This window comes from Brevibacillus sp. HB2.2 (genome assembly GCF_013284275.1).
In the GTDB taxonomy this organism is placed as follows: Bacteria; Bacillota; Bacilli; order Brevibacillales; family Brevibacillaceae; genus Brevibacillus; species Brevibacillus brevis_D.
In genome coordinates, this window is record NZ_JABSUV010000046.1 from 1 (window position 1) to 47,253 (window position 47,253).

A 47,253-nucleotide genomic window follows, 5' to 3' on the forward strand; every position below is an offset into this window, starting at 1 on the left:
TATGGCAAACAACAGGTTCGTAAATTAGCGGATGAAGCTAATTACGAGCCTTTTTATTTTTTCTAGCATGTTGAATCCTCCTCCATTTTCCATTACAATCACATTGTGATAATGAATCTCATTTTCACTATCACTTGATGATTCATAAACAAACGAGAAACAAAGTGGAGGGGTAGTTGTGGGAGAACAGTTGGAGCTGTTTGATGTAACCATTATCGGCGGTGGCCCTGCGGGGATGTACGCTGCCTTTTATAGCGGAATACGCGATATGAAGACGAAACTCATTGAAGCGAAAGAAGAGCTCGGTGGACGAATGTTGATCTATCCAGAAAAAATGATCTGGGATGTAGGCGGTGTACCACCACAGTTATGTGAAAAGCTGATTGCCAATCTGGTGCAACAAGCGAAGACATTTGATCCTGCCATCGTCCTAGGTGAGGCAATCATTGGACTAGAGCCACAAGAAGATGGAACGTACATACTCGTTGCAAAATCAGGGAGAAGGCATTGGACCCGCACGATCATTTTGGCTTTAGGCCGAGGTATTTTGAAAATGGCAAAGCTGGAGATCGAAGGAGCAGAGCGCTACGAGGTGACAAATCTTCATTATACAGTACAGGAACTGGAGCCATTCCGTGGCAAGCACGTCCTTATCTCAGGTGGTGGGGACTCCGCGGTCGATTGGGCAAATGAACTGGTGCAGATTGCAGCGTCCGTAACGGTCGTGCATCGCCGTGATGTATTTGGTGGACATGAACGGAATGTGAAGCGCATGAAGGAGTCATCTGCGATCGTACGCACCCCATATGCGGTCACGCAATTGCAAAGCTCGGACAAAGAAACGATCGATAAAGTGACGATACGTCATCTAGAGACAGACGAGACGGAGCAAATCAATGTCGATGCGATCATCGTCAATCACGGATTGAAGGCCGATTTCACCGGGATTAAAGAGTGGGGCTTGGACATGGATGAATGGAACGTGTTTGTCAGCGCTCGTCTAGCAACGAATCTACCAGGGATTTTTGCGGCGGGCGATTTTGCGAGCTTTGACAGCAAGATTACGCTGATCGCGGGAGCATTCACCGATGCGGCTGTGGCCGTAAACAGTGCCAAATTGCACATTGACCCGGTAGCAGATCGGATGGCGTATGTTTCTTCTCATAACCAGCGTTTTAAAGAAAAGAACAAAGCCCTCGGGGTTATCGACGAGGACGACGAGTAGAATTGATGTAGGACAAAAAGCCCAACATTTGCAGGTTGATTGTCGCTTTTCCCATACGTTACATTGTAAGAGGCAAGGTATAAAAACTAGGTCAGACGATATAAATAGGGAACTTCGTGCTAGATAATCGATCAACAAATGTGGGAGAGGAAGTAGAAATGAAGAAAGTTCAGCATTGGCTGATCACTATGGCTACAGTGGCCCTTGTGTTCTCGCTCGGTATGAACTTCGCGCCTGAGCATGCAATGGCATTACAATTAGACCGGTTTTCTCCTTCTATCGAGTTGCAGGATAAGTTACAGGAAAAGTATGTGGAGAAGATGGGCCTCAAGGAAGACGAGGTTCTCGGCTTTTATTACTCATCGATGAAAAACAGCACAGATGAGCGTAAACATAACATCAAGCAAGCATTGAGCAAGATTCATAATGAAAAAATCAAGCCGCAACAGGTGTTTTCTTTTAACGATATAGTGGGAAATTCGAATTTGCCTGAGGGTGGTTGGCAAAAGGCTGGAGTCATTCAGAACGGGCAGCTCGCTGATGACTATGGAGGCGGGATATGTCAGGTTTCCAGCACGCTTTACAATGCAGCTGCTGAAGCGGGAATGATCATGGTGGAACGGCATAACCACAGCCAATCGGTGAGATACGTGCCAGCGGGTCAAGATGCCACGGTCGCGTATGGCTATATGGATTTTAAATTTGCCAACTTGTATGATTTCCCTGTGAAAATCAAAGCAAAATCATACGATGACGAACATGTTGTGATTGCGATCATACGTGCGTAGCTTCGAAGGAATAAAGGGGGCATCCTATGGATGAACCCTGTTTTTTTCGGTATTTTTACAGGGAAAAAATGGATATCGATTTGGTTTTGAGTCATGCATTCCAGACCATACTGTTTTAGAAGGAGGTGCCGTGATGTTCGTTCAGGTGACAGGTGATTCACACAAGCAAGAGGTTCTCGTCATGGGAGAACGGTTAGAACGCCAGCAAGATGGTTGTTATCTTTTGCCTGGAAGACTTGTCCACGCATTGAAGCCACATGATTTGCCGGTAGGAATCCCATTCAAGCTCTCGGGTGCGCTACCATCTGGCTACGGGTTTTATCGGGAAGACTCTGTTATTTTCCGGCGAACGAATGATACTCCTTCCCTGTGGATTGATGTTACTTCTACATATATGGTGGCGGAATGGGATGGCATGTTCTCGGTGGAAGCAACGGTTGAAGCCAGAAAGCATGTCGTGGAACAACAACAGCAGTTTGCCTTTGTCCTCTCCGAAGCGACAGAGCAGCATGTGATTTTCCATTACGAATTTTCCTGGAGCTCCGAGCAAGAGATGGATCTGGAGAGTGCGTTGGAATCTATTTGTGATACGGTGATTGAAGTAGAAGCACGAGGAAATGCCCGACTTTGGCCTGGCTATGGAAACTGCATGGAAGAGGACGAACAAGACAAGCTGTAATACGCCATGCAGCCATGATATAGTGAAAAAAAGACAGCCACCAAAGGAGAGGACAAAATGGAGCACGTCAAAAATATTTACTGTATCGGTCGCAACTATCGATTGCATGCTACAGAGTTGGGGAACGATGTGCCAACCAAGCCAATGATCTTTGACAAGCCAACACATGCGCTTGCAATGGCAAATGGTGAGGCCATTGAACTTCCTTCATCTCGTGGAGAGCTCCATTATGAGGCGGAGCTTGTGATACACATCGCGAGGCCGTATGAGGCTGGAGTTACTCTTGATGAGATGATTGACAAAATAGCACTTGGGATCGACTTTACTTTGCGGGATATTCAGAGCGAGCTGAAGAAAGCAGGGCATCCATGGCTGTTGGCAAAAGGGTTTAAAAATTCAGCGATTTTGACTTCTTTTCATCCTTTCCCTGGCATTGATGCGCTTCACCAAACAGATTTCTCCTTGCTGAAAAATGGAGAGCAAGTGCAACGCGGCAATCTGCGTGATGTGATTTTTGATTTGGAAACGATTATTGCCTATATTTCCGAACATCTAGGACTGGATCAAGGGGATATCATTTACACGGGTACGCCAGCGGGGGTAGGACCTGTTACGGATGGAGACGTCCTCACTCTCAAGTGGGGAGAAAAGACGTGGGGGCAGTTTACCGCGAAAATGAAATAGGGACAAATAGAGAACCATCTTCTGACAGAAACAAGCAGAAGATGGTTTTTATTTGGGGATCGGGCCAGCAATAGAGCGGGTTTTTGCTGCGAAAATCATCTTTGATACCGTTTTGTAACCTTTATGGTTCTATGGAACTAAGGAGTAGCAACCGCCTACGTTACACCTTGTTTTCTGACTAGTCCCATGCTACCAATTCCATCATTGGAAAATTTTACGGTCTTATCCTCCTGTTTCCTCCTGCGCTATTCTGTCCATGTACCCAAGACGGGTGCCACAACATGACAAGGAGGAAAAGAAAGTGACGAAACGAGATTGGGTAATGAGGTCAACAGTAGCAGTCCTGCTGAGTACGTCCCTGTTAATGGGTGGTCAAGTTGGAGTAGTGGCCGCTAAGACACAAGATTCAAAACAATCAGAGGTTGCAAATATTGCTACTTCTTTGATCGGGAAGGATTACGAGTACAAAGCAAAGGGACCGAAGCAATTCGGATCAGCAGAGCTGGCTACGTATGCGTACAAACAAGTAGGGATTTCCATCGGGAGCACAATCTCTAGCCTGTACAAGACTGGGACGAAAGTATCCGAAAAAAGCGTAACGCCAGGAGATTTGGTGTTCTTCGCCTCTAGCGGAAGCGGCAGCCCAACTTTTATGGGAATATACATAGGCAGTGATCAATTCGTTTATTCTTCGAAAGGGGAAGACGAGGTAGTTGTCAAAACATATTCGGAGTACAGTGACAAATTTGTAGGGGCTCGTCGTGTTATTGAGAGCAATTCCTCAGACAATACGCCAAGCAAGCCAGAAAAGCCGGCAAGCACTGTTGCCGATCAAGTCATTAAAAATGGCGAAAAGTATATGGGCACCAATTACAAATACGGCTCCAGCAGCAGTACGACTAAAACATTCGATTGCTCTTCCTTTACACAGCGCGTGTTTAAAGAAGCGGGCATTACACTGCCGCGCGACTCCCGCCAGCAATCTACTGTAGGGAAATCTGTTTCCAAGAGCAATCTGCAAAAAGGTGATCTGATCTTCATGAAGGCATCTGTAAACAGTACTTCTGATCGGATTACACACGTAGCCATTTATGCAGGGGATGGAAAAATCCTGCACACGTACGGCAGTCCTGGTGTGACTTATTCCAAGTATGATGGAACGAACTGGGAAAAGCGCACCGTGAAAATCAAGCGCGTCATTTAAGCATCCAATCCATTTCAGCTCTCGTGCATTTGCATGGGAGCTTTTGTATTATATATGACGCTTGTTCGCACAGATCGTTTCGCGTCAATTTTTGCCAATAGGGAACAAGAAAGGTGTTGTAATATTCAGAAATATACATATAATAAAAACTGAGAGGTGATTCAGGTGTCAGAAAATAGTCTACCTACCCCTGTTTTAACCAAGAAAGGACAGGAAACTCGCAAAAAAATACTGGATGCCGCAGAGCATGTGTTTGGCGAGCTGGGTTATTATGATGCATCTATCGTCTTGATTACGCAGCATGCACAGGTGTCCCAAGGAACGTTTTACAATTATTTCGAGTCGAAGAAAGCGATTTATGATGAATTGATCAGGCAGCTGAGTAGAGAGCTGCGTTCCACGATCAAAGAAGCGATCATGGGAGCAACCACGCAGGAAGAGAATTTGCGCCTAGGATTTCTGGCCTTTTTTCGTTGGATCAAACATCATCGCAACATGTACAGCATTATTCAACAGGCTGCGCTCGTCGACCAGGAGCTGTATCGCTGGTATTACGCCAAACTGGCAGCGGGATACGTACGAAGTTTGAAGAACGCCATGAATGATGGTGCGTTTCGAGAGATGGATCATGAGACGTTGGCTTATTGTCTCATGTCGATCGGACAATTCATCGGGATGCGTTGGGTTTACTGGGAAAATGAAGACGTACCGGAAGAGGTGGTAGATACAGCCATGTCGATGATTATGAAAGGGATTGCTGCCAAGACGTAACCAATCCATTTTATAGGCAAAGGAGTAGAGTTCATGCACGGAATTGCTTATTGGATTGAAAAGCGAGCTCGAATCACTCCGACGCGGATCGCAGTGATTGCCAACGAGCAATCACTCACGTATCAGCAAATGAATGAGCAGATCCAACGTGTTGCCGACTATTTACGACATGAGCTACAGGTCAAAAAGGGGGATCGGATCGGCATTTTGTCCCAAAACAGTTTGGAGTATGTGCTTCTGTTGTTTGCCATCGCCAAACTCGGTGCGATAGCCGTCCCCTTTAATATCCGCTTGACCCCAGCAGAATTAGACTATCAGTTTGAGGATAGTGGTATTCGCGTGTTATGTGCCCAGCCAGAGTTCGCCGCTACCATCGAGTTGATCAAGGCGAAGGCCAGTGTTGCGCACAGGATATGGCTGGAACCAGGAGAACTTCCATGGAGCCAGGATGGCCCGAGTGAGTCATCCCAGCACAGTAGGATCGACGCAGATGACGGCAGTGGAGATGATCCATACATCATTTGCTATACATCAGGAACGACAGGAAAGCCTAAGGGAGCAGTGCTCACCCAAGAAAACATGTTTTGGAACTCCGTACACAATGTAGCCGCGCTTGATCTCACCTCAGAAGACTGCTCGATTGTCTTATTGCCACTCTTTCATATCGGGGGAATCGGACTGTTTGCCTTCCCTACATGGCTTGCTGGCGGACGCGTCGTTGTTGCCGGGAAGTTCGACCCTGATAAAGCGATTCAACTAATCGAAACGCACCGAGTCACCATCGTGATGGGTGTGCCCGCCATCCATGAAGCCATTCGTCAAAGCCCTTTATTTGCGACCACATCATTTGATTCCGTCCGTTGGTTTTACAACGGCGGCGCTCCATGCCCCATGGAACTCATCCAGCATTTTCAGGAGCGAGGCCTCCCTTTTGGACAAGGATACGGCCTAACAGAAACATCCCCCACCGTGTTTATGATCGCGAAGGAAGATGCGAGAAGAAAAGCCGGCTCAATCGGAAAGCCCGTCATGTTTTGTGAAGTCCGCCTGATCTCGGATGACGGAAAAGACGTTGGTCAGGGCGAAATCGGAGAATTGCTTGTCAAAGGCCCGAATGTGATGAAGGAATACTGGAACAGACCAGAAGAAACAGCCAAGACCATCCGCGATGGGTGGTTGTACACAGGGGATTTGGCACGTTTTGATGAAGAAGGGTTCGCTTATATCGTAGGAAGACGCAAAGACATGATTATCTCAGGCGGGGAGAACATTTATCCGTTGGAGCTGGAACAGGTCATCGGCGAGCTGGATGGTGTTCAGGAAGCCGCAGTCGTCGGTGTACCCGATGAAAAATGGGGAGAGGTCGCGAAGGCGTTTATCGTGCCCAAATCAGGTGCAGTCATCACGGAAGCACACATCAAAGAACACTGTGAGCAAAGACTGGCGAAGTATAAAATCCCGAAGTCATTCGTGTTTTTAACTGAGCTGCCACGCAATGCGACAGGGAAAATTGTCAAGCAAGCATTGACCAGATTGAAAACAGATTCCATTACACAATGAGGTGATTACATGGCGAGATTTGCAATAGGGGAGCAAGCATCTTTTAGCAGAACGATTACGGAAACAGATATCGTTCTATTTGCGGGAATGAGTGGGGATTATAATCCGGTGCACATTGACCAACAGTACGCAAAGGACACGCGATTTGGCCAGCGTATCTCACATGGACTGTTGACGGCGAGCATGTTGTCCAGATTGCTCGGGATGCAGCTCCCTGGCATCGGTTCCATTTACAAAGACCAGACTATTTCGTTTACGGCTCCGGTTTTAATCGGAGACACGATCACCGCGGCCGCCACTGTGCTGGAGTATCAAGAAGAGCGTGGCATCATCCGATTGCTTACGGAATGCACGAATCAGCATGGAAAAGTAGTTCTGACTGGAACAGCGACGATGCTCGTACCGAGGGAAGGAGCGAAAGTATGAATCATCTTGAAGCGAATACGATCCAAGAGCAGACTATCGGAGTGGAAGCGACGTCCGTATTTTTTCCTGAAGGTGTAGAAACAGCTGAATGTTTGGCTGAAAAGACAGGAATCCCCACGCGAGTCATTATCGAAAAATTCGGTCTTTACCAAAAGCATGTCGCAGATGACACCCTTCATGCATCAGACCTCGCTGTGCTTGCTGCCCAACAGCTGACCGGCTCGGTGATCGATCCATCTGAGATTGACGTAATTATTTACTTTGGCAGCCCGCACAAAGATTACTATGTATGGTCTAGCGCACCGAAGATTACATACGAACTAAAAGCGACAAACGCATACGGTTTCGAGATGATGAACGTCAGCTCGTGTTTTCCAATCGCCTTGAAGGTTGCCAAAGATATGCTGACGGCAGATGCATCCATTGAAAACATCTTGCTGGTTGCTGGCTGTAAAGAATCACAAATCGTCGATTACGACAATCCTCGCTCACGCTTCATGTTTAATTTTGCAGATGGGGGGACAGCGGCTCTCGTAAAACGTGGAGCTACTAAGAGCAGAATTCTCCACAGCTGTGTCATCACCGATGGTTCTTTTCATGATGATGTAAGGGTACCCGCAGGCGGCTCGAGGCACCAACCTAGTCATGAAACGGTGGAAAACAGACTTCATTACATCGATGTGCCGAATCCGAGCGATATGAAAGAGCGACTTGACCCCATCTCGATACCAAACTTTGTTCATGTGGTAGAGCAGGCATTGGCAAAAAGTAATCGTTCCTTGCGTGATTTGAAGCTGCTGCTTCCTTTGCACACAAAGCGTTCGATGTTCTTGGAACTATTGGAACGTTTGCAACTGAGCGAGGAGCAGGCCGTCTATCTCGATCATTACGGGCATTTGTCTGCACTCGACCCGTGTATTGGACTGCATGTCGCACAGCAAGAGGGACGTCTTTCCCCAGGGGATATTGTCGTAGCTGTCAGTGCTGGTACTGGATATACGTGGGCTGCAACCGTACTGGAATGGTTAGCCGAATCGTAATGAACATGATGACACTCGAGGAGGAACGGGCGTGAAAAAAAGAGGATGGAACATGTTGCTCCCGCTAGCAATGTCTGTCGTGCTTGTTGCTGGCTGCAGCCAAAATGAAAGCGCTTCATCTGGTGGCGGCAATACGATCAAGGTAGGTGTACTTGCTTCGCTCACAGGCCCATTGGAAAGCTACGGCAAGCAGACGGCAAGAGGTTTTGAGCTCGGGCTCGATTATGCAACAGAAGGCAAGCGAGAGATCGGTGGCAAAAAGATCGAGTTTGTCGTGGAGGATACGGAGACGAAGCCGGATGTCGCCGTTCAAAAAGCAACGAAGCTCCTGGAAACCGACAAGGTAGATTTTCTCGTAGGCTCCTCGAGTTCGGGCGATACGCTAGCTGTCCTTCCTCTGGCAGAGGAGTACAAAAAAATCATGGTCGTAGAGCCAGCAGTAGCAGATAGTATCACCGGGAAAAACTGGAACAAATACATTTTTCGCACAGGTCGAAATTCTTCACAGGACGCAGTAGCAGGCGCTGCGGCCATTGCTTCTAAAGGAACGAAGATCGCGACGATGGCTCAAGACAGCACCTACGGTCGAGAAGGGATCGAAGCCTTTAAGACCGCCGCTGAAAAATTAGGGGCTGACATTATCGAAGAGCAATACGTGGACACGAGCACGACTGATTTTACAGCCAACATCCAAAAAATCATGAGCGCCAAACCCGAATATGTGTTCATCACGTGGGCAGGCTCGAACTCCCCATGGAAACAGCTGCAAGATATGCAGGTTCAGCAAAAAGGCATCAAGGTGTCTACGGGAGCACCTGATATCGCTGCATTGAAAACGATGGAGGCAATGATCGGGATGGAAGGCTTCTCGGTGTATTACCATTCGCTCCCCAAAACGAAAATGAACGACTGGCTCATCGATGAGCACAAGAAGCGTTTTCAAGGCGAGATTCCAGATTTATTTACGGCAGGCGGGATGACGGCAGCCGTAGCGATTGTGGAAGCACTGAAAAAGACGAACGCCGATACAGATTCGGAGAAGTTGATTGCTGCGATGGAAGGCATGACCTTTGATTCGCCGAAGGGCCAGATGCAGTTCCGGGTGGAGGACCATCAGGCACTGCAAACATTATACGCAATCAAGCTAGAGAAAAAAGACGGAGTCGATCATCCGGTCCCTGTGCTCGTTCGGGAGATGACGATGGAAGAGACAGCACCACCTGTCAGGAACCAGAAGTAGAGGAGGTGTGTGATGAGTTACTTGTTGGAAACGGTTGACGTAAGCGTAGCATTCGGGGAGCAAACAGTCATAAACAAAGTATCGCTACGCATACCGAAGCAGCGATTTACTTCGATCATAGGACCGAATGGAGCTGGAAAGACGACGCTGTTTAACTTGCTAAGCGGACAGCTTACTCCCTCGCAAGGAACAATCAAGTACAAGGGACAAGAGATTACACATTTGCCACCAGCAGCACGAGTGAGAATGGGGATTGGCAGGTCGTTTCAATTGACAAACTTATTTCCCAAGCTAACGGTACGGGAAAATATTCGATTAGCCGTGCAGGCTTCACAGGGAGTTCGGTTTCGTCTATGGATTTCCCAGGCAGATCAGATGCGACAGGCTGAGGAAGTTGAACGATTGCTGCATCTGGTATTGCTGGAGAAAAAGGCGGATGTGCTGGCAAGCTTACTGGCGCATGGGGAGAAACGAAAGCTGGAGCTGGCCATGCTACTTGGATTGCGTCCGGATGTTCTTTTACTCGACGAACCGACGGCGGGGATTTCGTTGGAGGAAGTCCCGGCTGTATTGAGGGTGATCGAATCCATAAAGGAAAGCAATTCGTGCACGATCATCCTCATCGAACACAAGATGGACATGGTCAAATCACTCTCCGATCACATGGTCGTTCTGTTTCATGGAGAGCTATTGGCTGAGGGAACCCCGACTGACATGATGCGAAATGAACAGGTGCAATCTGCCTACTTGGGAGGGTTGTATAAGCATGATGCTGCAACTTGACCAGATTGAAACGTACCTCGACCAGTTTCACATCTTGCAGGGTGTCTCGCTCTCTGTGCAAGCAGGTAGTATTACTGTCCTGTTTGGTCGAAACGGCGCTGGCAAAACAACGACGCTTCGTTCCATCATGGGGCTTGCACCGATTCGTCATGGGCAAATTCGCTATCGAGGAGAAGAAATCGGACATTTGCCGACCTACTCCATCGCACGTAAAGGGATTGGCTATGTGCCCGAGAATCAAGGGATTTTTCATGATTTTACCGTAGAAGAGACGTTCCGGCTCGCCATGCAAAAAAATGACGACGAACAAAAAGAAAAGCTCGCGTGGATGCTCGATCTTTTTCCAGACCTGCATCACTACTGGAAAAAGAAAAGTGGGCACTTAAGCGGTGGTCAAAAACAAATGCTTGCGATTGCACGAGCTTACGTGAACAGCAACGGACTCTTGTTAATAGACGAACCGAGCAAGGGGCTTGCACCCATCATGGTTGAAAAGCTCATGCTCCACATCGAATCGATGAAAGAGAAAACGACCGTGCTATTAGTTGAACAAAACTTTATGATGGCAAGCATGATTGGCGAGCAGTACTACTTGATGGATGAAGGGAAAATTGTCCGCAGTGGCGCGATGCAGGAGTTGAAGGATGATGCAGATACGCGACAAAAATATTTGGGTATTGCATGAGCGTATGACAGGGAGGGGGAGGATGAAATGGATGTCGCGATAAATTTGCTTGTAAATGGACTGGCGACAGGCACACTCATTTTCTTGCTCGCTTCCGGGCTCACGTTGATCTTTGGCTTAATGAGTGTGTTGAACTTTGCCCACGGTGGATTGTTTGCCTGGGGGGCCTTTGCTGGTGTATGGCTTTTCGGATTAACGGATAGCTTTTTTCTGGCCATCGTAGGTGCTGCTGTCATAGGGATGCTACTCGGTTTCGTGCTAGAGCGCATACTGATCCGTCCCGTGTACGGTGATCATATTCAGCAACTGCTCGTGACATTGGGCGGAATGCTCGTGATCAGTGAATTACTCAAGGTGTTTTGGAGCCCCAATCCCATACGGGCAGGATTACCAGATTATTTGCAAGGGAGCATCGAGCTTGGCGACATCATACTAATTACGTATCGCTTGTTTGTCATCGCAGTGGGAATAGCTGTGTACGTCGGGTTGCACCTGCTATTGACGAGAACAAGACTAGGCTTGATCGTCCGAGCGGGCGTTATCGATAAGGAAATGGTGCAGGCACTCGGCATCAATATTAAACAAGTGTTTACTTTCGTCTTTTTGCTGGGGGCAGGCATGGCTGCGCTGGGAGGAAGTCTGCTAGCCCCGTATTCGGGGGTAATTTTTGCGGAAATGGGTATGCAGTATGCGATTCTGGCATTCATCGTCGTCATTGTCGGTGGAATGGGAAGCGTTCAAGGCTCTATGATTGCGGCGCTTTTAGTAGGGGTGCTCGGCTCGTTTATGGCTTACTTCGTTCCAGAGCTTTCACTGGCAGTGAACATGCTGCTGATGCTGGCAGTGCTGCTTATCAAACCATCCGGCCTGTTTGGAGCGAAGGGGTGATCATGCGTTGGCTACATCCGGATTGTTGAATCATCGTTTTATCCTCTTTGTGTTTTTGTCTTTAGCGGTTTTGCCGTTTCTTTCAGACTCGCGAAGCCTGTACATCTTGTTCACCCAAATCTTTATCTTTGCGATTTTTGCGATGAGCTTTGATTTGTTGCTCGGCTATACGGGGATCGTCTCATTTGGACACTGTATGTTTTTCGGAATAGGTGCGTACTCTGTGTCTTTATTCCTGAAAAACTTTGACGCATCGATCGGCTATTTCTTACTTGGCGTACTCGTAGCCATCGTGCTATCTGGGATTCTCAGCTATGTAATCGGGATGCTATCCTTGCGCTTGAAAAGTCATTTTTATGCGATGCTGACGTTGGCGATTTCGCAGCTGCTATTCGTATTGGCAGAGAAATGGCGCTCGCTGACGATGGGGGGAGATGGCTTCACCTTCCCGGTGCCTGAGCTGTTTCGGGATCGTTTGTCCTTTTACTATGTATGCCTGTTCCTAATGGTCATGCTGTTCGTCATCTTGCGGGCGTTTACGCGCTCTCCACTCGGCAAGGTACTGAAAGCCATCGGTCAAAATGAACAACGCGCGGAAGCGTTAGGCTATCAAATTCTTCATTATAAAGTAATCGTCAGCATTGTCGCTGGAGTGGTTGCAGCGATTAGTGGGGGCTTGTACGCAGTCATGCTGCGATTCGTAAACACCCAAGTGTTTTCGATTGAAACGACACTAGATGCACTCTTGATGAGCATGATCGGTGGGCTGGGAACGCTATTTGGCTCTATTTTGGGGTCGGGGATCGTAGAGCTGGCGCATCACGGATTGACTGAGCTGGCAAAGCTTCACCCGATATTCGAGAGATGGGTCATATTCCTTGGCTTGCTCTATATTCTGGTCGTTCTCTGCTTTCCGAGCGGAATTGTCGGCAGCTTTCAAGAGTGGAGGGAAAAAAGAAAACAGCGTTCCGTGCAGGCTGCGACGATCATAGAGCCAGTAGAGTGATAGGGATGAAAGGAGGAAGGTCAACCGATGCAAAAGGTTGGCCTTTTTTTGTCCCATTTTTGTCGAAAGAAAAAGGTGAGAATTATAGTGATGTCGAATTATTATTCATCAATCTTAGAAAAGGTGGAGATGTGCTATGGAATTAAACATGCCAGTGAACTATAATTTCGCAGCCCAGGTGGACGAATGGTCGAAAAAACATCCAGAGAGACGTGCGGTTTGGGAGTTAGATGAGCAAGGCAAGGAGCATATCCTTACGTACGAGGATTTGCGCCAATATTCAAATAAAATTGCGAATGGACTAGGGTCCATTGGAATCGGGCATGGAGATCGGGTACTCGTCCTGGTTTCCCGAGGAACATTGGCTTACGGTCTCTATTTGGCACTACTGAAGCTAGGGGCAGTGATTTTGCCAGGGTCTGAGATGCTGCGTTCCAAAGATATCGAGTACCGGATCAATCATGCAAAAGTAAAGGCAGTGATCAGTTTCGCGGGAGCAATGAGTGAGGTTGATCTGACGAGAGGCAACTGTTCTACCCTGCAACACTACATCACGACGGGCGAAGAAAAAGAAGGGTGGATTTCGCTTGAGGGGTTGCTCCAGGGGCAGGAAACAGAATTTGAGGTAGTAAACACGAAGTCGGATGAGCTGGCCTTCCTGTCTTATACTTCAGGGACGACTGGGGGACCAAAAGGGGTTATGCATGTTCACGGTTGGCCGTTTGCGCATTTGGCTGTGGCGGCTACACAGTGGCTGGACGTTCGCGAAGGTGATGTGGTTTGGGCAACGGCTGGGCCTGGTTGGGCCAAGTGGATCTGGAGCCCGTTTGTCTCTACATTAGGGCTGGGAGCGACCGCGTTTGTCTATAAAGGAAAGTTCTCTGCAGAAAATTATTTGACGATTCTGCAAAATTACCCAGTGTCTGTTTTGTGTGCGACGCCAACCGAGTACAGAATCATGGCAAAAGTAACGGATTTAGAACAATACAAGCTGTCCGCCCTGCGCTCCGCATGTTCGGCTGGTGAACCGCTCAATCGGGAAGTGATCGACACATTCCGCCGCGTCTTCCAGTTGACCGTGCGAGATGGATACGGACAGACAGAGAACACTTTACTGGTGGGTACCTTTGTCGGCATGGAGCCAAGGCCAGGTTCAATGGGCAAACCATCGCCAGTTGTAAGAATCGCCATTATTGACGAAGAAGGAGCGGAGCTGCCAGTAGGCAAAGTAGGCGATATTGCCATTGATCGCCATATGGTGGCGCTATTCAAAGGCTATCTGGATGATCCCGGGCGCACTGCCAGAGCATTTCGCGGCGACTGGTACGTGACGGGTGATCAAGGCCGCATGGACGAAGATGGCTACATCTGGTTCGAAGGACGTTCCGATGACATTATCATCTCAGGTGGATATACGATTGGTCCGTTTGAGGTCGAGGATGCGCTGGTGAAGCATGCGGCGGTAGCGGAATGTGCGGCTGTTGCCAGTCCTGATCCGGAGCGTGGTCATGTGGTAAAAGCGTTTGTCATCCTGAAAAAAGGGAATGAGCCATCCGAAGAGTTGATCGTGGAATTGCAAAACCATGTCAAGCAATTAACTGCGCCGTATAAATACCCGCGCAAAATCGAATTTGTACAAGAACTGCCGAAAACGACCTCCGGTAAAATCAGACGGATCGAGCTGCGGCAGCAGGAGGCACAGCAAAATCAGCATTTGTAGATAATCGTTTGTCTTACGAAATTGTAAGATTGTTGTAAGTGGATTCGATGGGACGTAATGTGTGCATCCCCTACAATGTGAGTAGAAGCAAGGCAAGGGGGAATGCAGCATGAACCACCTTCCAATCCCATTAGGAAGAAACACCGACTTGTATGAAGCGGCGAGCATGCCCACGATTAAGAAACTCGGTGTTCGTTGGAAAAAACGACTGCGTATCAGTTTTCTCGTGATCATGATGGCAGCCATCTTGGCGCCGATCGTGCTTGCGTGGACAGGGAATATATGGATAGATGAAAAAAAGCTGGCTGCTGTACAGCAATCCAACAGTTATGTAAAGCTGGACGAAATGCCTGATTATGTGTGGAAGGCATTCGTTGCAATAGAGGATCATCGGTTTATGCAGCATCCAGGAGTGGACCCGATTGGATTGAGCCGAGCGATCTGGGTCGATGTCAAGGAAGGTGCCTACGTGCAGGGCGGTAGTACAATCACCATGCAGTTAGCGCGGAATCTGTTTCTGACGAACGACAAAACGATGACTAGAAAAGTGAAGGAAGTCGCGATCGCTTTACAATTAGAGCAGCGATACAGCAAAAAAGAGCTGCTCGAAATGTACCTCAACGTCATTTATTTCGGGCACGGAAAATACGGAATTGGCGAGGCTGTTCCCTTTTACTTCGGAAAAAAAGCAAATGAAACAGGAAATCGAGCGGTTACATTGGGAGAAGCGGCCATGCTGGCTTCTTTGCCGAAAGGACCAGAGCGTTACTCACCGGTAAAGAACTGGGACCGAGCCAAAGAACGGCAGGTGGTTGTGCTGAATCGGATGAACGAATTGGCAGTAATCGATCAAAAGGAAAGTACATTGGCTAAGAACGAGCATATATCCGTTGTTCCTCCTGCCAAACGCGCAGCGAAATAAACGAATGTGATGGAATCCCCTGTCTGGATGGCAGGGGATTTTTGCTATGGAACAGAAGAAGCATGCATTTGACATGGCCGGTTGCCTGATGGTGGAACAGTGGCGGGGATGCTGAGCGCTTCTTACGTCGTTCGGTTCACAGCCTTGCCCAAAGCATCTTCCAATACATGCGCATACTGCATGGTCGTTTCGATTTTGGAGTGTCCCAGCTGTGCTTGGAGCTGATGGGGGTCAGGGTTCAACCGGAGAAACTGGGTAGCAAAGCTGTGACGAAGCTTATGGACAGACAAATCGGGAATGCCGAATGCTTTCGCGTACTTTTTGACCAGCTTTTGGACAGACCGCACTTCAATGCGATGCCCATTCGGATTGGCAGGGGAGACAGCGAGAAAAACAGCGTCCTCTTGCGGTTCGGGATTGTATTTGTCACGCAGCTGCAAGTATTTGCCTAAGTACTCCTTACCCCAGTCACTGAAAAAAGGAGCGTCCTCTTTCCTTCCTTTGCGAATCAATTTCAACTGGTTTTTTTCCATAATAATGTCGGATAGATCGAGACTGACGATCTCTGACACACGGAAGCCGCCAGAGAGAATCATCGCGATCAAGGCAGTATCCCGGTCGCGGTTTTGCATGTGATACTGCTTCTTTTTTTCCGTATCGCAATGAGCCAAATATCCGTTGTAGACAAAATCAACGAACTGATAGATTTCGTCGTCTATCAGGATTTTTGCCCGAATGGCGTGGGCGCGTGCGAGGGGAGTCAGCTCCGTGATCTCCAGCTCGATTTTGGCGAGTACATTCCGCGTCAAATACGATTCCCCATTTTCATCCTCAGCGAGGGCAGACAAGTAATGAAAAAGCGATTTCAGGCTCGATATTTTTCTGCTGATCGTGCGGTCACTGTACTCTTTCTTCGCGCTTTTGGTAGGGTTCGAGAGCAAGGCGGATCGCTCATATAGATGCGACTCCTGCAAGTATAATATGTAGCTTTCTACGGTTTCCTTCTTCAAATCATTCAAATCGCTTAACGGAATGTCCTTCATATCCGTCGCGGTACTCAAACCTTCTGTCATCATCCAGCGAAAGAAAAAGGAGAAATCGCGTAGGTATCCAAGCAAGGTGGAGGGTGAGTTCTTTTTGGATTTTTTATGCTCAATAAACTTTTCGACATACCACGGGTAGGAGCCCACTGTTTGTAAAAGCTGCAAGGCATCGCGCTGTTTGGTAACGGACATGCTTTCACCACCAACATCTATTTGTAATCGTATACGAACATATATTCTATCAAAAACCAAACGTTCTGGGAATTGCAAATTGAACAAGAAACCGTCATGATGGGGAGTGTGGATCGATGTTGGACAAGAACGGAGTGGATTTATAGTGGCAACATGGGACTTATCTCAGACGAGACATCATGTGCTGATTTGCAATGGTGGAAGCTGTATGCGCAAGGGTGGCGAAGAGGTTACGGTAGCGATACGCGAAGCGATTACCGAAGCAGGTTTGGATGACTATGTACATACAACCCGCACGCGTTGCAACGGACGCTGTGAGGATGCATGCGTGATGATCGTGTACCCCGAGGGAATCTGGTATGAAAACGTGACGCCAGAAGATGCACAGAAGTTGGTGGAAGAGCATTTTCAAAATGGCAGACCAGTAGAGTCCTTGATGACGCATCGCTTCGAAACGAACGGTTTTGTGCGTACGATAGACAACAAGCCCGGTATCTTAAAATCACAAAAGGCAAAAAAATGAGGAAAAGGCCACGATCTGCTCATGAAGCAAGAGAGTGGTTTTTTCATTTTCAGGAGTCTACGATTTACGACAAAAGGAGAAAGTAGGAGAGATGGCAATATCAAAAGGAAAATGATTGAAAGCGTTAACAATATGTCTTTGTGATGTGGACGTTTTAAGTAAATGGTGGTAAAATGTCTTTAGATTAAGTTGATTTTATGCGAATTTTATCAAAATGATATGTCCATACAGTGTGAACAATTGTTTTTGTGGAAGTTACTAATCGATGGCTGAATATATGGAGGGATTCTCGTTGGCGAGCAAAACACTTGAACATTTTTTACATGAAAATCTGGCAGATTTGAAGAGCAAGGGACTGTACAACGTCATTGATCCATTGCAAAGCGCAAATGGTCCTGTCATTACGATTGCAGGAAAAGAACTGATCAATCTCTCCTCCAATAACTATCTGGGCTTGGCTACTGATCAACGCCTTGTGGACGCTGCGATTGCAGCAGCAAGCAAATACGGCGTAGGTGCAGGGGCTGTTCGTACGATTAACGGAACCTTGGACTTGCATGTGAAGCTGGAAGAAAAGCTCGCTGCCTTCAAGCATACGGAAGCTGCAATCGCTTACCAATCTGGCTTTAACTGCAACATGGCTGCGATCTCTGCAGTCATGGACAAGGACGATGCGATTCTTTCTGACGAATTGAACCACGCTTCCATTATTGATGGATGCCGCCTGTCTCGTGCACAAATTATCCGTGTGAACCACTCCGATATCGATGACCTGCGTGCGAAAGCGAAGGAAGCAAAAGAATCCGGCAAATATAAAAAACTGATGGTCATTACTGACGGCGTATTTTCAATGGATGGCGATGTTGCCAAGCTGCCGGAAATCGTCGAGGTAGCCGAAGAATTTGACTTGATTACGTATGTAGACGATGCCCACGGCTCTGGTGTTCTCGGCAAAGGGGCAGGAACAGTTAAACATTTTGGCCTGTCTGATAAAATCGACTTCCAAATCGGCACGCTTTCCAAAGCAATCGGGGTAGTCGGCGGTTATGTAGCGGGACGCCAAGAGCTCATCGACTGGCTCAAAGTACGCAGCAGACCTTTCCTGTTCTCGACTTCGCTGACGCCAGCGGATGTGGCTGCTTCCATTGCTGCGATCGATATTTTGATGAACAGCACCGAGCTGCACGACAAGCTGTGGGATAACGGACATTACCTGAAAAAAGGCTTGAAAGAACTTGGCTTCAATATCGGGGAGAGCGAAACGCCTATCACTCCTTGCATTATCGGAGACGAACAGCAAACTCAAGAATTCAGCAAGCGACTGTATGAAGAGGGCGTGTACGCGAAAGCGATCGTGTTCCCGACTGTACCAAAAGGAACCGGCCGTGTACGGAATATGCCAACAGCGGCGCATAGCAAGGAAATGCTGGATCGTGCCCTTAGCATCTACGAAAAAGTTGGGAAAGAAATGGGGATCCTGAAATGAAAAAAATTCTGGTAACCGGGGCGTTAGGACAAATTGGTTCCGAGCTCATCATGAAACTACGCGATATTTACGGAGCGGATCAAGTCATCGCTACAGATATCCGGAAAAACGAAGAAGATCCTGTGGTGCAATCTGGACCCTTCGAAGTTCTTGATGTCACAGACGGAAACCGGATGTTTGAGCTGGCAAAGAAACATGGCGTGGATACGATCATGCATTTGGCTGCGCTGTTGTCTGCAACAGCAGAAGCAAAGCCACTCTTGGCATGGAACCTGAACATGGGCGGGCTGGTAAACGCGTTGGAAGCAGCACGTGAGTTAAACTGCCAGTTCTTTACACCGAGCTCGATTGGTGCATTTGGTCCGACTACACCGAAGGACAACACACCGCAGGACACGATTCAACGCCCTACGACCATGTATGGTGTAAATAAAGTTTCCGGTGAGCTACTCTGCGATTACTATTATCAAAAATTTGGGGTAGATACGCGCGGCGTGCGCTTCCCAGGTCTGATCTCGTATGTAGCGCCTCCGGGTGGTGGTACGACTGACTATGCAGTAGATATTTACTACAAGGCGATCCAGCATGGAGCGTATACGTCCTACATCGGTAAAGGCACGTACATGGATATGATGTATATGCCTGATGCGTTGAATGCGATTGTTTCCCTGATGGAAGCAGATGCCTCCAAGCTCATCCATCGCAACGCGTTCAACGTGACTGCGATGAGCATTGAGCCAGAAGATGTAGCAGCAGCGATCCGTAAACACATCCCTGAGTTTACGCTCTCTTATGAAGTCGACCCTGTGCGTCAGGCGATTGCCGATAGCTGGCCAAACTCCATTGATGCTACGGCTGCCATGCAAGAGTGGGGCTTCAAAGCCGAGTACGACTTGGACAAAATGACCGAGGACATGCTCGCAAAACTGCGGGGAAAGCTGCTCCAGCAAGTCGGATAAACGAATAGAGAAAAGGAAAATGTGCCACTTCTTCTTGTGCCGTGATGCGAGAGAGGTGGCCATTTTTTGTTTGTCCGTTCACATGCACGCTATCAGACTTTTGAATGCCTTTCCTGTTCTCTGGGCATATTATGAAAAGAGAGGGGGAAAATCATGGATTTACCAAAAAACTTGCAGGACAACCATTCGAAGCATGACGAAGAAGGACAAGTCATCCCAAATATACAGGACAACAAAGACAGTAGTAATGAAGAACGACCAATAGAAAGCTGGGGCTGGTCGAATAATAGCGAGACGGTTCGAGAGAGCTGACACCATGAAACAAACAAAACCTTCCGGAATCCGGGAGGTTTTTCTCGTACACACACAAAGGGAAAACCGTCCAAACAAGGACGGTTATTGAGGCTTACAGGAGCATTTGTTGTTGCGGCTGGTAGGCATTAATCATCGTGTTCATTGTGTGATCGGCAAGCTGTGGAGCTTGGTAGTAGCCTTTGGCATTCATGTATTGCCAGGTTTCATAAGCCATTTGCTGGCATGCATTAGCGCCATTTACATGATATTGCCGGATACCTGGATCTACGCACTCAGCTGCCCAGAGCATGCCAATTGCCGAACCCGATTTATGCCAGTTCAGCATCAGGGTAGCAATCGTCATATCTGACAAGCGGGTTGGGTGTGGGTTGGGAGCAGCCATCTGCGGGTTATTAAGACCTACTGCTGTAGGTTGTGCTACACGCAATTGAATAGGAGCTGGTGCAATGTTGAAGCCTTTTCCCTGCAAAAGGCTAATCCCTTGCTGGTAAGCGTTCATGATCATTTGCTGATGTCTGTTAATGATACCTGTTAATTGCGGGTCTTGTGCCATCTCGGCAAGTACTCCGTGCATTTCAATCGCGGCGTGTTTGGAGCGGAGTGCTTCTTGTGTTTCTAAAAACTCATGAGCAGCAAATCGTTGCATAATAGCCTCCTGTAATCGAATTGGGTTACTGTCAACCTTTGATAGTGTTTGTATAGAATCAATGGATATTCAGGAAAAAATGGAGAAAGGATTGTCGCTGACTTGTTCGTGTGTAATGGCGAGCCCTTGCTCGTGGGCATTAGGCGAAGGGGTGCTAACTCACGTATTCCGCTGAGTATGAATTGAAGCCTGCATGTACCGAAAGTAACGTATTTGCATAGCCAACCAAACGATTGACGGTCTCATCGACCACTGCGTAGACGAGCGGATGCAGAGTAGGGTCATGCAGTTTTGGGTCATCGAAAATCACGGTGGTGTTGATGAACACATCCCGATTTCCAAACAGGTCGTAATGAATGAATACTTTCCCGCAAGCCCCTTCTGTCTGCGGATCTCGATATCCCGGCAAAAACAGATACCATTCCTCGGCTGTTGCAGAACGGAAATTTTTCGTGAATTTGAGACCTTGGATAGCTTCGTCTGTTTTTCTTTTTAATTCAGGGCTCATCAAAATATCTGGCAAGAACCTTTCCTCCTTCTGCTCCTTTTCAGTATGAAGAAAGGAGGGCATTCCCATGCAAACACCAATGACTGTCTAATAATCGTTAAAAGGAGACAAACTACAGCTAACTTGCATTCGGGAGGGATCATATTGACTGAACAAAACAATCAGGAAGTAGAAAATAAAGAACTGAAAGTGCTGGGGACGCACGCAGCAGGAAGCACCGATTTATTTGAGACCCGAAAAGCGTCAAAGGACGAAGTCGTCGAACCGCCCAAGCATCCTGGCGGAGCGGGCTCATCCGGGACTTATTGAGAATTGCCTAGCACAACAAAAAGAAGCGCCTCTGCCACGGCTATAGCCGGACGCGGGCGCTTCTTTTCATGAGTCTTACAGTTTTTCACGTGCATGTTTAAGGGTAATCGAATTGGCAATGGCTGCCCACATATCCGTTGATTCAGAGCCAACGTACCAGTACGCCAGCCCACCCACTTGCCATTGCAGACTGGCCTGAGCCTTGAGCCCAATTGAACGGCTTTCTTCCAGCCAAATTGTGTGCGTGACGCCTTGCTTTTGATACGTCGAACGGTATTGTCCAGCTTTATCGTCCCACACTGTTTTTGCTCTGTATTGCGAGAGCAACTGGTAAGACTCAGGGATGCTGATATCTGCTGACTTCAATGTTCCATTCGATTGGTACCAGTCGCGTGTGTAAAGAGGCATTCCGACGATCAGCTTTTGGGTCGGAACCTCGTCAAGCAGATCGGTAATGACTTTCGTAAACCAAGGCAAGGATGCTACGGAGCCTGCTTCTGACCCACCTACCCAATGCTCTTCATAGGCCATGACTACCAAATAATCCGCATACTTTGCTAATTTGGCAAAATCGAAAGGATCGCTCCAGTCTGAATCACCATCAGGCGGAATATCTACAGATAGGACAGTGCCTTTTGCGTGAAGAGCAGTCGCGAGCTCCTGAATAAACAAGGTGAAGTTGTTGCGATCCGCAGGGGAGAACCCTTCAAAATCGATGTTAATCCCATTTAGGTGGTATTGGTCAATGAACGAAGAAAGCTTTTGCACGGCTGCTTTTCGTTTATTGGGATCGGACAGCATGGCGTGAGTAGCATCAGGATCAAATTTATTCCCGAAAAGCGGCCACACCTGCTTGCCATTTGCATGTGCCCATTGGACAAGGGAAGTATCCGTAGAGTCGCTAATCGTTCCGTCTTTTTGCAGGAAGTACCAACGTGGAGATAGTGTATTGACTCCGCTATTCTTGACTTGTGCGATGAACTCCTCTGTCGTGGATTGGTATTGCCATCCGAGAGAGACAAGCGGCTTTGTTGTAACGTTTTGCTTCTTTAGATTCTCCTGAATTCGATACAAAATAACAGCGGTTTCTTCTCTCGATAGTGCTTGAGTCGGGCGGAAGTAGCCATTGTAGCCAACCAACCAATTTTTCTGTATGGCGTGGCTGACTGAGGGGCGTGCCCAGCTCGAAATCGCATTGGCATCCTTCACGGACAACTGGTAAGAAGACGAAATGCTTTGTTCCAGTGCGCGTACGAGAAATGCAGCGGCCTCTTCGCGAGAGATCGTCTGGTTCGGAGCAAAAGAAGTAGGATCGATGCCATTCGCGATGCGAAGTCCAGCAGCAGCTTGTACGTACCCGTATGCCCAAGAGTTTTTCGGAACATCCAAGTAGGCTGCGACGTTACTGACCACCGGTTTCATACCGAGCGTTCGTGTGAGCATCGCGACAAACTCAGCACGCGTCACCGGGCGAGTTGGGTGAAAGTACCCGTTTTCATCGCCGGAGATGACACCTGCCGCCTGTAGCGAACGGATTTGCTCTATCGCATAGCTGTTTGCGATATCTTTTAAATTTTTCGTCGAGGCTGTGGATGCAGAGACTCCGATGGCAAAAGAGAGACCGTACACCAGAAAAGCCAAGGAGACTAACCACATATGTATCTTTTGTTTTTTCATCATACATCCAGTATAAGGAGGGAGAACCATTGTTTCATTGGTCAGATTTTGGTAGAAACCTAGCAGGGGTGCCCGAACTCTTTTTCAGGAGATGCGATATGATATGATGGAGGAATAAAAATAGAGAGAGTGAAGCGAGGCGGAGAGAAATGGAAGACGTACTGATTGTGGGCGGTGGGCCTTGTGGACTGGCAGCGGCCATTGCCTGCAAACGAGCTGGATTTGATCCCATCATTATTGAAAAAGGGTCGCTTGTCCATTCGATTTATCGCTACCCGACCTATATGATTTTTCATAGCACACCAGATTTACTGGAAATCGGGGGTGTCCCTTTTGCAACGGCGAACGACAAACCGACCCGACAAGAGGCACTCAATTACTATCGACTGGTAGCAGCGCGAGAAAAATTGCGCGTGAACGTATATGAAACGGTGACAGAAGCGAAGAAAACACCAGAAGGCTTCCAGGTTACGACTACGGATCGTTTCGCCAAAACCCATACGTATGAAGCGAAAAACTTGGTGATCGCCACAGGTTATTTTGACAATCCAAATCGGTTACAGGTCCCAGGCGAGGAGTTACCAAAGGTTTCGTCCTTTTATAAGGAAGCACATCCGTATACAGGGATGAAAGTAGCGGTAGTAGGGGGGAATAACTCTGCCGTAGATGCGGCGATGGAGCTGGAACGGGCAGGTGCAGAGGTAACGGTGATTTGTCGCCGAACGGAGCTATCTGACAAGGTCAAGGCATGGACAAGACCTGTTTTTGAGAGTCTGATCAAAAAAGGACGCATCCGCATGCTGTTTGGTGCAACAGTCGAGAGAATTGAGGAACGTTCCATTAGGGTGAGGATGGGCGAGGAAGTTATTACGATTGCCAATGACCATGTATTTTCTTTGATTGGATACCGTCCGGATCGTACCTTCCTTCATTCGTTAGGGGTTATGATTGACGAGGAAACGGGAATCCCAGCACATCATCCTGAGACAATGGAGACGAACATCCCAGGACTCTATATCGCGGGAGTCATTGCGGCGGGCCGTCACGCGAACGCCATTTTTATCGAAAATGGAAGGTTTCATGGTGAAGGTATCGCCCGCCACATTGCCTCTCACGAAGAGCAGTAGCCGCTATTGATTAGAACTGCCACTCCAATTGTCGGCCTCCAATGAGGTGGTAGTGCAGATGGAAGACGGTTTGTTGCCCATGCTTGCCAATGTTGGTTACGATACGGAAGCCATCCTCGTTCACGCCCATTGTTTCTGCCACTTTTTGCAGCGATAGATGGAGGTGACCGATCAGCTCCTTATCCTCAGGCTCGATAGCCAGAACGGATTGAATATGCTTTTTCGGAATCATCAGGACGTGAACAGGGGCGACAGGATTAATGTCGTGGAAGGCCAATACATGCTCGTCCTCATACACTTTTTTAGAAGGAATGTCTCCGTTTACAATTTTGCAAAATAAGCAGTCCATAGGGCTATACATCCTTTCTATAATGATAGATCGTAAAGCCTACTTCGTCATGCAAGTAGGCTTTCCCTGTTTTTTACTCTGGAAAAGTCCGTTCCAAAAACTGAAGAACCTCACGCCAAGAGTGCTCGGATGCGTAGGCGTTGTTTTTGGGCGTACCACCATTGAGCTGTGTTCGGGTAGTCGGTATGTATGGAAAACGGATCCCATGTCCTGTATCCGGGTAACGCAAATGCACCACCGAATGAGCAAACTGATGATTCTTTAACCGCTCGACCATTTGCTCGCAATGCTCTGCTGCTGGCCACCAGTGATCGTCATCCGAGGAGAGGAAGAGGATCGGGCCATTGATATTTTCCACCGGGATTTCGGCATCTTCTAACCACTCACAAGCAGCCCAGGCTTCGGCATGGATATGATCGATACGTTGACCTGCGTCGAGTCGCTCCTGTGAGACTTTTGACTGCTCCTCTGTCCATGGCACGAATGGCAGAGGCTCTCCTTGAAACGACCAAGAGGATTGCGGGGAGAACGTGTCTGAACCAGCGAATGCCTTATCCGTCCCGATAGTAACAGTAGAGCTGGGACTCGAAGCAATGACAGCATGTACGTGCTGCTCGATCGATGCTGTAACTAATGCCAATTCTGCTCCTTTGGAGCGTCCGAATAACGTGATTTTATCAGGATGTACGGAGGGCTGTTGCTGTAACCAATGAATGGCGCGTTGAACATATTCGATCGGGATCTGGCGAATATCGTCAGGAAGATCGTTGCATTGGAAGTAAGCGAGTGCTAGCGCCGGATAGCCGTGAGAAGCGAACAAAGCAGCGAATTGTGATCCGGAACCAACTCCGCCTTCGCTTCCACCTAGTACCACAATGGCGGGTCTTTGCTCTGTGTGGGGTTTTGAAAAATACAGACCGACTAGACCATAGTCTGTCACTTTCTGTATCGATACGTCTCGGGAGACAAAAATACGTTTCACGACTGCTTTCGCTACGGGCTTATCGTAAACTTCTGCCGTTAATTCTATCTCGGTGGAGCGTGGGGTGAACTGAAAGTCGTCCAGAGAATAAGCATGATAAAAACGCATGGTCTGGACATTCATGGACCAAAAAAGCCCCATCGGATCAATTCCTTCATAAGTACCGAATAAGGGAGCTTGGGAAACCAAGTCCACCGAGCCATTTTCGTCTGCTTGGAATATAGCATGTGAGGATGCAGTCAAATCTCCTCCAGGCAATCCGTTTTTGAGAGTAGCATGAAGGGTGATTAATTGATTCGGGACAAACCCGCTGAGTGTAATATGGACGGGAACATCTATCAAGGCTGTAGCAGGCGTAACTTCAATTTGTGGAAGCATCATTTTTGTCAACACTCCTTCCAGATTACGGGAACACTTGACACAGTCATTATAGTAGAATGAAAAAAGTTCGACAGGACGAAATGTGACGGTATGGTTAACTTGACTTCTTGTATTCGGTGTAACTATAATCATTACAACGAAAGGGTGACAACGTATGAAAATCAGCAGCCGTTTCTCCATTGCGGTTCACATTTTATCACTGCTTTCCATTGATTCGAATTCGCATTGCACTTCCGAATGGATCGCAGGTAGTGTGAATACAAATCCAGTCGTGATCCGACGTGTACTGGGGCTGTTGAAGAAGGCTGGGCTCGTGAACGTACGTGCGGGAGCTGGCGGCGCTTCTCTCGCCAAGGAATTGGATCAAATCACGCTTCTTGAAATTTACCGTGCAGTCGATGTCGTGGAAGAAGGGCAACTTTTTCACATCCATGAGCAACCGAATCCCGATTGTCCAGTGGGAGCGAATATACAGTTTGTGCTGGAGTTGATTTTGACCCGTGCGCAGCATGCCATGGAGGAGATTTTGGGCGGAGTGAAAATGTCCGAGCTCGTAGATAACCTTCGTCAAAAAATAACCGAAAAAGCGCAGTAAGAACAAAATGCCCTTGCATAAGCGAGGGCATTTTTGCTAGGAAGGAGTGCCCGCATCCATTTTCCAGATGTTTCACGAATTCGGGTCAAAGAGGGTGGGATGTTTCTTTTTCATGATGGAGCAGCCAGCGTTTGCGCGAAAGTCCTCCTCCGTAACCTCCCAAATCACCATTGGAGTTGATGACCCGGTGGCAAGGAATGACAATCGCTAACTGATTCGCACCATTTGCCTGCGCGACTGCACGAAAGGCGCTTGGTTTCCCAATAGCTGCTGCAACATCGGAATAGGATGAAGTATGCCCCGGAGGAATCGTTTGCAAATGCTCCCAGACCATTCTTTGAAAAGGCGATCCGCACAAAAACAAAGGCGTTGCAAATTGTGTTCGCCCTCCGTCAAAATACTCCTCTAACTCACGTTCAATCGAACGGATAGGTGCTGTAGAACCAGGGATAATCGCCGACTTTGTTCTTTGTCTAAGACGTTCAACTTCTCGTTCTAAGCCACGGCGGTCAATGAATTCAAGGAGATAGAGAGCTTCTTCATCCGCAATGGCGATCATGGGACCGAGTCGCGTATCCAGCCACGATGCCTTTAAGACATGGTGATCGCCAAGAAGAGTAGGTGCTGCCCCCATAATTCGTGAAAATGCGTCTCGAAAACCACTACTAGACTCGTAGCCGGTGGATAGCTGGGCATCGATGACGGCTTTTCCTTCTCTGATTTCTTTCAGTGCAATCCCCATACGTCGCGCCCTTGCATATTCGACGAACGTCATGCCAAAACGCTTTTTGAATTGGCGTCGCGCTGTTGCAGCATCCACGGATAATCTTTGAAAGTCATTTTCGGTCCAGCGCTGCTCGGGGTTTTCTTCTACAGCGTTTACTAGCAGACGCACGAGCTCTGAAACATGATTGGGATGTGAAAGTGGACGGCAGCGCTGGCAGGGCCGGAATGAGGCCAAAAGTGCTTGTTTGGCATGATCAAAAAACTCACAATTTATAAACTTAGGTTTTCTTGCTGGACACGTCGGGCGACAAAATACGCCAGTTGTTTTGACTCCAACAAAAAAGACACCTTCATATTCTGAATTTTTATCTAGTAACGCCTGATAATACTCGGACTTCATCTCGGCCGTTATCATTCGGTTCCCCCTCCATCGTTATGTTTTCATTTTATCGCTCACCCAAAATAGCTGCAGCCGAAAATCGTACATTGATTTTTTCTCGTGCCTTCACTAGGAAGCAACAAGGGGGAAGGGTGGGTTGGATTTAAGCTGGAATTAGCCTGAAAATATAGATATAATAAACGTATTCAGAAATATGCGATAAACCGACAACGGCGTCGGTTGCGTATGGAAATGATGAGTAGTTGGCACGTCCGTTCACTGGTGATCGGGAGGTGGAGTATTGCGTCAGCATTATCGAGTCATCATCATAGACGACGACCCCATAACGCGTATGGACCTGGTCGAGATGTTGCAAGAGCAGGGATATAACGTCGTAGCTGAAGGAAAAAACGGCAAAGAAGCCGTTCGATTGACGCAAATGTGGAACCCGCATCTGATTATTATGGATGTGAAAATGCCAATTATGGACGGTTTGACAGCGACTGGGATTATCCGAGAGCATTCGGACGCAGCGATCCTTCTCTTGACTGCTTACAGTCAAAAGGACATGGTTATGCAAGCCAAAGCGAAAGGGATATGTGCCTATCTGGTCAAACCCGTCATGGAAGAAGAACTGCTACCGGCAGTGGAGTTTGTGCTTACAAGCAAACAATGAACGCAAAAAAGTGAATCGATAGGAAGAGCAACGGCGCTTGGACCAAGGCGAGTATTTCGTCTTTTGTTTCGAAGCGCTTTTTTCGTTCCATGAGATAGAGTTTACGGAAAGTTGAAAAGAAAGTGAGTGAAGCTAGAGATGAAATTGGCTTGCGTTGTACGTAAACAGCATTACCAGTTTACTTCGGTTCGGGATGTATTGGCAAAAGCGAGTGAAGAAAAGTCTGGCGATCACATGAGTAAACTAGCAGCCAATTCCGCACTGGAGCGGATGGCGGCCAAAGTCGTATTAAGCGAAATGCAACTTCGTGATCTATATGAAAATCCGGTCATACCGTACGAAAAGGACGAAGTGACACGGATCATTTATGATGATATCAATCTCTCTATTTACGAAGAGATCAAAAATTGGACAGTAGGGGAGCTACGGGAGTACATCTTGTCGTTTTCCACAGGAATGCCTGAGCTGACACGAATTAGTCGGGGGCTGACCAGCGAGATGATTTCCGCTACGGCCAAGCTGATGTCCAGCATTGACCTAGTCATGGCTTCCCAAAAAATGAAGCATCAAGCCTACTGCAACACACTGATTGGCGAGCCGGGAAGACTGGCGTTCCGCTGTCAGCCGAATCACCCGATCGATGATCCCGATGGTATTTTGGCTTCGATGAAGGAAGGCTTGTCCTATGGTTCAGGCGACGCTGTCATTGGAATTAACCCGAATAACGACTCCGTTGAAAGCGTTACCAAGCTCTTGAAAATGACACATGATTTCATGCAAAAGTGGGAAATCCCTACACAAAACTGCGTACTGGCCCATATCACGACACAGATGCAGGCTCTTCGGGGCGGAGCGCCCATTTCCCTGATGTTCCAAAGTCTGGCAGGTTCACAACGCGCGAATGATGCGTTTGGCGTAAATAAAGAGATTTTGGATGAGGCAATGGAGTTGATGCTCCGAAAAGGCACAGCGTCGGGACCAAACGTCATGTATTTTGAGACAGGGCAAGGCTCCGAAGTGTCGCTGGACTCTCATGAAGGCGTCGATATGCAAACGCTGGAAGCGCGTACGTACGGTTTTTGCCGTCACTGGAAGCCATTCATGGTCAATAACGTCTCTGGCTTTATCGGACCAGAAACACTTTATGATGGCAGACAGATGATTCGTGCCGATCTGGAGGACTTGTTCATGGGTAAGCTGCATGGTTTGCCGATGGGAATCGCTCCGACTTATACGAACCACATGTATGCGGATCAGAATGACCAGGAGATTGCAGGGATGCTGACGACCTTGGCAGGGGCGAATTTTTATATGGGCGTACCAGGTGGGGACGATGTCATGCTCAGTTACCAAGACACGAGCTACCACGATGACGCCAGCTACCGTGAGCTCTTGGGACTGCGACCTCTCCGGGAATTTGAGAAATGGATGGAAAAAATGGGCCTAATGGAAAATGGTCGTTTGACAGAGCGCGCAGGCGATTTAACCATTTTTGACTAACGAGTGGGGAGGGAAGCAAGGTGAAACAGATCAATATGGAAGACTTGGTCCAGCGTGTAATCGATGAGTTGTCCAAAAAAGACCAAGGAGTGATTCATTTTCCTGAGGAAAAGCAATGCGGGGTCAAGAATCCAAACAATCCAGAAGCATTGGAGCAAGCGATGAAACGAACGCCGGCTCGCATCGGAATCGGGCGGGCGGGTACCCGGATGAAGACGGGAAGCTACCTCCAATTTCGGATTGATCAGGCAGCAGCACGCGATGCGGTTATGAAAACGATCAGTCCAGAGCTGATCGAGAGTCTGCAACTACCTGTCCTCCATTCAAGAGCGACAAGCATGGAGGAGTATTTAATGAACCTCGACTCCGGACGGATGCTATCGGATGAGTCCGCGCGTTGGCTGGAGCAGCATGGGGATAAAAACAAAGACGTGCAAATTGTCATCTCGGACGGACTGAGCACCTCAGCGTGTGAGGCGACGATCCCAGACTTGCTGCCTGCGTTAATCCAAGGTCTTTCCATGAGAAACGTCAGTGTAGGAAAACCAGTTTTCATTAACAAAGGTCGCGTTTGGATTCAGGATCAGGTCGCGTCCATCGTCAATTGCAAGGTCGTCATTTCCTTGATCGGAGAAAGACCGGGACTTGCGACGGCAGAAAGTCTCAGTGCTTACATGATTTACAAACCGGATGCCAATACGGTAGAATCAGATCGTACGGTTATTTCTAATATTCATAAGGGTGGCACGCTACCGATTGAAGCGGGTGCTTACCTTGCAGAACTTTTGGAGGAAATTTTGAAGTACCAGGCGAGTGGTGTTAAATTATCACAGCTTCGGGCGATTAACGGGTAGATTCCCACTGGCGCTTCCTCCTGTCTTGCACTAGAATACATAGAAGATAACCAATTTCTATGAGGAGTTGCTAAGCATGACGGAGCCAAACCAAAACGAAAAAAATACCACCGAACAAAAGCCTGGCAAAATCAGCCTGCAAGAGGCAATGAAGCGCAAAATGGCAGAAAAGAAACAAGCGCAAGCACAGGCTAATAACCCAATGAATCAAAAGGCGCAAAATCAATCAATGAAAAGCCAGCTCACCAAAAAACCAAACAATCAACGCAGACGTATGGGCGTATAGCTTCGAATGAAGCAAGGCAAAAAGGAATGTGCAGCAACTTTAGGCTGCAGATTCCTTTTTTGTATGATCATTTAAACTTGATTGATCTTCACTACAAATTTTTTAAAGCTATCGATGAACCAACTAAGCTGGCGAGAAGAAAAAGCACAGGGCTCGCAGACCTTGACAACGCCTACCCAGTCGGAACTTCCAAAAGGGGACCACGCTTGTCGAACACTTCTCCTCTGAGAAACGTCCGCCCATAGGGTGGCTTTGGCTCGACGGTCCCCTTTTTGAAGTGGAGACGTCCAGTGAATCCCCCCAGCTGGCGTGTCAGAGTCGAAGAGACCTGTGCTTTTTCTTCTCCACCACTATGTTGACTCAAAAGAAAAGGGGGGCAATCATGAAGGTAGAACGGCTACTCGCTATTGTCATCATGCTGTTGAACAAGCGCCGTGTGAGCGCCCGTGAACTATCTGACCACTTCGAAGTATCCTTGCGTACGGTCTATCGGGATTTGGAGACCATTAATGCAGCGGGAATTCCCATCGTAGCGTACCCTGGGGCAAGCGGCGGATACGAGATCATGGAGAATTTTACGATCGATCGACAATACTTATCCTTGGACGAGCTAGTCGCGGTTATTGCTGCGCTAAAAGGGGTTCATTCCTCCACAGACGACAAGCAAATCGGACAGCTTTTGGAAAAAATAAAAGCGTTACTCACCACTGCACCATCCTCTCTTCAAGGAAGTGCACATCCTGTTGTTTACGACTTTAATCCATGGGGCAGTACACCGGCAATCGCCGAAAAGGTAAACAAGCTGCGGGAAGCCATCGAGAAAAGACTACGTGTTCGGATCATTTATACGAAAATACAAGGCGATGCGACAGAGCGCACCATTGAGCCTGTCACACTGATTATCAAAGGTTATGTGTGGTACATTTATGGCTATTGTTTACAACGCCAGGAGGATCGTCTGTTTCGCTTGTCGCGGATTGCAGACATGTCCGTGCTGAAAGAGGAGTTTTCGCCTCGCCCCAATCAAATAGATAAACTCGAATGGCTCGAAGAATGGGACACGGCAGAGCGTATTTCTCTTGTCCTCGAATTTGCGCAGCGTGTACATGTAAGGGTACGGGATATGTTTGCGCCAGAAACGATAGAGACCATGCAGGATGGCTCATTGCTGGTACGAACGAAGATGACAGACGATGAATGGTTAAACGGGATGCTGCTTAGCTTTGGCGATGCCTTGTGTGTACACGAGCCTTCCTATGTAAGACAGCGAATGGGGGATACGGTAAAAAGAATGGCGAAACTTTATGAATAAACGTTGGAACGTTGACAGATAGTTGTCAGGGTATGGTCGTTATACTAAGTCATGTAAACAAACTCTTACAGGAGCGTGGTTAATGATGAACCCAACGATCGTCAAACTGGATGAAATGCGTGTAGCAGGCTTGCATATTCGGACAACCAATGAGGCGGAAGGCGGACCGAACGGGAAAATTGGGGGACTGTGGCAGCGCTATTATCAAGAAGAGCATCCCGTCAAAACTCCCCATCAAAAAGAACCGGGTGTGGTACTGGGGGTGTATTCCGATTACGACAGTGACGAGACAGGCGAGTACTCCTTGTTAGTGGGAACCGTTGTAGAAAAAAACGGTGAGCTTCCTGCTGAGCTCACAGTCAAGACCCTGCCGGCTTCTACTTACGCTGTATTTACGACTCGCGTAGGCCCGATGGTAGAGGTTGTGATGGAAGCGTGGGCGAAGGTATGGGAGTGGTCCCATCAACCGGGGAACAAGCGGACATTTACCGGAGATTTCGAACGATATGACGGAGTGCGCTGTGCTGATCCCAACAACGCGCAAGTGGACTTGTACATCGCGATCGCTGAAGAATAAAGAGGCATTCAATCATACAAGCAGTCGTAGTCGATCAGGCTACGACTGTTTTGCTTTTTTCCATGATTTCTTCACAAGTTTCGTTTACTCTAGAGGGAGAGTGGCAGAGGGGAGTCATACAGACGAATGGATTGGATAACCAATATAGAAGCCCTGGCAGAGTGGATTCGCTCTTTGGGGATGCTGGGGATTGTCGGTAGTATTTTATTGAACATCGTGATCAGTGTGGCGGGTGTATTGCCGTCCATTTTTTTATCGGGTGCGAACGCAGTCGTGTTTGGCTTGTACGGAGGGTTCTTGATTTCCTTAACGGGAGAGGTGGTTGGTGCTTGCATAGCCTTCTTTCTTTACCGCTACACGATCAAAAAAGCAGATCGAAGCGATAAGCTGAAATCATTCAAATGGGTACATACCATCAATGGAACAACGAGTTTTCGCAAGTGCCTTGCCATCGTTTTGCTCCGGATCAATCCGCTGATGCCTTCGGGTGTAATCAATTTAGGCGCGGCTATGACGAATATCACCTTCGGGCAATTTTTGGTGGCGACCTTGCTAGGAAAAGTGCCGTCGATGGTTTTTGAAACATTCGTCGGTCATGATCTGATTACTTTTGGTGAAAACAAGTTTCGCTTGCTCTTTGCCTTGCTGGCAGGCGCTCTCGTCTTTTTCCTATTCTGGAAAAAAGGAAAGGCTCAAACTCAAGAGGAGTAGGGAGGATTCTTATGTCTACCATTTTGCTAGTCGATGATGAGCCGCAAATTTTAGAAATATTGTCCTCCTATCTGCAAAAGGAAGGCTATCATGTTCTGAACGCTCAAACAGGCAAGGAAGCAGTGGAAATGGCTACGACGATTTCATTGACCTGCATCATTTTGGATCTGATGCTTCCTGATTTGAGTGGGGAAGAAGTCTGCGTCCAAATTCGCAAAGAGTCGCGTGTCCCGATTTTGATGCTAACAGCGAAAAGTGGAGAGGCGGATCGGATTCGCGGACTTACGATTGGCGCTGATGATTATTTGATCAAGCCCTTTAGCCCGAGAGAACTTGTCGCGCGTGTTCGAGCCGTCATGCGTCGTGCGGGTGATTATTCAACACTCTCCGATTTTGTTGAAGTGGGCGATTTGACCATATCAATGAATGAGAAGAGAGTCACGAAAAATGGAATGGCTTTGGAGGTTACGCCGAATGAATATCGCTTGCTCACAACGCTTGTCCGTTATCCGGGGAGAACGTGGGGCAGGGAGGAGCTCGTGCGTGAGGTCATGGGGTTTGATTTCGAGGGATACGACCGAACCATTGATACGCATATCAAAAATCTTCGCCAAAAGATAGAGGCAGACCCGAAGCAACCGGAGTATATCAAGACGGTGTATGGATTGGGCTATCGCTTTGACGATCCCATGAAGAAGTGAGGCCACGATGAAGCATATTTGGGTAAAGCTCGCCTTTGTGATTATGACTGTCGGCGCATGCGCCGTTCTTTTTTCCTCGTTGTTGTCCGTAAAGGAAATGGATGTTCATTTTTCCATGTATGCCGATGAGGTGAGAAATCAGCATAACCAAGAAATATCACGTGTCGCACTCGAGGCGTATCAGGACAATCAAGGCTGGGGAGCGGAAACCTATCATAAGCTGGAAGCGGTTTCTGAAGTCTTGGGATTGCATATCACACTCCTCGATCAACAGCAACAAGTGCAAAACGAATGGGGCAAGCGGCCAGTCCATACGAGCAATTACAGTGTAGACAGGATTCCCCTTGTTAGTAAGGGTATCATGATTGGGCAACTAGTGATTAGCCACGATGATCGGAGTGCCTATATGACCTTGGAAAGTCATTTCCAATGGGCCCATAAAAACACGACGTTGTGGACGATGGCTGTGCTGCTCATCCTGGTCATTATCATCAGCATTCCACTCGCTCGGACCATGGTGCGCCCTGTCGTACAAGTAAGCACCGCAGCGCAACGAGTCGCACGAGGCAATCTGTCCATACGGGTACCGGAGCCTCGTGGCAAGGATGAGGTTACGTCATTGGTCGCTGCTTTTAACAACCTGGTCCAAAGTCTTGAGCATCAGGAGGAGCTGCGCAAGCGACTGACCTCCGATATTGCCCATGAATTGCGAACACCACTGAACACCTTATTAGCGCAAGTTGAGGGGATGATCGACGGTATATGGGAAGCAACACCCAAAAATCTCGAAAGCACAAGGTCTGAGGTACTGCGTTTGAGCCGTCTCGTCCGCGATTTAGATCAAGTGATCCAAGTGGAGTCGGGCTCCTTGCAAATGCGCAGTGAAGAAGTGGAGCTGCGTGAGGTTGTCCAAGAAGTCACAGAGTCAATGAGTGCTACGTTTGCCCGAGCGCAAGTGAATTTTCACTTCAAAGGGGATCATGCTGTCTGGATCAGCGGGGACAGGCAGCGACTGGCGCAAATCGTGGCCAATTTGTTGACGAATGCCTGCAAGTATACACCAGCGGGTGGAGAAGTCGTCGTCACGGTAGACAAACCAAGTACGATGGTTCGATTGCAAGTGAAGGACAGCGGCACGGGCATCGACCAAAAGGACCTCCCGTACGTATTTGAGCGTTTTTATCGGGGGGATCGCTCGCGAGCAAGGGAACGCGGTGGAGCAGGTTTGGGGTTGACGATTGTGAAAGGGATCGTGGAGGCACACAAGGGAATCATCTCGTTGGACAGTAGCGTGGGTGAGGGAACGACCATCACGATTTTGTTTCCGCCGCAAGCTCAGGAAAGCGAAAAGTAAACCGAAACCGTACCGTTCAGGGAGCGGAGAGAAGGGTTTTCAACGGATCGTACAACAAATATCTCGAATTGAACAGACTTTGGGCATTATGATTTATCTCAATTTACGCCGCAACCATATAAACTTTATAAGGCGGGGCATCAGAATTAATTTCCATTCATAAAATCAACCTCCTGTAAAATGAGCAGGAGGTTGCAGGAGCGAAGTGAAAACGGCCGACGGGCATGTTGTTACCGACAACGACAAGTTTTGGAAGCTGGGGACTTTTTTATTACAATCCAGTGTTGGTTATTGTGGTGATTATCGTTATAGAAGTGCTGGCGAATTAATCAGCAAGACTACCGATTCTTGCTAATGTGATTGGAGACTAGTAAACCACATTCCAACTGAATACGTACCAATTTCTGAATAGGAATAACTGTATAGTTTAGTTCTCGTTCCAGCTCATCCGTATATTGTCGCAAATGGCGAAGCCCTTCTTGTAGCACTGCTTTCAGTTTTGTAATTGCCTCTTGGTTGTTTGAGCCTTCCTTTGCTAGCCGCTCTAGCTCAAATTCGCAAGTGCGGACCGCTAGTCCTAAGCTCAATCCTCGATAAAACTTCGATACCACGAAACTGCTGAAAACTTGGGAACCCTTTGCCGGCTTTTCAAATTCAGGATCGCTCATTGCCCATTTTCTCTGTGCTTCGTTCCTTTCTTTGCGTGCCGGGGAAGAGGGGTCCATCAACTTGAAAAACGGGTTATCCTGCGAAATATAGGACCGTATGCCACCCAAAAGTCCCTCCAGCATTTCAAAGAAAGCCTCACTTTGATCTGCTTCGGTCAGAAGTGCCTCTCTGCGGGAAATATCTGAGTCACTCTGATCCTCTATTCGTGGATCGAAAAAATATGGCAGCTCGGTGATTAATGTTACACAATCCGCTTTCGAAGAGGCGTATGTGTGGCTGTCTGCCCCCACATCAAGTGTCGGGGGTTTTCCTGTATGTTTCTCCATATAATCAAAGTATTCGTCTTGCCCGTTTAAACTGAAGATGGCCGGAGCAAACTCTGTGGCAAATGGCGTCTCTGGTTCTCCTAGATCTAAAGGCACTTCTTCCTTCCTTGCTGAATTGTGAAATTCATTGTATAATTTTGGCAAATCGTGCGAAATATACCAATAAGCACCGCATAACCCTCCATTGTGTAAAGAATACATAAACTCAGGTCTAGTCTCGTCTATGATTTTCATGAGCGTTTGCGTTTCAGGCAATGGTTTGTCAAAGCGATAATCTTTATATTCAAACGGAAAAGTCCATTCCACCTGCTCGTAGCCGACAGGTCTATAGTAATTTCTCATGTAGTTAAAAATAGTGTATGGTCCTTTAAACCAATTTTCATTTAGTCGCGTACCATCAGGGTCAGCACATTTGATGATGTACCACGTGAAGCCCAGTTCGTCTCGCAGAGCCTTGTCCTCTGCCAATGCGCGGGAGAGATATTCCATCGTCATCGCGCCAATCGGCTCGTTAGGATGCGGGCAGGCAAAGCATAGCGCATTTTTGGGTCCGTCTCCGATTTTGATACATTGAATGGGGTGTCCATCGCGGGACTTTCCCGCCTCAAATACGGTTACAGCATCAGGAAACTCTTCGGCCAGCTTTCTGGTGCTTTCATCCATTTCATCTACTGTTAGAAAAACCTTGTAGTCTGGCACCTTATCAATCACATGTTGAAAATTCATCGATCATTCCCCCTTGTCTGATGCAATATTTAAAAAAAGATGCTATTCCTGTAACGTATCGATTAGGTTCTTGACGTAGACGTAAAGACTCCATTTATTTTTCTACCCAGCTATCTTGGAAATTGGGAGAATAAGACGTCCATTTCACGCCTTTTACTCGCGAGCTTACTACCACAAAGAGCTTGTCATAATAGATAGGAACAACATATGCTTGCTCAAGGAGATGTTTTTGGGCATCTACATATACCTGTTTTCGGGCTTCCGTTTCAGTGGTTGCACGTCCTTTTGTTAATAAAGCATCCAGCTTACCGTCTTTTAGACCACTTATGTTAAAGCCAGCACCAATTTGGCTAGAGTGGAAACTTTGGTATAAAGCATCAGGGTCATCGTAACTATAAGTAACCATTGTCACATCAAAATTTCCTTTCATTTGTCCATCACTAAACGCTGACTCTTCTAAATTTTGAATGGTAGCTTTGATACCCACCTCGCCCAGCATAGCTTGCAACAACTGAGCTTGCAGCTCAAACCTAGCCGAACTCAAAAAGGAAAGGGTAAATACTTTTCCATCCTTTTCTCTCAGGCCTTCTCCGTTTATCTTCCATCCAGCAGCGTCAAGGAGCTTCTTTGCTTCTTCCACATTGTATGGGTACCCGTATTTTTCCAATGACTTATCATACCCCAATGTTGAAGGGGATAAAAATGATTGGGCAACTTCTCCTTCACCCATCAAAACCGCCTGGACCATCGCTTGTTTATTAACCAGCATATGGAATGCTTTTCGGACTTGGATATCCTGGAACTCCGGTTTTGTCAAGTTCATATATAAACTAAGAGGTATCCCAGCCCGAAAGAGTTCCAAAACCTGATATTTTGGATTATTTCGATACTTCTTGATATCTTTTACGGGTACATCGAATGCAACATCGATGGTTCCGCTTTCCAAAGCGGCCAACATAACACTTTTATCTGGAATTGTTTTGATCACCAGTTTATCAGGTCTTGGCGGTCCTTGATTTTCATCGAGCGGAATGGCCCACTTAAAGGCTTCATTGCGAACCAATGTAACTCCCTCGCCAGCCTTCCAGCTCTCAAACTTCCATGGACCCATTCCCACAGGATTTCGTCCATATTCCTCACCATATTTTTCAATGGCCTTCATGGATAGCGGTTGAGTTACACCAATGCCTAAATCTTCAAGAATCGACACATTGGGTTCATGTAATTCAATGATGAGGGTTTTATCATCTGGGGCACTGACGCTCTTCACCGGCATCATAACTATTCCCGCCAGTTTTGCTTTTGTTTTCGGATTCTTAATGCGTTCAAAGGTATCCTTAAAACTCTTGGCAGTCAGAGGTGTTCCATCGTGAAACGTAACATCGGAACGAATGGTAAAGGTGTACGTTTTTCCATCCTCTGAAATCTTGAATTCACTTGCGAGATTAGGTTTGAATTCTTTTGTAACAGGGTCCTTATAGACAAGCGATCCACCCATATTCCAAGTAACACCCATATCGTTGCCAACTGACTTGTGAACATCTAAGGTATCTGCTTCACTTGCGTAAGCCACAGTGATGGTTCCACCTGTCTTTGGTTTGTTAGCCTCTGGCTGTTGATTTGGTTCAGGTGTGGTTGATTGTGTGCTGCATGCAACCACCAACGACGTACATATCATAATTAGTAATCCTAAAATAATGCCATGAAATCTCTGTTTCTTCTTCTTTACCATGTTACAGCTCCCTTGTTCTGTATTGTTTAAAAAATCTATATGACGACATATTTTTGAAAGATACCTCCTCCTTTATGAATCCAACGCATCAGCCCCCCTAACTCCCGATTATAAAACCTCCAGCAAGAGGAGATTCAATCGTTAGTTTTCGACAATATGTTTCTTCAAAAGAATAGGGAGCTTGTTTAAGAAGCTCCCTGCGCATGCTGAAATTCCAGCTCAGTCTCATTTCATTATCGCGCAGTGAAGAAGTGGAGCTGCGTGAGGTTGTCCAAGAAGTCACAGAGTCGATGAGTGCTACGTTTGCCCGAGCGCAAGTGAAGGACAGCGGCACGGGCATCGATCAAAAGGACCTTCCGTACGTATTTGAGCGTTTTTATCGGGGAGATCGCTAGCGGGCGAAAAGTAAGTCTAAACCGTATCGCTCTCGTTGCACATCGTTTATGATAAGAAGGGAATTTGAATATTCGATACAAAGAGGGAGAGGCACATGTTTGATTGGACTACCCTAGGAGCATTTTTAGCTGTTGTGATCGGCCTCTTTTTAATTCCTGGACCCGCTGTCCTGTTAACTGCGACGCGTACCGTTCAGGGAGGGCGTAAAGCAGGGATCATGGCAGGGCTTGGCATTGCTACAGGCGACTTCATTCATACGATTTTTGCTGCGGTCGGTTTATCCGCGATTTTGATGACATCTGCATGGGCATTCAATCTCGTAAAATTTGTGGGAGCGGCTTACTTGGTGTATTTAGGGGTTCGGGCCATGCTTGAAAAACCGGTTGACCCAGAGCTGCCAAAAGTAACACCGTTGCCACCGCTGCAATCGTATGGGCAAGCTATCCTCGCAGAAGTTCTGAATCCGAAGACCGCGTTGTTTTTTCTGGCGTTTCTGCCACAATTCGTACATCCGGAGCGTGGGGGAGCCATTTATCAATTCCTTGTCTTGGGATTGATTTTCGCCATCTTGGGGTTCTTTTACACCGCATTGATTGCGATCAGCATCAGACCACTGGGGCATCTGGTGAAGCGAATTTCCTGGCTGGGCCGCTGGAGTGGCAAGATCGTAGGTTCTGTTTACATCTTATTGGGATTAAAAGTAGCGCTGCAAGAAAGATAAAGGAATGAGTCGGGAGGACAGTCTTCCCGGCTTTTTTTATTGCTTGATTATTGATGTAAGGTACTTTTCGGTGCCTATGATACTTGAAAGTACGTACTTCCTATCAAGTGAGGCATGAGACATAATAGCATTCAGAACCAACATATTCGCCAATCATGATAAGTAAGGGCCCTGCTTTGTGAACGGCAAGAAAAATAAAGGGAGGATACAACTTAGATGAGCACGATTACATCCAATGTGAAGCAGCAAGCAACTGGTGCGAAAAAATCGACTCTTGCTTTACTTGCTCTCGCAATCAGTGCATTTGGTATCGGGACTACTGAATTCGTTATCGTCGGTTTGTTGTCTACTGTCGCACAGGATTTGAAAGTAACAATCACCTTAGCAGGACTTCTTATTTCTGGATATGCATTAGGGGTAGCCATTGGTGCACCGATTATTACAGCACTCACAAGTCGAATTCCACGCAAAGCGCTACTCATGCTTTTGATGATTGTCTTTGTTGTCGGAAACAGTGCGGCAGCCTTATCGAGTAGCTTTGCGATATTAATCATTGCCCGTTTCTTTACCGCGTTTTCTCATGGTGTATTTTTCTCGATCGGTTCGACGATTGCGGCCGATCTGGTGCCAGAAAACAAGCGTGCCAGCGCGATTGCGACGATGTTTACCGGTCTGACTGTTGCAACCGTTACAGGCGTACCTTTGGGAACGTATATTGGTCAAATGTTTGGATGGAGAGCGACTTTTTGGGGAGTGGCCATTCTTGGCGTGATTGCACTTATCTCGACAGTGATTCTGGTACCAAGCAATTTAAAAAATGCCAAGCCAGCTTCCATTAAAGATCAAGTGAAAATTATTACAAACTTGCCACTGTTGCTTGTCTTTGCCATTACGGCTCTTGGCTACGGCGGTACCTTTGTAACCTTTACGTTCTTAGGTCCGATTCTGGAAGAAATCACAGGTTATCAGGCGAGCGCCGTCAGTTTGATTCTACTCGTCTATGGGATTGCGGTAGCGATTGGAAATACGGTCGGAGGAAAAGCAGCTGACAAGAATCCGATAAAAGCACTGCGCTGGATGTTCATTGTCCAGGCGATCATTCTGATCATCTTAACATTTACTGCTCCGTTCAAATGGGTGGGAACCCTTATGATTATGCTAATGGGACTCTTGGCCTTTATGAACGTACCGGGCTTACAAGTGTATGTTGTGCAGTTGGCTGAAAAATACGTGCCAAGTGCTGTTGATGTAGCTTCTGCCATTAACATTGCAGCATTCAATCTCGGCATTGCGATTGGAGCCCTCGTTGGAGGAATGATCGTCGATACGATTGGCCTGATTCATACACCATGGGTCGGCGGAGTGATGGTGTTAGGTGCAGCATTACTCACGGTGATCAGCAGCAAGCTGGAAAAAACTCGTCGTTAATGGAACAAAGACGCGGATGCGGATCAAAGCATGTGTCCGCTGGTGGTTTCCAAATTCACCATAGAAGGAGAGAGCATCGATGAGCAAATTCGACGGTCACTATGGTTTTCAGCGAATGTTCCAAGAAGGAAAGATGACGTTAGGATTTCACATTCCGCTGGAGGCATACGAATGGGAAGCGCCGACAATGGAGCGCCAGGTTGAACTCGTCAGAGCAGCAGAAGACTACGGCTTTACTGGAATCTGGCTGCGCGATGTGATTTTGCAGGACCCTGCTTTTGGTGACCCTGCTACAGGGCAAATTTATGACATGATGATTTATTTAACCTATTTGGCTGCGCAAACCAAAAAAATCGCTTTTGGTACCTCGAGCATCGTGCTTCCACTGCGGCATCCGTTACGAGTGGCAAAAGAGACAGCGACCATCGAAAATTTGTTTCCCCAACGTTTGATGATGGGAATTTCTTCTGGGGACAGACGGGCTGATTTTCATGGGCTGAATGTGCCGCATGAACAGCGTGCGGAGCTGTTTCGCGATGGCTACGACTACTTGCAGAAGGTTATGGCAGAGGATTTCCCGAAAATCAACTCTCCATACGGTATGATTAATGGAGCGAATCTTGTGCCTAAATCGACTTCACCCATTCCTACCTTTATCACGGGGTACAGTCAACAAACGATGGACTGGTTTGCGCAAAACGGAGATGGCTGGATTTATTACCCACGTGATCCATTCAATCAAGCACATGCCATCCAAGAATGGAGAGAACTTGTCCAGAAATATCATCCAGGTGTATTCAAGCCGTTTATTCAGCCTCTTCACTTGGATCTAGCGGAAGATCCGGATGAGTCGGTCACGCCGATTCGATTAGGGTACCGAGTCGGCAGAAAAATGCTTTTAGAACTGCTGGCCATGTATCAAGAGGTCGGCGTCAATCATTTGTTCTTCGCCCTGTTCCCTAGCCAGCGTCCTATTGACGAGGTCATTGATGAGCTTGGACAAGAAGTATTGCCTTGTTTCCCGGCTCATATCGACGCAACGGAGCGGGTTTGACTACATCTTCGTATGAGGAGGGGAGGATATGGGACGATACAATATCCCTGTAGAGGCAACATTGGAAGTTATCGGAGGGAAATGGAAAGTAGTGATCCTCTGCTTGTTGGCAAAAGGGGCAAAGAGGACAAGCGAATTGAAACGCGCAATGCCTGCCATCACGCAAAAAATGTTAACGCAGCAACTGCGAGAATTAGAAGCGGACAATATCATTACCCGCAATGTGTATCAGCAGGTTCCACCGCGTGTCGAGTATGACTTGACGGAGTACGGCAAGACCCTGTCGAAGGTTCTGGATGTCATGTGTGAATGGGGAGAGTGTCACATCGAAAACCAATTGCGAAAAATAGTCGAATGAAAAGGGGAAGTTCGATGAGAGGAATTGGCATGAAGCAATACGGTGGTATCCAGCAATTAACTGAAATGGAATGGCCAACAAAACCAATCGGGCCGGACGATGTGCTCATTTCCATAAAAGCGAGCGGGGTAAATCCCGTGGATTGGAAGGTGCGGGAAGGACTGTTACAAGCAGATTTTCCTTTTGAACTGCCACTTATTTTAGGGTGGGATGCGGCGGGCACGGTAACGGCTGTCGGTACGAATGTGCAGGATTTTCAAATCGGGGACGATGTCTTCTTCCGACCAGAGCTGGAAAGGGAAGGGACATACGCAGATGAAATTGTCGTTCCGGCGAATATCGTAGCCCCGATGCCACGTGGTTTGTCGTATGCGGAAGCGGCTTCGCTACCACTGGTCGGACTAACGGTTTGGCAGGCATTGGTAGAGGTAGGGAAGGTACAAGCGGGAGAAAAAGTCCTGGTGTTGGGAGGAAGCGGCGGGATCGGTTCCATGGCGATTCAGCTAGCAAAAGCGCTAGGTGCCTATGTGGCTACGACAACCAGCTCCAAAAATAGCGATTTTGTCCGTGAGCTGGGAGCAGATGAAGTCATTGCTTATGATCAAGGACCACTTCATACCTCTACACGATTTTCATTCATGTTGGACACGCTTGGTGGAGAAGCGTATGGTGATGCTATAAAATTGATGAAGCGGCAAGGAAGAGTGGCGACCATTATTAGCGAGCGTGATGCCAAGAAACCTTCGTTCGCTGATGCGGTTGAGAAAGAACGAGAGTTGGATGTTACTTTTGTGTTTACGCGTCCAGATGGGGTAAATCTTAATTATATCCGTGCGCTAGTGGAAGCCAAGAACGTAAAGCCTATCTTGACGAAGGTATATCCATTGACGCTTGAAGGGGTTCGAGATGCGCATCTCTTTAGTCAAACGGGTAGGGTGCGTGGGAAGATTGTGCTCGTCCATTCATGATGGGGAAATGTGATTTATAATTGATGTTTTCACTACTTATATTTAAGTATGTCACCTGATTATAAGGAAAAGTGACAAATAACATCTGAAACCTGTTATGACAAACCGTTGTCATAACAGGTTTTTTGAACTTTTTATAATGTCAGGTTTGATTAGCTGTTTAGGGGAAGTGTCATAATATTATATCAAGGATTTTTTCCATATATGCTGTTTTGACACTGAGTGGTTTTGGGCATTTCTGTATAAGCTAAAGAGATCATTACGAGTGATCAAGTGGGGGAATGTCTCATGGATTGGTATGACTGATTAAATGAATACTTTCCAGAATATGAAATGAAAAAGGAAGGACAAATTCAGGCGCTTATCAGGGAAACAGACATTTACCACAAAGTCGATACAGACAAATTTCTTTTGCTGTACGCGGAGTTTCCGACGTTTATCTTCATCGATTACCTCCTAATCAATCCTGCCACGCGTGGACAAGGTATCGGTACCAAGGTCATCCAGACACTCAAAAAGAGAGGGAAAGACATCATTCTGGAGGTAGAACCTATCGATCGAAATGATGAAGATTCCATCAAGAGAGTCCATTTTTATCAAAAGAACGGGTTTGTGAAAGCGGACCGCATTCAATACAGCTGGGAAGAAGAAAATGGCGAGACATATGAAATGAAAATCTATTACTGGAGTCCGCACGATGATTTACCACAGGAAGTCGTACTCGGGAATATGTCCAAGGCCTGTCAGGAGATCCACAACTTCCGCGCCCACCAATACTACGGACGAAATGTTGCCAATCCGGATGAAGTGCTGCATTGGAAACACTAATGATGCCTTCAAGTTAGTCCAACACCCCTGTAAAAGAAGGGGTGTTGGTATTCGATCAACTAGGGTGTGTACGCAAACTGTAAATTAAGGAAATAAGTTTGCGTACAGGCCCTAGATAAAATCAACCGTCAGAGTTGGCGGTTGATTTTATTTCACCGTTTGTAGAGTAATGCTGCTCAGTAAAAGTCGAGGGGGAAAAGAAAGGGATCAGTGTAAATTGCTTACCTGATTACAAGTGTTTTTGAAAAAATGCCAGTTCAAAACCATTAGTAATATCAGGATGTTTAAGGACAGTTGTTGTGATAACTCACAGGAAAAGAGCGAGTAAGGTGGGAATGTAACAGCGGCGGGCTAGGATTGGATTTTTCAACCGAGCCCACCGCTGTTTTCATGAAAAAGCCAGCGTGACGGTGTAGATCGCCTTCACTGGTAACCGTCCGCTCTTCACCGCTTTCGAATTACGGCCCCCTGCAGAACAAAAGTAATCCCTAAGATTCCTACGATGGCAAGCAGGCGAATGAAACCGTTGGAGACAAACAGATTGACACAGATCAGCCCAATGATGATCAAAATAAGCAAGATCACCGTTTTCCCCGACATGTACGTGTTCCCCTTTCCCCAAACAAAATGAGTGGTCTCGTCAAATCGGAATATGCGGGTCGTTCCATGGCGTATGTAATTTGACTTTTTGCTTGTCAGAATCTTCTGTTCACATTCAAAGTACTTACTATTGTAGCGAATACAATCGTGGAAGAAAAGGCGGGATCACGTGAAAAACTCCCTTCTGTCATCGCCAGGTTCTCACCTGTACGCTTGAGAGGGAGTTTTCGCATGTGATCAGGCTACCCAGCTTACTTCGTAGCTAGCTGATGCTCCGTTGTTTGCTGCTTCAACGGCTGTCCGACCAATTGTGATCGTTTGGATCGAATCACGATGGCAGTAATCAACAGCGCGATACCATTGATGATAAATACGAACCGAATCGGGATGAGTCCTCCGAGAAAACCGCCAATGATTGGCCCCATCATGGTCGCGAGCTGCGTCGAGGATTGGTTCAAGCTAAACGCCCTGCCGCGAAATTCTGGTTCTGTGACTTTCACAATCATGGCGTTGATCGACGGATAAACAGCGGCAAAAAACAGTCCGTACGCGAATCGCAAAATGCCAAATCCATACAGATTGGTGAAGAAAAATTGCAGTAAATTTCCGACGGCTCCACCCATTAAGCCGATGAACAAGATTTTGGAATAGTCGATATTTGACCCGAGCTTTCCCCATTGTGGAGCAGCAATGACCGTCGCGATGCCCACTGCCGCAAAAATGATGCCGGAGCTAAGGGATGCGTCTTGCTGCGAAGCGCCCAATTGCATGACATATACGGTTAATAAAGGCTCAAGAAGCATAACGGAAATCGTGACCATCAGACTCATACCTAGTATGGACATCAACGGGCGGTTTGCCACCGCAGCGCGCAAATCTTCTCGTACACTCGAGCGACTGCCGGAGCGGTTCAAATTCGTTTCCTTCACGAAGAAAGTAGCGATCAGCGCTGCTACGAGCACGACAAATCCTGAAAATATAAAAGCTTCCGCGTTTCCCCATACGTGACTGACGACACCGCCAACCAATGGACCGATGATTCCTCCTGTTGCTCCCGAAGTCGCCATAATCCCCAGTGCGTACCCGACGCTTTTTTCTGGTGTATTCGTCGCTACCAGCGCAATGGCAGCAGGTACGTAGCCGGCAAGCAAGCCCTGGAAGATCCGTAACACAAGAAACAAATAAGGGTCTGTAATCAAATACGTCAAAAAGTACAACAAAGCGAGGCTAAATCCAGAGCGAATCAACATGGGCTTTCGTCCATATTTGTCCGCGAGAGAGCCCCAAAATGGCGAGATGAGTGCACTTGCTAAAAACGTGATGCCAAACGAGATGCCGGACCAGGCTTCCAGATGCTCATTGACCCCCAGTGAAGTATGGAGGAAGATGGGCAGGAAAGGGATGGAGATGGAGTAGGCGGTGCTACAAAAAAATACCCCAATCCATAAGACGATCAAATTACGTTTCCATGAAAATTCCATCTTCTGTCACAACCTTTGCAGTTAAAAAGCAGGAATGTTGTTATTGATCATTCTAGCACTGCAATTTACTGCTGACCAATTCGGAAATATGATCGGACTATTGCAAAAATGAAATAAGAGGAAACCTTGACTTCATTCGGACAAAAGAAAACCCCCAGGCGACAAGAGATGAAGCTC

General features: G+C 47.4%; 50 protein-coding genes and 1 pseudogene. 39 read left to right on the forward strand and 12 right to left on the reverse strand.

The window, feature by feature from the left end; translation table 11 throughout:
• The first annotated feature begins 178 nt into the window (after positions 1-178).
• The 16 genes from HP401_RS25090 to HP401_RS25165 all read left to right on the forward strand — a co-directional run bounded on the left by HP401_RS25090 (position 179) and on the right by HP401_RS25165 (position 15,621).
• Positions 179-1,225, forward strand: coding sequence for an NAD(P)/FAD-dependent oxidoreductase (locus tag HP401_RS25090; protein ID WP_173606988.1), 1,047 nt, complete (start codon positions 179-181; stop codon positions 1,223-1,225).
• Between the two features lie 158 nt (positions 1,226-1,383).
• Positions 1,384-2,013: a VanW family protein gene (locus tag HP401_RS25095; protein ID WP_173606989.1), complete on the forward strand. Its 630-nt coding sequence runs from the start codon at positions 1,384-1,386 to the stop codon at positions 2,011-2,013.
• Positions 2,014-2,146: 133 nt separating this feature from the next.
• Positions 2,147-2,692: a hypothetical protein gene (locus tag HP401_RS25100; protein ID WP_012686258.1), complete on the forward strand. Its 546-nt coding sequence runs from the start codon at positions 2,147-2,149 to the stop codon at positions 2,690-2,692.
• A 57-nt stretch (positions 2,693-2,749) separates the two neighbouring features.
• Positions 2,750-3,376, forward strand: a complete 627-nt coding sequence (locus tag HP401_RS25105) for a fumarylacetoacetate hydrolase family protein (RefSeq protein ID WP_173606990.1) — start codon at positions 2,750-2,752, stop codon at positions 3,374-3,376.
• A gap of 301 nt (positions 3,377-3,677) precedes the next feature.
• Positions 3,678-4,580 (forward strand): C40 family peptidase, encoded by a 903-nt coding sequence (locus tag HP401_RS25110; protein ID WP_173606991.1) that lies wholly within the window; start codon positions 3,678-3,680, stop codon positions 4,578-4,580.
• A gap of 165 nt (positions 4,581-4,745) precedes the next feature.
• Positions 4,746-5,351 carry a TetR/AcrR family transcriptional regulator gene (locus HP401_RS25115; protein WP_173606992.1) on the forward strand — a complete coding sequence of 202 codons (606 nt, stop codon included), beginning with the start codon at positions 4,746-4,748 and terminating at the stop codon, positions 5,349-5,351.
• Positions 5,352-5,384: 33 nt separating this feature from the next.
• Positions 5,385-6,911, forward strand: coding sequence for an o-succinylbenzoate--CoA ligase (locus HP401_RS25120; RefSeq protein ID WP_173606993.1), 1,527 nt, complete (start codon positions 5,385-5,387; stop codon positions 6,909-6,911).
• 9 nt (positions 6,912-6,920) lie between these two features.
• Positions 6,921-7,337, forward strand: a complete 417-nt coding sequence (locus HP401_RS25125; protein ID WP_173606994.1) for a MaoC family dehydratase — start codon at positions 6,921-6,923, stop codon at positions 7,335-7,337.
• Positions 7,334-8,377: a 3-oxoacyl-ACP synthase gene (locus HP401_RS25130; RefSeq protein ID WP_173606995.1), complete on the forward strand. Its 1,044-nt coding sequence runs from the start codon at positions 7,334-7,336 to the stop codon at positions 8,375-8,377. The genes HP401_RS25125 and HP401_RS25130 overlap by 4 nt, the downstream gene beginning before the upstream one ends.
• 52 nt (positions 8,378-8,429) lie before the next feature.
• Positions 8,430-9,617, forward strand: a complete 1,188-nt coding sequence (locus HP401_RS25135) for a substrate-binding domain-containing protein (protein WP_173607025.1) — start codon at positions 8,430-8,432, stop codon at positions 9,615-9,617.
• 12 nt (positions 9,618-9,629) lie between these two features.
• A complete protein-coding gene (locus HP401_RS25140) occupies positions 9,630-10,400 on the forward strand; it encodes an ABC transporter ATP-binding protein (protein ID WP_173606996.1) in 771 nt (256 codons plus the stop codon).
• Positions 10,384-11,085, forward strand: a complete 702-nt coding sequence (locus HP401_RS25145; RefSeq protein WP_173606997.1) for an ABC transporter ATP-binding protein — start codon at positions 10,384-10,386, stop codon at positions 11,083-11,085. Before HP401_RS25140 ends, HP401_RS25145 begins: the two co-directional genes overlap by 17 nt.
• 27 nt (positions 11,086-11,112) lie before the next feature.
• On the forward strand, positions 11,113-11,973 hold the full coding sequence (locus HP401_RS25150; protein WP_173606998.1) for a branched-chain amino acid ABC transporter permease: 861 nt from the start codon (positions 11,113-11,115) through the stop codon (positions 11,971-11,973).
• Between the two features lie 7 nt (positions 11,974-11,980).
• Positions 11,981-12,979, forward strand: coding sequence for a branched-chain amino acid ABC transporter permease (locus HP401_RS25155; protein WP_173606999.1), 999 nt, complete (start codon positions 11,981-11,983; stop codon positions 12,977-12,979).
• A 136-nt stretch (positions 12,980-13,115) separates the two neighbouring features.
• Entirely contained in the window at positions 13,116-14,699 is a 1,584-nt protein-coding gene (locus HP401_RS25160) for an acetate--CoA ligase (RefSeq protein WP_173607000.1), read from the forward strand.
• 109 nt (positions 14,700-14,808) lie between these two features.
• The gene (locus HP401_RS25165; RefSeq protein WP_173607001.1) at positions 14,809-15,621 is read left to right on the forward strand and encodes a transglycosylase domain-containing protein; all 813 of its coding nucleotides are present in this window, start codon (positions 14,809-14,811) and stop codon (positions 15,619-15,621) included.
• A gap of 122 nt (positions 15,622-15,743) precedes the next feature.
• Here the strand turns inward: HP401_RS25165 and xerS are convergent, their stop codons facing one another.
• Positions 15,744-16,856: a tyrosine recombinase XerS gene (gene xerS / locus HP401_RS25170; protein ID WP_173607002.1), complete on the reverse strand. Its 1,113-nt coding sequence runs from the start codon at positions 16,854-16,856 to the stop codon at positions 15,744-15,746.
• A 145-nt stretch (positions 16,857-17,001) separates the two neighbouring features.
• Between xerS and HP401_RS25175 the strand changes: the two genes are divergently transcribed.
• From HP401_RS25175 to HP401_RS25190, 4 genes are all read left to right on the forward strand, one after another.
• The gene (locus HP401_RS25175) at positions 17,002-17,379 is read left to right on the forward strand and encodes a (2Fe-2S) ferredoxin domain-containing protein (protein WP_173607003.1); all 378 of its coding nucleotides are present in this window, start codon (positions 17,002-17,004) and stop codon (positions 17,377-17,379) included.
• 292 nt (positions 17,380-17,671) lie between these two features.
• A complete protein-coding gene (locus HP401_RS25180) occupies positions 17,672-18,865 on the forward strand; it encodes a glycine C-acetyltransferase (RefSeq protein WP_012686276.1) in 1,194 nt (397 codons plus the stop codon).
• Positions 18,862-19,824, forward strand: a complete 963-nt coding sequence (locus HP401_RS25185) for an L-threonine 3-dehydrogenase (protein WP_064199661.1) — start codon at positions 18,862-18,864, stop codon at positions 19,822-19,824. Before HP401_RS25180 ends, HP401_RS25185 begins: the two co-directional genes overlap by 4 nt.
• 153 nt (positions 19,825-19,977) lie before the next feature.
• Entirely contained in the window at positions 19,978-20,136 is a 159-nt protein-coding gene (locus tag HP401_RS25190) for a hypothetical protein (RefSeq protein WP_173607004.1), read from the forward strand.
• A gap of 94 nt (positions 20,137-20,230) precedes the next feature.
• On the opposite strand, the gene HP401_RS25195 is transcribed toward HP401_RS25190, so the two are convergent.
• From HP401_RS25195 to HP401_RS25205, 3 genes and pseudogenes are all read right to left on the reverse strand, one after another.
• A complete protein-coding gene (locus HP401_RS25195) occupies positions 20,231-20,785 on the reverse strand; it encodes a spore coat protein (RefSeq protein WP_012686279.1) in 555 nt (184 codons plus the stop codon).
• Positions 20,786-20,854: 69 nt separating this feature from the next.
• Positions 20,855-20,923 (reverse strand): annotated as a pseudogene (locus tag HP401_RS35760) (DUF4025 domain-containing protein); the annotation flags it as partial.
• A 16-nt stretch (positions 20,924-20,939) separates the two neighbouring features.
• Positions 20,940-21,308: a hypothetical protein gene (locus tag HP401_RS25205; protein WP_173607005.1), complete on the reverse strand. Its 369-nt coding sequence runs from the start codon at positions 21,306-21,308 to the stop codon at positions 20,940-20,942.
• Between the two features lie 129 nt (positions 21,309-21,437).
• On the opposite strand from HP401_RS25205, the gene HP401_RS25210 reads away from it, so the two are divergent.
• Complete coding sequence (locus tag HP401_RS25210) at positions 21,438-21,602, forward strand: hypothetical protein (protein WP_173607006.1); 165 nt, start codon at positions 21,438-21,440, stop codon at positions 21,600-21,602.
• Between the two features lie 75 nt (positions 21,603-21,677).
• Here the strand turns inward: HP401_RS25210 and HP401_RS25215 are convergent, their stop codons facing one another.
• The gene (locus tag HP401_RS25215; RefSeq protein ID WP_254457183.1) at positions 21,678-23,243 is read right to left on the reverse strand and encodes an S-layer homology domain-containing protein; all 1,566 of its coding nucleotides are present in this window, start codon (positions 23,241-23,243) and stop codon (positions 21,678-21,680) included.
• A gap of 185 nt (positions 23,244-23,428) precedes the next feature.
• Here HP401_RS25215 and HP401_RS25220 point away from each other — a divergent pair, with 185 nt between their 5' ends.
• A complete protein-coding gene (locus tag HP401_RS25220) occupies positions 23,429-24,406 on the forward strand; it encodes a YpdA family putative bacillithiol disulfide reductase (RefSeq protein ID WP_173607008.1) in 978 nt (325 codons plus the stop codon).
• Positions 24,407-24,416: 10 nt separating this feature from the next.
• Here HP401_RS25220 and HP401_RS25225 read toward each other — a convergent pair whose 3' ends face one another.
• Together HP401_RS25225 and HP401_RS25230 are read right to left on the reverse strand one after the other, a co-directional pair.
• Positions 24,417-24,755, reverse strand: a complete 339-nt coding sequence (locus tag HP401_RS25225; protein WP_007727375.1) for a histidine triad nucleotide-binding protein — start codon at positions 24,753-24,755, stop codon at positions 24,417-24,419.
• Positions 24,756-24,828: 73 nt separating this feature from the next.
• Entirely contained in the window at positions 24,829-26,118 is a 1,290-nt protein-coding gene (locus HP401_RS25230; protein WP_173607009.1) for an acyl-CoA thioesterase/bile acid-CoA:amino acid N-acyltransferase family protein, read from the reverse strand.
• A 154-nt stretch (positions 26,119-26,272) separates the two neighbouring features.
• On the opposite strand from HP401_RS25230, the gene HP401_RS25235 reads away from it, so the two are divergent.
• Positions 26,273-26,713 carry an Rrf2 family transcriptional regulator gene (locus HP401_RS25235; protein ID WP_012686286.1) on the forward strand — a complete coding sequence of 147 codons (441 nt, stop codon included), beginning with the start codon at positions 26,273-26,275 and terminating at the stop codon, positions 26,711-26,713.
• Between the two features lie 85 nt (positions 26,714-26,798).
• On the opposite strand, the gene HP401_RS25240 is transcribed toward HP401_RS25235, so the two are convergent.
• Positions 26,799-27,854: a bifunctional transcriptional activator/DNA repair enzyme AdaA gene (locus tag HP401_RS25240; protein WP_173607010.1), complete on the reverse strand. Its 1,056-nt coding sequence runs from the start codon at positions 27,852-27,854 to the stop codon at positions 26,799-26,801.
• A 265-nt stretch (positions 27,855-28,119) separates the two neighbouring features.
• Here HP401_RS25240 and HP401_RS25245 point away from each other — a divergent pair, with 265 nt between their 5' ends.
• The 9 genes from HP401_RS25245 (at position 28,120) to HP401_RS25285 (ending at position 35,789) form a co-directional block, all read left to right on the forward strand.
• Entirely contained in the window at positions 28,120-28,494 is a 375-nt protein-coding gene (locus tag HP401_RS25245) for a response regulator (protein ID WP_012686288.1), read from the forward strand.
• A gap of 138 nt (positions 28,495-28,632) precedes the next feature.
• Entirely contained in the window at positions 28,633-29,994 is a 1,362-nt protein-coding gene (locus HP401_RS25250; RefSeq protein ID WP_012686290.1) for an ethanolamine ammonia-lyase subunit EutB, read from the forward strand.
• 20 nt (positions 29,995-30,014) lie between these two features.
• The gene (gene eutC / locus HP401_RS25255) at positions 30,015-30,848 is read left to right on the forward strand and encodes an ethanolamine ammonia-lyase subunit EutC (RefSeq protein ID WP_173607011.1); all 834 of its coding nucleotides are present in this window, start codon (positions 30,015-30,017) and stop codon (positions 30,846-30,848) included.
• Between the two features lie 76 nt (positions 30,849-30,924).
• Entirely contained in the window at positions 30,925-31,134 is a 210-nt protein-coding gene (locus tag HP401_RS25260; RefSeq protein ID WP_015890910.1) for a hypothetical protein, read from the forward strand.
• A 382-nt stretch (positions 31,135-31,516) separates the two neighbouring features.
• Positions 31,517-32,446, forward strand: coding sequence for a helix-turn-helix transcriptional regulator (locus tag HP401_RS25265; RefSeq protein ID WP_173607012.1), 930 nt, complete (start codon positions 31,517-31,519; stop codon positions 32,444-32,446).
• Positions 32,447-32,528: 82 nt separating this feature from the next.
• Complete coding sequence (locus HP401_RS25270; RefSeq protein WP_173607013.1) at positions 32,529-33,023, forward strand: GyrI-like domain-containing protein; 495 nt, start codon at positions 32,529-32,531, stop codon at positions 33,021-33,023.
• A gap of 126 nt (positions 33,024-33,149) precedes the next feature.
• On the forward strand, positions 33,150-33,734 hold the full coding sequence (locus tag HP401_RS25275; RefSeq protein ID WP_173607014.1) for a TVP38/TMEM64 family protein: 585 nt from the start codon (positions 33,150-33,152) through the stop codon (positions 33,732-33,734).
• Positions 33,735-33,745: 11 nt separating this feature from the next.
• The gene (locus HP401_RS25280; protein WP_173607015.1) at positions 33,746-34,435 is read left to right on the forward strand and encodes a response regulator transcription factor; all 690 of its coding nucleotides are present in this window, start codon (positions 33,746-33,748) and stop codon (positions 34,433-34,435) included.
• A gap of 7 nt (positions 34,436-34,442) precedes the next feature.
• A complete protein-coding gene (locus tag HP401_RS25285; RefSeq protein ID WP_173607016.1) occupies positions 34,443-35,789 on the forward strand; it encodes a sensor histidine kinase in 1,347 nt (448 codons plus the stop codon).
• Between the two features lie 338 nt (positions 35,790-36,127).
• Here the strand turns inward: HP401_RS25285 and HP401_RS25290 are convergent, their stop codons facing one another.
• Positions 36,128-37,510 (reverse strand): M14 family zinc carboxypeptidase, encoded by a 1,383-nt coding sequence (locus HP401_RS25290; RefSeq protein WP_173607017.1) that lies wholly within the window; start codon positions 37,508-37,510, stop codon positions 36,128-36,130.
• A 94-nt stretch (positions 37,511-37,604) separates the two neighbouring features.
• The gene (locus tag HP401_RS25295) at positions 37,605-39,242 is read right to left on the reverse strand and encodes an ABC transporter substrate-binding protein (RefSeq protein WP_173607018.1); all 1,638 of its coding nucleotides are present in this window, start codon (positions 39,240-39,242) and stop codon (positions 37,605-37,607) included.
• Between the two features lie 203 nt (positions 39,243-39,445).
• Here HP401_RS25295 and HP401_RS25300 point away from each other — a divergent pair, with 203 nt between their 5' ends.
• From HP401_RS25300 to HP401_RS25330, 7 genes are all read left to right on the forward strand, one after another.
• The gene (locus HP401_RS25300) at positions 39,446-39,637 is read left to right on the forward strand and encodes a hypothetical protein (RefSeq protein WP_254457184.1); all 192 of its coding nucleotides are present in this window, start codon (positions 39,446-39,448) and stop codon (positions 39,635-39,637) included.
• 95 nt (positions 39,638-39,732) lie between these two features.
• Positions 39,733-40,359, forward strand: a complete 627-nt coding sequence (locus HP401_RS25305; RefSeq protein WP_173607019.1) for a LysE family translocator — start codon at positions 39,733-39,735, stop codon at positions 40,357-40,359.
• Positions 40,360-40,575: 216 nt separating this feature from the next.
• Positions 40,576-41,787, forward strand: a complete 1,212-nt coding sequence (locus HP401_RS25310; RefSeq protein WP_173607020.1) for an MFS transporter — start codon at positions 40,576-40,578, stop codon at positions 41,785-41,787.
• A gap of 79 nt (positions 41,788-41,866) precedes the next feature.
• Complete coding sequence (locus tag HP401_RS25315) at positions 41,867-42,841, forward strand: LLM class oxidoreductase (RefSeq protein ID WP_173607021.1); 975 nt, start codon at positions 41,867-41,869, stop codon at positions 42,839-42,841.
• Between the two features lie 28 nt (positions 42,842-42,869).
• Positions 42,870-43,199 carry a winged helix-turn-helix transcriptional regulator gene (locus HP401_RS25320; protein ID WP_173607022.1) on the forward strand — a complete coding sequence of 110 codons (330 nt, stop codon included), beginning with the start codon at positions 42,870-42,872 and terminating at the stop codon, positions 43,197-43,199.
• Positions 43,200-43,213: 14 nt separating this feature from the next.
• On the forward strand, positions 43,214-44,167 hold the full coding sequence (locus HP401_RS25325) for an NADP-dependent oxidoreductase (protein ID WP_173607023.1): 954 nt from the start codon (positions 43,214-43,216) through the stop codon (positions 44,165-44,167).
• Positions 44,168-44,500: 333 nt separating this feature from the next.
• Positions 44,501-44,995 (forward strand): GNAT family N-acetyltransferase, encoded by a 495-nt coding sequence (locus HP401_RS25330; protein WP_254457185.1) that lies wholly within the window; start codon positions 44,501-44,503, stop codon positions 44,993-44,995.
• A gap of 444 nt (positions 44,996-45,439) precedes the next feature.
• Here the strand turns inward: HP401_RS25330 and HP401_RS25335 are convergent, their stop codons facing one another.
• Together HP401_RS25335 and HP401_RS25340 are read right to left on the reverse strand one after the other, a co-directional pair.
• Positions 45,440-45,595 (reverse strand): hypothetical protein, encoded by a 156-nt coding sequence (locus HP401_RS25335; protein WP_017248261.1) that lies wholly within the window; start codon positions 45,593-45,595, stop codon positions 45,440-45,442.
• A gap of 251 nt (positions 45,596-45,846) precedes the next feature.
• Entirely contained in the window at positions 45,847-47,076 is a 1,230-nt protein-coding gene (locus tag HP401_RS25340; protein ID WP_173607024.1) for an MFS transporter, read from the reverse strand.
• Between the last annotated feature and the right edge of the window lie 177 nt (positions 47,077-47,253).

What these genes read in the sequence shown, in the direction of transcription:
- HP401_RS25220 (WP_173607008.1), top strand. Translation starts at nt 23,429, where the DNA reads ATGGAAGACGTACTGATTGTGGGCGGTGGGCCTTGTGGACTGGCAGCG.
- HP401_RS25240 (WP_173607010.1), bottom strand. Translation starts at nt 27,854, where the DNA reads ATGATAACGGCCGAGATGAAGTCCGAGTATTATCAGGCGTTACTAGAT.
- HP401_RS25295 (WP_173607018.1), bottom strand. Translation starts at nt 39,242, where the DNA reads ATGGTAAAGAAGAAGAAACAGAGATTTCATGGCATTATTTTAGGATTA.
- HP401_RS25195 (WP_012686279.1), bottom strand. Translation starts at nt 20,785, where the DNA reads ATGCAACGATTTGCTGCTCATGAGTTTTTAGAAACACAAGAAGCACTC.
- HP401_RS25140 (WP_173606996.1), top strand. Translation starts at nt 9,630, where the DNA reads ATGAGTTACTTGTTGGAAACGGTTGACGTAAGCGTAGCATTCGGGGAG.
- HP401_RS25235 (WP_012686286.1), top strand. Translation starts at nt 26,273, where the DNA reads ATGAAAATCAGCAGCCGTTTCTCCATTGCGGTTCACATTTTATCACTG.
- HP401_RS25130 (WP_173606995.1), top strand. Translation starts at nt 7,334, where the DNA reads ATGAATCATCTTGAAGCGAATACGATCCAAGAGCAGACTATCGGAGTG.
- xerS (WP_173607002.1), bottom strand. Translation starts at nt 16,856, where the DNA reads ATGTCCGTTACCAAACAGCGCGATGCCTTGCAGCTTTTACAAACAGTG.
- HP401_RS25270 (WP_173607013.1), top strand. Translation starts at nt 32,529, where the DNA reads ATGATGAACCCAACGATCGTCAAACTGGATGAAATGCGTGTAGCAGGC.
- HP401_RS25160 (WP_173607000.1), top strand. Translation starts at nt 13,116, where the DNA reads ATGGAATTAAACATGCCAGTGAACTATAATTTCGCAGCCCAGGTGGAC.
- HP401_RS25285 (WP_173607016.1), top strand. Translation starts at nt 34,443, where the DNA reads ATGAAGCATATTTGGGTAAAGCTCGCCTTTGTGATTATGACTGTCGGC.
- HP401_RS25275 (WP_173607014.1), top strand. Translation starts at nt 33,150, where the DNA reads ATGGATTGGATAACCAATATAGAAGCCCTGGCAGAGTGGATTCGCTCT.
- HP401_RS25330 (WP_254457185.1), top strand. Translation starts at nt 44,501, where the DNA reads ATGAAAAAGGAAGGACAAATTCAGGCGCTTATCAGGGAAACAGACATT.
- HP401_RS25120 (WP_173606993.1), top strand. Translation starts at nt 5,385, where the DNA reads ATGCACGGAATTGCTTATTGGATTGAAAAGCGAGCTCGAATCACTCCG.
- HP401_RS25325 (WP_173607023.1), top strand. Translation starts at nt 43,214, where the DNA reads ATGAGAGGAATTGGCATGAAGCAATACGGTGGTATCCAGCAATTAACT.
- HP401_RS25095 (WP_173606989.1), top strand. Translation starts at nt 1,384, where the DNA reads ATGAAGAAAGTTCAGCATTGGCTGATCACTATGGCTACAGTGGCCCTT.
- HP401_RS25280 (WP_173607015.1), top strand. Translation starts at nt 33,746, where the DNA reads ATGTCTACCATTTTGCTAGTCGATGATGAGCCGCAAATTTTAGAAATA.
- HP401_RS25265 (WP_173607012.1), top strand. Translation starts at nt 31,517, where the DNA reads ATGAAGGTAGAACGGCTACTCGCTATTGTCATCATGCTGTTGAACAAG.
- HP401_RS25190 (WP_173607004.1), top strand. Translation starts at nt 19,978, where the DNA reads ATGGATTTACCAAAAAACTTGCAGGACAACCATTCGAAGCATGACGAA.
- HP401_RS25225 (WP_007727375.1), bottom strand. Translation starts at nt 24,755, where the DNA reads ATGGACTGCTTATTTTGCAAAATTGTAAACGGAGACATTCCTTCTAAA.
- HP401_RS25340 (WP_173607024.1), bottom strand. Translation starts at nt 47,076, where the DNA reads ATGGAATTTTCATGGAAACGTAATTTGATCGTCTTATGGATTGGGGTA.
- HP401_RS25305 (WP_173607019.1), top strand. Translation starts at nt 39,733, where the DNA reads ATGTTTGATTGGACTACCCTAGGAGCATTTTTAGCTGTTGTGATCGGC.
- HP401_RS25290 (WP_173607017.1), bottom strand. Translation starts at nt 37,510, where the DNA reads ATGAATTTTCAACATGTGATTGATAAGGTGCCAGACTACAAGGTTTTT.
- HP401_RS25310 (WP_173607020.1), top strand. Translation starts at nt 40,576, where the DNA reads ATGAGCACGATTACATCCAATGTGAAGCAGCAAGCAACTGGTGCGAAA.
- HP401_RS25300 (WP_254457184.1), top strand. Translation starts at nt 39,446, where the DNA reads ATGCTGAAATTCCAGCTCAGTCTCATTTCATTATCGCGCAGTGAAGAA.
- HP401_RS25100 (WP_012686258.1), top strand. Translation starts at nt 2,147, where the DNA reads ATGTTCGTTCAGGTGACAGGTGATTCACACAAGCAAGAGGTTCTCGTC.
- HP401_RS25105 (WP_173606990.1), top strand. Translation starts at nt 2,750, where the DNA reads ATGGAGCACGTCAAAAATATTTACTGTATCGGTCGCAACTATCGATTG.
- HP401_RS25230 (WP_173607009.1), bottom strand. Translation starts at nt 26,118, where the DNA reads ATGATGCTTCCACAAATTGAAGTTACGCCTGCTACAGCCTTGATAGAT.
- HP401_RS25185 (WP_064199661.1), top strand. Translation starts at nt 18,862, where the DNA reads ATGAAAAAAATTCTGGTAACCGGGGCGTTAGGACAAATTGGTTCCGAG.
- HP401_RS25320 (WP_173607022.1), top strand. Translation starts at nt 42,870, where the DNA reads ATGGGACGATACAATATCCCTGTAGAGGCAACATTGGAAGTTATCGGA.
- HP401_RS25260 (WP_015890910.1), top strand. Translation starts at nt 30,925, where the DNA reads ATGACGGAGCCAAACCAAAACGAAAAAAATACCACCGAACAAAAGCCT.
- HP401_RS25145 (WP_173606997.1), top strand. Translation starts at nt 10,384, where the DNA reads ATGATGCTGCAACTTGACCAGATTGAAACGTACCTCGACCAGTTTCAC.
- HP401_RS25335 (WP_017248261.1), bottom strand. Translation starts at nt 45,595, where the DNA reads ATGTCGGGGAAAACGGTGATCTTGCTTATTTTGATCATCATTGGGCTG.
- HP401_RS25165 (WP_173607001.1), top strand. Translation starts at nt 14,809, where the DNA reads ATGAACCACCTTCCAATCCCATTAGGAAGAAACACCGACTTGTATGAA.
- HP401_RS25250 (WP_012686290.1), top strand. Translation starts at nt 28,633, where the DNA reads ATGAAATTGGCTTGCGTTGTACGTAAACAGCATTACCAGTTTACTTCG.
- HP401_RS25150 (WP_173606998.1), top strand. Translation starts at nt 11,113, where the DNA reads ATGGATGTCGCGATAAATTTGCTTGTAAATGGACTGGCGACAGGCACA.
- HP401_RS25135 (WP_173607025.1), top strand. Translation starts at nt 8,430, where the DNA reads ATGTTGCTCCCGCTAGCAATGTCTGTCGTGCTTGTTGCTGGCTGCAGC.
- HP401_RS25315 (WP_173607021.1), top strand. Translation starts at nt 41,867, where the DNA reads ATGAGCAAATTCGACGGTCACTATGGTTTTCAGCGAATGTTCCAAGAA.
- HP401_RS25125 (WP_173606994.1), top strand. Translation starts at nt 6,921, where the DNA reads ATGGCGAGATTTGCAATAGGGGAGCAAGCATCTTTTAGCAGAACGATT.